Here is a 57,671-nt window from a genome sequence, read left to right on the forward strand (position 1 = left end):
GGTGAAGATCGACCCGAGCGTGCCGTTCGAGGTGGCCTGCCTGGTCGGCTGTGGCGTGCCGACCGGCTTCGGCTCGTCCACCCACGTCGCGCAGGTCGCGCCGGGGGAGACCGTGGTGATCGCGGGCATCGGCGGGGTCGGCATGAGCGCGCTGCAGGGCGCGGTGCTCTCCGGTGCGTCGAAAGTCATTGCCATCGACCCGAATCCGTGGAAGCGGGAGCAGGCGCAGAAGTTCGGCGCCACGCACACCTACGAGAGCATGGCCGCCGCGATCATGCCGATCATGGACGTCACCGAGGGACGGATGGCCGAGAAGGTCATTCTCACCATGGGCGAAATGCACGGCGACTACATCGAAGAGGGCCTGATCCTCACCGCGAAGGCGGGCACGCTCGTCGTCACGTCGATGGGCCGGATGGACGCCGGCGACGTCAAGATGAACAGCTTCCTGCTGTCCATGTTGCAGAAGACGGTGAAGGGCTGCATCTTCGGCGGCGGCAATGCCCGCCAGGACGCGCCGAACCTGCTCCGGCTGTACAAGGCGGGCCAGCTCAACCTGGACGACATGGTCACCCGCACCTACTCCCTGGAGGAGATCAACCAGGGCTACCAGGACATGCTGGACGGCAAGAACATTCGCGGCATCATCAAGTACACCGAAGCCGACTGGTAACCGAGGTGCTCGTGATCGGGCCGAGCCGGGCGCTCGGCCGGGTCACGAGCGCAGTTCGGCCAGAATGTCCATCGGGTCGGTGCGCGGCATCTCGTCGACGCGCACATCGATGAATCGCACGGTCCGGCTTCGATCGATGATGAGTGTGCTCGGAATGGGGAGTTCCCACTCGCCTTCGGCGTTGCGGTTTCCGATGGCGTAACCGCCCAGCTCGATCGCGTCCATGAAGGCTTGGTCCGCGTGGCTGCCGATGCCGAGTGCGCGGGCGACCACGTTGTCGAGGTCGGACAGCAAGGGGAATTCCAGAGAGTTCAGGAACCGGGTGTAGGCCGAGCCCTCTGGAGTTTGGGGACTGATGCCTATCAGGCGCACGCCGCTGGCAGCCAGTTCGGGCAGCAGTTCGTGCTGATACCGGGTCAGGGCCTCGGCACAGGGCAGTGACCAGGCGCCACGGTAGAAGATCAGGACGGCAAAGCTGTTCGCGGTGACCTCGGAGAGTTTGGTCAGCTGGCCGGTCTCGTCGAGCAGCGTGAAATCGGGGAGGATGTGGCCGGCTCGGACCGAGTTCGCCGTCACGATCGCGGCCCGGCGAATGTGGGTCTGGGCGAGCGCGGCTTGCAACTCGTCGAGCTCGACCATCATGCGCCGCATCTTCTCGAATTCACGTGACATCAAAAAAACCTGTTTCCCCGGCTCCGCCGATCGACATCGAGACGTCGGTCATCATGCCGCGTGGCCGAGGCGACCGCGAACAGATTTTCGGGCGTATCGGTCAGCGGCGGGTGGCGAGGGTGGTCGCGATCTCTGCGATGAGGTCGTACGGAATGGGTTTGCTCAGCGGGAATTTCAGCGTTCCCTTGCCCGCTCGATACGGTTCGACGGCGCGGTTGAATGCTTTGTCCCCGTCGGGGATCGGGTAGAGGCTGATGTGTTTCTTCCAACCGGCGAAGTGCACGGTGTTGTGGCCGTTCACCTTGAAGGTGGGGATGTCGTAGCTGATCGCCTCCGTCGCGTCCGGCAGTGCGCGCTGGATGGTGTGCCGGATCTCCTCGAGAATGCCGCGCACGTCTTCGGGAAACGCGGCGATGTATGCGTCGATGGTTGCTGGCTGCTCTGCCACGAGGTCCCTCGATTCCGTGAGCGGGTATCGATCGAATCGCTGAAGATGGGTCGAGCATCGTCAGTGTAGGCAGGCTGCGCGTCCGGTTACAGGTCCTTGCGGTACCAGCACTCCGCATACATCTCGTCGTTGTGCGGAGTCGACTCTTTGTATCCCAGCCGGGCATACATCGCCCTCGCCTCCACCAGATCGCGGCGGGTGTCGAGCACTATTCGCCTGGCACCGAGACTGCGGGCCGCTTGCTCGGCGGCGTCGATGAGAATGGCGCCGCCGCCCTTCCCGCGCATATCCGTGCGCAGGAATACGCGCTTCAACTCGGCGGTCGTGGTGTCGAGGAGGCGGATGCCCGCGGTGCCGACGGGTTCACCGTCATACCGGGCAACCAGCAGTACGCCCCCGGGCGGCGACAATTCGGTCCACGTCGTCGCCGCGATCTCGCGCTCGAGTTCCACGGGGTCGGTGGAGCGGCCTTCGTGCAGTTGATACCAGCGGTCGCTGACCTCGGTGTAGTACGCGCGCCACAGCTCGGCGGCGGTGGGGGAGTCGAAGGGTTCGGCGCCGACTGTCCAGCTGCCTATGTCAGTTGCTGGCCCGGGTTCCCGGCGTTCGACGGTCCGGCTGCCCGCTGGCCCGGGCTCCCGGTGGGTGGCAGTCATCCGGTCAGTGGGTGCAGCGGAGCAGGGCTTGGCGGAGGTTGCGGCTGCGGACGTCGTCCAGGACGGCGAGGCCGAGGCGGTTCATCGAGTAACCGAAGCCGAGACCTGTTGCGGGGTCGGCGAAGCCGAAGGAGCCGCCGAGGCCGGTGGTGCCGTAGGCGCGCTTGTCGGAGCCGAAGCGGAACTCGCCGCCGGACTTGCGGAAGCCGAGGTGGTAGCGAGTCTTGATGTGCAGCACCAGGTCTCCGGCGGGGACGTCGTCGGCGGTGTCGGCCGCGGCCAGCTGGTCGAGCAAGGCGTCGCCGATGGGGAGGGCGCCGGTGCGGCCCGCGGCGGCGCCGTAGACGCGGGCCAGCGCGCGGGCGTTGCCGACGCCGTTGGAGCCGGGTAGCTCGACCTCGAGGAACTCGCGCCGGGTCGCCCGCGCCGGACTGCCGGTGCGCGGATTGCTCAGCGCGGCATAGGCGAACCCGCGCTTGGCGGCGATCTCGGCGCCGATGCGCAGCGGGAAGTCGCGCTCGTAGCGCAGCGCGTCCATGCCGCGGGTGGCGGCCATGGTGGCGATGCGCTCCAGCCCCTGGTCGGCGGGCAGGCCGATGAAGAAGTCCAGTCCGAGCGGTTTCGCGATGTCCTCGGCGAAGATTCGCCCGAGGGTGCGGTGCTGCGGATCGACCCGACGCAGCAGTTCGCCCTGGTAGAGGCCGAGGGTGATCGCGTGATAGCCGTGCCGGGTGCCCGGCCGCCACGCGGGCTTCTGTGCGGCGAGGATCGGCGCGAGCCCGTCCAGGTCCGCGATCTGGCTCAGCCGCACCACCGGATCCAGGCCCGAGAGCCCGGCCTGATGGTCGATGAGCTGCCGTACGGTGATTTCACCCTTGCCGTTTGCGGCGAACTCGGGCCAATACTGCGCCACCGGCTGCTCGTAATCGAGCAGGCCCTTCGACACCGCCGAGGCCAGCGTGAACGCGGCGAGGCCCTTCGTCGAGGAGAACACCGGGACGATCGTGTCGCGTTCCCACGGCAGGGTCCGGTGCCGATCGCGATGGCCCGCCCACAGATCCACTACCGGCCGGTCGCCCGCGTAGACCGCCACCGCGGCGCCGATCTCGCCGTGCTGGGCGAAGTTGCGCCGGAAGGCGTCGGCGACGGGCCCGAAGCCGGACTCGACATCGCCGTGGATCGTCAGCTTTTCACTCATGGTCATTCGATGGTAACGGCGTTCTTCTCGTACGCTCGCTGAGTGCGTTCACTCGAGCAGATCAAGGATTGGCCGGTTCGGCACGCGGCGGCCGCGGTCGTCACCGCCGACGGCGCAGCGGCGAGCGCCGGCGAGGTGGATCGGGTGTTCCCGCTCGCGTCGGTGACCAAGCCGCTGGTGGCCTACGCGGTGCTCGTCGCGGTGGAGGAAGGCGCGGTCGAGCTGGATCAGCCCGCAGGTCCGCCGGGATCCACGGTGCGGCACCTGCTCGCGCACACCTCCGGACTGGCCTTCGACACCACCGACATTCAGGCCGCCCCCGGTACCCGGCGCATCTATTCGAGCATCGGATTCGAGGTGCTCGCGGCATTTGTGGCCGAGCAGACCGAGATCGCGTTCGCGGAATATCTGCACGCCGCGGTGTTCGAGCCGCTGGGCATGACCAGTTCGGTGCTGGCCGGACCCGCCGGGCACGCCGGGCGGTCGACCGCGGCCGATCTGGCTCGTTTCGCGGCGGAATTGCTGAACCCGCGGTTGATCTCCGCGCAGACGCACGCCGAGGCGACCTCGGTCCAATTCCCCGGCCTGAATGGCGTGCTGCCCGGTTATGGTTCGCAGCGCCCCAATGACTGGGGTCTGGGTTTCGAGATTCGGGACGGGAAGACTCCGCACTGGACGGGTAGTTCGAATTCGGGGGGCACTTTTGGTCATTTCGGGCAGTCCGGCACCTTTCTGTGGGTGGACCCCGCGTCGTCGTTGGCGTGTCTCGCATTGACCGACCAGAATTTCGGCGACTGGGCGAGAGCGGCCTGGCCTCCCCTCAGTGATGCTGTTATTGCGGAGGCGACGCTCCCACGCAACACGGCGGTGAAGTAACACACGTAACTTCGGGCACTCCAGTACACTCAGGCAACACCAGCAGACGGGCCGTTGGGGAAGACGTCCCCCGTCGACGCTGGAGGTGTTAGTAGTGCGCGCATCGAGTCAGTTCGCGGACGTGACGGCGGGTGTGGTGTATATCCACTCGTCGCCTGCCGCGCTGTGCCCGCACGTCGAATGGGCGCTCACCTCGGCCCTCGCCGCCCCCGCCAAACTGCGCTGGACCGCCCAACCCGCCGACGGCCAACTCCGCGCCACCAGCGAATGGATGGGCCCCGTCGGCACCGCCGCCCGCATCGCCCAATCCCTGCGCTCCTGGCCGGTCCTGCGCTTCGAAGTCACCGAAGACCCCAGCGAAGGAGTAGACGGCGAACGCTACTGCTTCGTCCCCGGACTCGGCCTCTGGCACGGATCCACCAGCGCCAACGGTGACGTCACCCTCGGCGAAATGCGACTACGCGCCATGCTGCAAGCCGCCGGAGAACTCGGAAAATACACAACCTACGACCTCGCCGCCGAAATCGACCGCGCCCTCGGGACGCCGTGGGACGAGGATCTGGAGATCTACCGGTACGGAACAGAGTCCGGCGCCGAAGTGACCTGGTTGCGACGAGACGTGGGTTAAGCCCGCAAAAGGCCAGTTCGTCGGGAGTTGGCGCACTACAATCCCTTTCGGCCCAGCGAATGCCGGGTGGCCAGGGGGGTGCACGTGCCGAACGAGTTGTCGTCTGGGGTCGTTCTCGGGGCGATCGGGGATGTTGTGTACTCCGTCGCGCGGACGAGTCAGCCTTGGGAATTGCCGATCGACACCATCGTGGTTCCCCACGGCAGCAGCGGCCCCGGGCGGTTGGGGCGCGCACTGGAGGGGCGGTTCCAGCGCGCAGCGTGGGACTCTGTTCGAGGCATCAAAATCAATGCCGACAACCCGGCTGTGGTGGAGTTGCTGGACGATTCAGAGAGTGTTGTCACGCTACTGCGCCGCGCGATTATGGTCACTCCGCGCGACGAGACGACCGGTGAGGTTGGCGACATTACCGACAGTTCCCTGCGGATCGTGGCCAAGAGTGCGGTCGAAGTCGCAGCAGCGCATGGGACGAGGGCGCTCGGGTTCCCGTTGCTGGGTACCGGGGCGCTGCGTCAGCCTGCGGATCGTATCGCGGCTGTTCTCGTGCCCGCCGTCATCGAAGCGGTGCAGGCAATTCAGACCGGCCGACCGGCCTCCCTTGTCTTTGTCTGTCAGACAGCCGAAGACGAGGAACTGATACGTCGGGAGTTCGAGCGATACTGGGTGGACAGCGGGACGGAGCTGGCCGGTGGGATGGCTCGCGATCTCGTCGACCCCAACGAAGGCCTCCCGCTGTCCAGTGACCAGCTGGGATTCACCCCGTACGTCAGCATGCTCGCCACCGTAATGACTGATCGCACAACACCTTTGCCGTTGTCCATCGGTATCTTCGGCGAATGGGGCTCGGGTAAAAGTACTTTCATGGCCCTGCTGCGTGAAAGGGTCCGATTGCTCGCCGGATCGGACGACACGCGATATTGCGGGCAGATCGCGCAGATCGGTTTCAACGCATGGCATTACGCGGATACCAATCTGTGGGCCAGCCTCGGTGACGAGATCTTCCGGCAACTTGCCGGCCCGGCGTTCGATCCGAAGGAGCACGCGAAGCAACTTCGCGCCGAACTCGCCGAACGCCTGGATCAACGAGATCACCTGGAATCGGTCACCGAGCAGGCCGGGGTAACCGCGGCGCGATTGCAGGCAACCGTGGACCGGGCCATCGCCGAGCGAAAAGTCACGGCGGCGAATCTGATGACGGCGCTTCGGTCATCGCCTGTATTCGGCAGCCGGGTCGATCATTTATGGAGTCAACTGGGCGTCAGCGATCAGGTCGAACAGGCGCAACTGTTCACCGCGCAACTGCACGGCACCTTGACCGAGGCGGACGGGCTGCGCCGTGGGGCGTCCGAACGGTGGGGGCGTCGCTTGCTGGCGATCGCGGTCGCGCTGCTGCTGCTCGGTGTTGTTGTCGCGATGGTCGCGCCGGTGGTCCGGGAGTGGGTCGCGCCGGTCGTTGCCTCCGTAACGGTGTTCGGCACCGTCGGTATCGGGCTGCTGGCCCGCACCCGCGAGGGACTGCGGAATCTGCGCGAGGTCACCGAGGATGTGCAGTCGCAACTGAGCCGGGCGACCCGCGACTCGACTGTCAAGGAACTGGCCGACAAGCTCGCCGAACTACGCACCGCCGAGGCCGAACAACGTGTCGCCCAGGCACAACTCGACGATGTCGTCGCCCACGTCGGTGAACTCGGCCGGCAGTTGGCGCAACTTGCACCGGGCCGACAGCTCTACTCCTTTCTCGCCGATCGCGCGCAGGGCGACTCTTACTCCGGCAACCTCGGCTTGGTTTCGACAATCCGCAAGGACCTCGCCCAACTCGTCCAGTTGATGGAGGAATGGCGTGAGAATCCGAATGAGTGGGCCGGTTCCCAGCGCCCCGCCGACCGCATCGTGCTGTACATCGACGACCTCGATCGCTGCCGCCCCGACCAGGTCGTCGCCGTGCTGCAAGCCGTTCACCTGTTGCTGGCCTTCCAACTTTTCGTGGTCGTCGTCGGTGTCGACCCGAGGTGGTTGCTCCGCTCGTTGCGCAGCGAGTACGCCGACTTGCTGCACGATGCGGTTGCCGACGATTGGCACGCTCCTGAGGACTACCTCGAAAAGATCCTCAACATCCCGCTCGCGCTACCTGCGATGTCGGAGGGCAGCCTCGGACGACTGCTGCGCTCGATCGATCAGCCCCGAGCGGCGGAACCGCCCGATCACTCAGTGACTCAACCGGATTCGCGTCGCCTACCGCCACCCCGCGATGCCACGGAGCACTTCGATGACGGGTTGATCACCATCGAGCCGGGTTCCGAGGTCGACACCCAGCAACGAATCACCGCCGCCGTACGCCCGCCGAAACCCCTCACCGAACAGGAACTCACCCTCCTCACGGCCCTCGATCTACTGATCGAAACCCCACGTGAAGCCAAACGCCTCTTCAACCTCTATCGCATGGTGCGCGCTACCCGCGACCTCTCCGACGCCTCCGAGTTCCTCGGCTCGACCGAACAACCGGGCGAATATCAGGCCGTAATCATCCTTCTCGGCCTACTCACCGCCCACGCCCAACTGCTCGGTGGGGTCCTCGACACGCCCCCCGACCCACCCAACGGCATCAAAGGCGGTCTGTCCCACCGCCCTTCAACTCTCCCTTGGCCCCACTTCGTCGCCGACCTCGAACCCCACCGCTCCGGCACCACCTGGTCCAACCCCGCCGTCGGCCCCTTCCCCGACACCCACTTACCCCACTGGCTCCGCCTCCACCGCGGCCTCACCAACCTCTCCAACGAAATAACCCTCCCCGACCTAGCGCTCCTCCAAACCTGGCTCCCCCGAATCCGCCGCTTCTCCTACGGACTCATGCCATGACGCACTTCCTCTGCCCTCCAGCACGGTTCGCCGACGTAGAGGTCAAAGCCCACACCCCCATAGGACTGACGAGCGCGTGCGCTGCCGACTTGACGTATGGAGCTGGCTCTTGACGATGGTTGCAGCATGCGTCAAGAGGATGTTTCTTGCGTTGAGTCGTGGTTGCGGGGATTTTTGCTTTGCGATGTGGTCGCCGGGTAAGGACGGTGGAGCCATTTTTGGAGGATGGTGAAGTCTTCGTTGTCGAGGCCGCGGGAGGGTTCGACGTGGTGGAGTAAGGCTGGGCCGGGGTGGTTGGTGGTTACCCATTCGCGGTCGGAGTCGGTGAGTTCGTCGTCGATCCAGATGAAGGGGCGGCTTGCGGCCCAGGCGACCAGGGTTCGGGTTTTCCAGTGGAGGCCGAACCATTGGTCTTCGTGCTGGTGGTCTTCGGATGAGTCCGGCCAGGCGACTACTGGCAGTTGGGGGAGGCCGAGCCGGGGCGCTATTTCGGTGTTGGCGTCTTCGTTCCAGGTGGTGGCCCAGACCAGGTCGCAGGGGAGGGCCGCGAGTTGACGTCCGACTTCTGGTCGCAGTCTTGCCAAGTGTGTGTGGGGGATTGGGTTGACGTGAGCGCTTTTGCCGAATGGGAGTAGCGGTCCGTCGACGTCGAGGAAGAGCAGTGGGCGCTCTTCATTGGTCACCCGTTGAACGATAGTCCTGGGGGGACAGGATCTTCCGGTGCTGGACCGAGCATGCGGTCGAAGAGGCGCTCGAGTAATGCGGGGGCTGAGGTTGCGGTGGTGGGGTCCAGGGCGGATTGGGTGNGGGTGGTGGGGTCTATGTTGCGGATTCGGCGGAGGTAGTGGGCGATGACGTCGACGAGGGGGAGGAAGCCGCCGATGGCGTCGGTCATGGCGAACGAGTCACCGCTGGTGAGGGCTGCGGCGAAGAAGGCGTCGAGCACGATGGTGTCTTGGCGGCGGGGTTCGTCGAGGGGGAGTAGCTCGGTGAGGATGATGCGCAGGGCGTCCCGGGGGGCGACGTCGGTGCCGAGGGCGGCCAAGCGCTGGCCGAATCGGTTCGCGGCATCCTCGAGGACTGCGCGGTGGGTTGCCAGGAGGAACTCGCGTTTGGTGCCGAAGTAGTACTGCACCAAACGAACTGAGATGCCGGCCTCGGCTGCTACCGACTGAAACGTCGCGGCCTCCAGTCCGCCGCGAGCCATCACGTTGCGCACCGCGGTGGTGATCTCCCGCCGCCGCACGTCGTGGTCGACCAATTTCGGCATCCCTCACCACCCGCCTTTCGCCGCCTCCGGAAGGGGTTGATGATACGCCCGTACCAGGTAGAAGCCTGACTTCGGTCGTGCGCTGATCGAGGGGGAACTGGTGCAGTGATTTCTTGGGCGTTGCCACACCAGTTCCCCCGCGTTGTGCGGCTTCGGGGCGCGAGGCGATGTGAAGGGGAGCTGCTCTGAGGTGGTGGGGCGCAGTGCAGGGGATGTCCTGTTGCGCAACACATCCCGGCACGGTCAGGTCCCGTGCCGGGATGCGTTCCCCCCATATTCAGGTATTCAGTTGTGGTGGGTGCCCGACGCGGTCGGTGTCCGGAAACGACCGCGCCGACCTCCCTCGTTACTTGATGAGCCCACCGTGGTGGTCGTGCACCTTCCCGCGCTGCGCCGCAGCAGCCTTCGGCGTCGTACCACCGGGCGGGTTGTCACTGAGTGCGAACGTCGCGACCGAGTAGGCGATCGCACCGGTGTTCACGGCCAGCGCCTTGTCGTTGATGTTGCTGGTCGTGTCACACGCTCCGTGGTAGCAGGCGTCGTAAGGCTTACCCGCCTCACCACCGAACATCTGCTGTTCCTCAGGCGTCTTGATGCCCTCGGCGCCGGTGAACAACCCGCCTGCCGGGATCCCCGCCGCGATGAACGGCCCGTAGTCCGAACGCCCGTCGAGCGGCGTGCTGACGTGCGGCAGCCGGAGGAAATCGAAGTAGCGGGCAAAGGCCTTCTCGATCTCGGCGGAACCGGCCGGACCCGCACTACCGTCGTAGATCTTGTACGCGAAGTTCGGCGAACCGATCATGTCGAAGTTGAGGTAGAGCCGGATCTTGTTGCGCTCCGCCTCGGGCAGGGTCGCCACGTAGTGCTCCGAGCCGAGCAAGCCCAACTCTTCGGCACCCCACCAGGCGAACCGGACCTTGTTCTTCGGCGGAAGCTGGGCCATCCGCAGCGCGACCTCGAGCAGCCCGGCACTGCCGGACCCGTTGTCGTTGATGCCGGGACCCGCGAGCACGGAGTCGAGGTGCGCACCGGCCATCACGACCTTGTCCGCATTGCCCCGCTTGCTCTCCGCCAGCACGTTGTGCGTCTTGCGCATGGTGCTCTCGGTGTCGGTCTTCAACCGGACGACCGTGTTCGCCGGGGAGGCGAGGTCCTGGCCGACGGCGAAGCTGACGCCGACCACCGGCACGGTGACGCCGGGCCCGCCGAGCGTTCCGGTGAAGGTGTCGGTGCGGCCGGGCTGGCCCTCGTTGAAGATGATCACGCCGGAAGCGCCTGCGGTCTGGGCGTTTCGGGCCTTGTCGGCGAAGGGGCAGGTGCCGCGCTGGATCAGCGCGATATTGCCCGCGGTGAAGCCGGCGAAGTCCTGAGCCTCGCAGCCGGAGGTGGAGCTCGGTTCCGGCGTGGGCGGCAGGGTCAGGTCGACGGCTTGCACCGTGGCGTTCGCGGTACCCGAACCGGAATAGGTGAGGGTGGCGAAATCGCCGAGCTCACTGCTGCCGGGCGGGGTCGGCTTGTAGGTTTTAGCTTCGGGGGAGACCTGCTCCATGGCCGCCGTCGACCGTTCCCGGAAGAACGGGAAGTCGAACTGCTGCGTCGTCACCTGGTAGCCGGCGCCGCGCAGCTTCGCGGCGACGTAATCGCGGGACGCGTCGTAGCCGGGCGTGCCCGAGGCGCGGGTGCCGCCGTTGGCGGTGGCGAATTTCTGGAACTCCTGCAGGTGCCGTTTGATGTTCGGTGCCTGCATCGAGCTGGCCAATTGTTGCTCGGGCGGCGCGGCGGGTTCGGCGAATGCGGACCCCGCGAGTGCGAGCGAGAAAACGAGAGGCAGCGCGGCGGCTGCGGGGACAACGCGGCTGGCTCTGACGCGGCTGAAAATATGGGGCATGTCGGCTCCTCCAAAGGGACGGAAAAATCCCGATAGTCGGAAGTTAAACCGCTACGCCGCTTCGGTGGTACCCCAGTTCAAGTGGGGAAAGCCATTGCCCCGGTTGGTTTTCTGCAACCGCTCGGCACAGTTCCGCATGCACGCCGACCGAGCAGTCGGCTACTTCACCTCGGCCGTGTGTGCCGCCGGAATACGACGCAGGGAACTGCTCGGTACGCTTGATGAGATTGATTGCCACGCACGTTATTACGGCCGGAGAATGCCCGATTCGGCGTCGTATAAGAGGACGCGGTCCGGTTGCGGGATTACCCAACCCTCGGTGCCCACGGCCGGTTCTTCGGCTTCCGGCACGGTGACAGCGACGGTGAAATCGTCTGCCTGCACGGTAACCAGAGACGTCGCGCCGAGGTGTTCCACCGTGGATACATTGCCGTGCAATGCCCCCTTTAGGGGGGTGGTGGAGTAGGCCAGATATTCGGGCCGGGCTCCCCAGATGACCGACGAATCCAGCCCGACGAGCTCGCCGGGGATCAGGTTCATCGGAGTGGAGCCGATGAAATTGGCCACGAAGGTATCGGCGGGGCGGCGGAAAACCTCTCGGGCGGTACCGAGCTGGCGGATCCGCCCGTTCGACATCACCGCGATCCGGTCGGCCAGGGCCAGCGCCTCGGCCTGGTCGTGGGTGACGAAGACCGTGGTCACGCCGAGCTCGTGTTGCAGCTTCTTCAGGAAGGTCCTGGCCTCCAGACGCAGCCGAGCGTCCAGGTTCGACAATGGCTCGTCGAACAGGAACACCTTGGGGTGGCAGGCCATCGCCCGCGCCAGCGCCACGCGCTGCTGTTGCCCGCCGGACAGCTCGGCGGGGCGGCGCGCCATCAATCCGCCCAGCGACAGCTGATCCCCGGTCTCCTGCGCCTTCGCCGCCCGGGTACGGCGATCGGTGCCGCGGACCTTGAGCGGATAGGCGATGTTGTCGACCACCGTCATGTGCGGGAACAACGCGTAGTCCTGGAACACCATGGCCACGTCACGTCGGCCCGGTGACAGCCGGGTGACGTCCTTCTCACCGATCCGAACCTGCCCGCTGGTAGGGGTTTCCAGCCCGGCGATGGTGCGCAGCAGCGTCGTCTTGCCGCACCCGGACGGACCGAGCAGCGCGAAGAACTCCCCGTCCTGAATCGTGAACGACAAGGCGTCGAGAGCCGTCACGTCGCCGGGGAAGACCTTTGTCAGGTCCGTCAGATCGATCTGCGCCATCTAGGACTTGATCCCTCCGTGGAGCCGGAAGCCGTAGCGCCGGTTGACGAACAGGTACATCAGCACGACCGGGATCGAGTACAGCAGCGAGAACGCCGAGATCGGCCCCAGCTGCGCCCCGCCGCCCTCGTCGTAGAAGGTGCGCACCACCACCGCGGCCGGTTGCTTTTCCTGGTCACGCAGCAGCAGGAACGGCACCAGGTAGCCGCCCCACACATTCACCACGGTCCACACCGCGATGGTGGCCAGCCCCGGCCGGGCGACCGGCACCACGATGTCGCGCAGGATGCGCAACGGCCCCGCCCCGAACACCCGCGCCGACTCCTCGTAGGACTTGGGCACCGAGTCCATGAAGTCCTTCACGATGAAGATCGCCGCGGGCAACAACCCGCCGGACAGCACCAGCGCCACGCCCAATTGCCGGTCCAGCAGACCCATCTTCCAGATCATCAGGAAGATCGGCACCATCGCCGCGGTGCCGGTGACCACGCTGGACAGCAACAGCAGCAGATACAGCAGCGCATCACGGCCGGGAATCCGGACCCGCGACAGCGCGTACGCCGCCAGCGCCGCGCCGACTACCACCAGCACCATGCTGGAGACGGACAACAGTATCGAGTTCCAGAGCGAGCCCATGGTCAGGTCGTTCTCGAACAGCGCCGAAAAGTGCTGGAGCGTCGGCTTTTCCGGTACCCGTGGCGCATACCCGGGGTTGGCGTCGAACGGCGCCGACGCGAGCCACAGCATCGGCAGGGCGAAGAACCCGGTCAGCACCGCGACGAACGTATAGAACCCGATGCGCGAGACAATCTGACCTGGACTCATGTTTGGCTCTCAGATCCATTGCGCAGCAGCATGATCGGCTCACTCATGACGTTCTCCGTCGCAGCAGCCGCAGATAGAACAGTGCGAGCACTAGATTGATCAGCAGCATCAACACCGACGCGGCAGCACCGTAGCCCAACGCCCCGTCGTCGATTCCCTGCCGGTACAGGAAGATCGGCAAGGTCTCGCTGCGATGGTTCGGCTCACCCCGCGTCAGCAGGTACGGCGTGAAATCGTTGAAGGTCCACAGGCTGATGAGCAGGGTGTTGGTCAGGATGTGCCCGCGCATGCTCGGAAAAACCACGTCCCGCAATGTTTGTGGTCCGGACGACCCGGCCAGGCGCGCGGTCTCCAGATGTGACGGCGGCACGGTGGACAGCGCCGCCGAGTACAGCAACATCGAAAAGGCGGTGCCGCGCCAGATGTTGAACACGATGATGACGGCCAGCGGTTGCTGGATCATCCAGGCGTACCCGGCACTGTTCAGCAGCCGGTTGGCGCTGCCCTCATCACGGTCCAGCATGGCGATCCAGAGCACCGCGACCACACTGGCCGGCAGGATCCAGGCCAGCAGCACCAGGCTTTCCACCATCGCGCGCACCCAGCGGGCGGCCTTGCGCATCGACCAGGCCAGCGTGAAGCCGAGCACGTTCTGCCCGACGATGGCAGAGCCGAAGACGAACAGCAGCGTGATCCAGACGCTGTTGCCGAACAGCGGGTCCCGCAGTGCCTTCGTGTAGTTGTCCAGTCCCACAAAGGAAACGTCCACCGACGTGCGTCCGGACACGGTGAGATCGGTGAGCCCGATCCACAGCAGCCACAGCGCCGGAAATACCAGGAAGGCCGCGATCAGCAAGAGCGCCGGCGTGACGAACGCGCTCGCCTTCCAGCGCCCCAATCCGGCCACGTCGGTGTCGGGCCCGCCCTGCCCGACCTTGGTGATAGCGGCGGGGCCCGGGGTCGTGGGGTCAGTCACCGGCTACCTTGTCCTTGCCGCCGACCGCCTCCTCCACGGCTTTGCCATATGCCGCAGCGGCATCCGCGGTGCCGGTGCCCGTGACCACGTCCAGCGTTGCCTGCTGCAAAGCCTTCGACACCTTGGTGTACTCCGGCAGCGCTGGGCGCAACGACGTGATCGGCAGCACCTGCTCGGATACGAAGGTCAGCATCGGATCACCGCCCAGCGCTTCGGCATTCACATCTTGGCGTGCGGTGATCCGTGGCCCGCCACCGGCGAGCAGCTCTTTGAAAGCTTCGGGCGAATTCATGAATTGCAAGAGTTCCCAAGCCAACCCGACGTTCTTGCTCTTCGGATTGATCACACGCCCGCCACCACCGGACATGCTCACGAAGTCTTGCTGGCGCACCCCGGCACCGGGCGTCGCGGCGGGGATCTTCGCCCATCCCACCTGAGTGTCGCGCTCGGCCATCGGGAAGCTGCCCCCGGTCGGGTTCAGCACTCCGCGCCAGAAATAGTCGCCCTCCAACAGGATGCCCACCTGGCCCTTGGCGAACTTTTCGAAGCTCTTCTCCCGGCCCTTGGCGTCCTGCTGCAACTCCGCATCGCCCAGCCGCTCGCTGTAAACAGTGCGGTAGAAGTCCAGCACCCTACGGAATTTCGCGGTGTTCCCGACCCACTTGCCGCCCTCGAACAACGTACTGCCTGTGCCCGCCAGCAGCGGCAGCACGCCCTGGGTGGTCGTCGCCTCGCCGAAGCTGGTGCCCGCGTTGAGTTGCACCGGCGTGACGCCGGGCACCGACTTCAATTTTCGTCCTGCCTCCAGCACCTGGTCCCAGCTCGTCGGCTGCCAGTTGGCCGGTAAACCCGCCTGCTCGAACAGCTTTCGGTTGAAGAACAGCACCCGCCCGTCGGTCTCCTGCGGTATGCCGTATTGCACGCCGTTGTAGGACGTCAACTGCCGCACGGTGTCCGGCAGGTGCCGCCAGCCGTCCCACGCCTGCACCTTGTCCGCCCCGACCAGCTCGTCCAGCGGCCTGATCTGCTCGCCCTCGGCGAACTCGCCGACCCAGATCCCGTCCAGTGACACCACATCGGCGCCGGTACCGGTCTTCAGGTCTTTGGCGATCCGGCTCTTGTAATCCTCGTCGGCCACGCCGGTCGCCTGGAATTTCACCTTGACGGTGACGCCCTTGGCCTTTTGCTGCTCCACGAATTTCGGGATGACCCAGTCTTCGATCCATTTCGCCTCGGCCGCGTTCTTGCCGCCCGCCGAGTTGATGGCGTTCGCGGTGATCGTCAGCGACTGCCCGTCGCCGTCGTCCCCGCAACTCGCCGTCCCCATCAAGACCGCGCTTGCGCTCACCCCCGCCGCGAACACCCGCCAGTTCGATGCCATGGGGTCCTCCTGAAAGGCAAATCCATCGTCACCCCGACGTTGTCACAAGACGCCGCCCACCGACGCGCATTCATGGAATCGGCCCCAATATTCGGGGCGCGGCGGACCGGCCCGAGCCGCCGATTGCGCCGGAGAATGCACCGCGCTGTGGAGAATGGGAGTTGTGTGTTGATCACGTTCCCCGATCCGATCGGAGCCACCGCTATGCACGATGACCGTCGGTTGATCGAGGACCGCCTCGGGCGGGTGCTGATGGAACGGATCATGCCTGCGGTCTATCCGGAGTCGGTGCCGCTGACCGCGTCCATCTGGGTGGCGCCGGATGAGCCGGTGCCGGTCGCCGAGGGCTTGGCCGCGCCACGGACGCCGATCCGGTCCGGTGCGCCGTGGGGCGCGCCGTGGGGGACCAGCTGGCTCACCGTCGAGGGGACGGTGCCTGCCGAATGGGCGGGCAAGACCGTCGAGGCGATCATCGACCTCGGTTTCGACCGGAACATGACCGGTTTCCAGTGCGAAGGGCTGGTCTATCGGCCGGACGGAACGCCGGTCAAAGGCCTGCACCCGCGTAACCAGTGGGTGCGGGTGGCCGCCCCGGCGGTCGGCGGCGAGCAGGTGGTGCTGCACGTCGAGGCGGCGTCGAACCCGATCATTCCCTTCTTCGCGCCGAACGCCCTCGGCGACAAGCTCACCGCTGGCACGGAACCGCAATATCGGCTGGGCCGAATGGATCTCGCGGTCCTCGACGAAGAGGTCTGGAACCTGGTACTCGATCTGGAGGTGCTCGGTGAGCTGATGCACGAGATGCCGGAGGACCCCGCGCGTCGCTTCACCATCGTCCGCGCGATCGAGCGGGCCCTCGACGCCGTCGACTTGCAGAACGTGAACGCCACCGCGGCCGCGGCACGGGCCTGTCTGTCTGATGTGCTTGCCACACCGGCGATCCCGTCCGCGCACCTGATCTCCGCCGTCGGGCACGCGCACATCGACTCGGCGTGGCTGTGGCCGCTGCGCGAGACGGTGCGCAAGGTCGCGCGCACCACCGCGAACATGACCGCGCTGCTGGCCGACGAGCCCGAGTTCGTCTTCACGATGTCGCAAGCTGCGCAATACGACTTCATCAAGCAGCACCGGCCCGAGGTCTACGCGAAGGTGAAAGAGGCAGTGGCGGCCGGGAGATTCGTGCCGACCGGCGGCATGTGGGTGGAGGCCGACACGAATATGCCCGGCTCCGAGGCGATGGCGCGGCAGTTCGTGCACGGCAAGCGGTTCTTCCTGGAGGAGTTCGGCGTCGACAACCAGGAGGTGTGGTTACCCGACACGTTCGGATTCGCCGCAGGGCTACCGCAGATCATCAAGGCGGCCGGTGCCAAATGGCTACTGACGCAGAAGATCTCCTGGAGTCAGATCAACAAGTTCCCGCACCACACTTTCCTGTGGGAGGGGGTCGACGGCACCCGGATCTTCACGCACTTTCCGCCGGTCGACACCTACAACTGCACCATGCACGGCCGCGAGATCGCGCACGCCGCCCGCAATTTCAAGGACAAGGGGCGCGCGTCGAGGTCGCTCGCGCCGACCGGCTGGGGTGACGGCGGCGGCGGGACGACGCGGGAGATGGTCGCGAAGGCCGCGCGGATGAAAAACCTCGAAGGTTCACCGAAGGTGTTCTGGGACAGGCCCGCCGAGTTCTTCGCCAAGGCCGAGGCCGAGTACCAGAACCCGCCCGTCTGGGTGGGGGAGCTGTATCTGGAGTTGCACCGCGGCACGCTGACCAGTCAGTCGAAGACCAAGCAGGGCAACCGGCGTAGCGAGCACCTGCTGCGGGAAGCGGAGTTGTGGGCCGCGACGGCGACGGTGCGCAAGAACCTCGAGTACCCGTACGCGGCGCTGGACCGGCTCTGGAAGACGGTGCTGCTGCACCAGTTCCACGACATCCTGCCCGGCTCGTCGATCGCGTGGGTGCACCGCGAGGCGGAGCAGACCTACGCGGTGGTGGCGCAGGAGTTGACGGCGCTCATCGAGCGGGCCAAGTGGGTGCTCGGCGGTGAACAGGTGGGGCCGAACGCCTTCAACCCCGCGCCGCACGTGTGGCGCTCGATTCCGGCCGGCGCGGCGGGACCGGTGGCGGCGGCTCGCCCGTGCGCGGTGACCGAACGCACGGGTGGCGGGTACCTGCTCGACAACGGGCTCTTGCAGGTCGAGGTGGATGCGCGCGGCCTCGTCGTATCGGTGTTCGACGTCGAGCATCTGCGCGAGACCCTGCCGCCGGGTTCGGTCGCGAATCTGCTGCAGCTGCACCCGGATCTGCCGAACTCCTGGGACGCCTGGGATGTCGACATCTTCTACCGCAATCGCGTCACCGATCTCACCGACGCGGACTTTGTTGTGGCGGAGCCGGATTCGGGCGTGGTGCGGATCGGCCGGTCGTTCGGCTCCTCCACCGTCGAGCAGACCCTGACGCTGCACGAGTGGGCGCTGGAGATCGAGACGCGCGTCGACTGGCACGAGACCGAGAAGTTCCTCAAACTGGCCTTCCCCCTGGACATCCACGCCGACCGCTACGCCTCGGAGACGCAGTTCGGGCACCTGTTCCGGCCCACGCATACCAACACCAGCTGGGAGTACGCGAAGTTCGAGGCCTGCGCCCACCGGTTCGTGCACTTCGCCGAGCCCGGGTGGGGCGTGGCGCTCGTCAACGACGCCACCTACGGTCACGACGTCACCCGCACGGTGCGGGCCGACGGCGGGACGACGACAACGGTGCGGGCTTCGCTGCTGCGCGCGCCGCGATTCCCGGATCCGCAGACCGACCACGGTGTACATCACTTCCGGCACTCGCTGCTTCCCGGTGCCGGGATCGGGGAGGCGGTGAATGCGGGCTACCGCGTGAATCTCACGCCGCCGACGCCTGGTGTCGCCGATGCCGTCGAGCCGCTGTTCGTCATCGACAACGACGCCGTGGTGACCAGCGCGGTCAAAATGGCCGACGACGGCAGCGGCGATGTCGTGCTGCGCGTCTACGAAGCACAGGGCGGCCGAGCCTCGGCCTTGGTGACTCCCGGGTTCGGCGCCACCGGATTCCAGGTGTGCGACCTGCTGGAACGACCACTGCCTGCGGACACCTCCGCGAGCCCGGAGGATGTGGCAGTCCGCTTGCGGCTGCGGCCTTTCCAAGTCGTCACGCTGCGATTCGCCCGCTCGGTCGCCGCCGAATAGCCTGCGGTAACGGCGTATTCGAGAGAGACTCGGTGGCAGCAGGCGCAGCGTCCGGCCGAGCCGGTCCTGCGCCGGGGCAGCGAAAGGATTTCCACCATGGGACGCCGCAGTACGATTTCTCTTCTGGGCCTGGCCCTGTCTGCCGGTCTGGTCGTCGGTTGCGGCGCCGACTCCGGCAACGGCGTTGCGGTGACGTCCGCGGCGCCGCCCCGCGCGTCGACAACCGTCGTTCCATCCGTACCGGGGGCGCCGCCGCGGGTCACGATCCTGGCCACCGGCGGCACCATCGCCGGAAAGGCCAACGCGGAACCGGGTGTCGGGTACACGGCAGGGCAAGCCAGCGTGCAAGACCTGATCGCCGCGGTGCCAGGCCTCGATAAGATCGCGACGCTGCAAGCGGAGTCCATCGCCAATATCGGCAGCCAGGATATGACCGAGGAAATCTGGCTCACCTTGGCGCGCAGGATCAATCAGCTCTTCGCGGACAACGCCACCGACGGTGTGGTGATCACCCACGGCACCGACACGATCGAGGAGACCTCGTTCTTCCTGGACAACGTGGTGGCTACCGACAAGCCGGTGGTGCTGGTCGGGGCCGTGCGCCCGGCCAACGCGCTGAGCGCGGACGGACCGGCGAATCTGCGCGCTGCCGTCACCATCGCCGCGGCCCCTGCGGCACGAGGGAGGGGCGCGATGGTCGTGCTGAACGACACCATCCACAGCGCTCGGGACGTCACCAAGACGCACACCTCGAGCATGCAGACCTTCGCCTCACCCAACACCGGGCCCGCGGGGTACGTGTCCGGCGATTCGATCCGTTTCGTCACCACACCGCAGTCGCACACACGTCCGCGTTTCCCGGTGCCGGACGGTTCGTCGCTGCCCCGGGTCGACATCGTGTATTCGCACGCCGGTATGCGGCCGGACCAGGTCGACGACGCGGTCCGGCACGGGGCGAAAGGCATTGTGCTGGCCGGGGTCGGCGACGGCAACACCGCCAAGGCGGTGCTCGACGCGCTCGCCAAGGCCAACGACGACCGCGTGGTCGTCCGCTCGTCCAGGGTCGGCTCCGGTGAGGTGGTGCGCAACGCCGAGGTCAACGACGACGAGCTCGGCTTCGCCACCTCCGCCGACCTGAACCCGGCGAAGGCGCGCGTGCTGTTGCAGCTGCTGCTGACCGTCGGCATCACCGACCCGGTGCGCGTCCAGCAGGAGTTCAACGCTCGCTAGCTCTTGCGAGCACCGCGCTGCTGACTGCTCGCCTGGTCGAATCCGCTCGACGGCCCGCCCCGCACTGTCGGCAGCCTGTTTACCAAGGGCTGCACCGGCGCTGCGGACAGTTGAAACATGCTAGCGGGGAGTAGATTTCGGCGCGAGCAGCTGTTCGATCAGGGTGTCGGCCAACCACCGGGTGTACTGCTCGCCCGGCCAGCCCAGCTGGACTACCAGCATGTGGTAGAGCGTGGGGTGGTTCAGGGTGTACAGCAGGTCGGTTGCCGAGTCCTCGGTAAGCCCCTCGCGCAGTTGGCCTTTGCGTTGCAGTGCGCGGATCGTCTCGCGCTGGTTGTCGTGGAACTCGCTTTGCATCGTCGTCCAGAGCGTCTCGATCTCCGCGTCCGAGGCGGCGGCGGCCCGGATGGCTTCGACGAGCGGGGCGATCCTTTCTTTGACCTTGCGCGAGTGCATGGCTTGCCGCCGTAGGTGTTCGTGCGCGTCGGGTGCGGCCAGGATGTCCTGAAACCATTCTTGCTCTGCGACCGGTCGCGGATCGGGGCCGCTCTTGACGGCGCGATCCCATGCGGCCAGCAGTAGGGACCGTTTGTTGCCGAAGACGAGTTTGACCGTGGGGACCGCGACCCCGGCCGCCTCGGCGACGTCGGCCAGGGTCGTTCGCACGTAGCCCTGGGCAACGAACAGGCGATGCGCCGCCGTGACGATCTCCGCGCGGGTGGCCGCGGCCTGATCCGCGCGTTTCGTGGAGCGGTAAGAGCGTGATCCCTTGACATCGTCCGGCACGGTCGTCATCCTACAAAGATATTCACTATCCTAGGGGGATATCGAAATGAGTTCGATGACCGCAGCACAGATCGACCATCCGGTATCGGTCGCGGCCGCCGAGGTCGCCGACCTCGCCGGGGCGCTGGCCGACCAGCCCACCGATCGAGACGAACTGCCGGCGGAGGTGGTGCGCGCCGCACGGACGGCCGGCTTGTACCGGCTGTGCTTGCCGTCGGAGTTGGGCGGGCTCTCGGTGCCGCTGCCGGTGACCGTGGCCATCATCGAGCGACTCTCGAAGGCGGATGGGTCGACCGGGTGGTGTACCGCGGTAGCGAATGCGGGTGCGTCGTTGCTGGCCGGAGTCGACGAAGCAGAGGCTCGCGTGATCGCCGCCGAGCCGGAAAACCTATTGTTGGCAGGCGGTTTCCCGCCCGTCGGCCGGGGTCGGCAGCTCGGCGACACCTATGAGCTGTCCGGGCGGTGGACGTTTGCGAGCGGCTGCACGGCGGCTACCTGGTTTCTCGGCGGCGTCCTGGTAGAAATCGACGGCGGCGTGCCGTTCGCGCGGGTCGTCTTCTTCCCCGCGTCGCAGGCCCGCATCATTCGTAACTGGGATGTCATCGGGCTGCGGGCGACCGGAAGTCATGACGTCTCGGCCGACAACATCACGGTGCCGGTGGGTCGGTCGACAACGCTGTTCGGTGCGCCGCGCTGGTCCAACGATCCGGTCGCGGCGATCCCGTTCTTCTCCCTCGGCGCGATCCTCGCCGCAGTGCCGCTCGGGATCGCCGCGCGGGCACTCGAGGAGCTCGGCCAGCTGGCGGCGACCAGAGTGCCCTTCGGACAACAAAATCCGCTCGTACACGACCCGATATTTCAGGACCGCATGGGCGCGATGCTGGCCCGCCTCGGCGCGGTGCGGGCTTATCTGTACGACCGCGCCGACGATCTGTGGCAGAGCGCCGTCGCCGGCGACGTGGGTCCCGAGGTGCGGACCGCGATGTCGATGGCGGTCGGTGAAGTGATCGACGCTGCGCTCGAGATCGTCAACTTCGCGCACCGCTCGGGTGGCGTCGCGTCCGTGCGGAACCCGCACGTACTGACCCGCTGTCTCAACGATGTGCTCGCCGCGAGCCGGCATGCTGTCTTCCGTCCGACGGCTCGCCGCAATGCGGCTCGCACATTTCTGGGGCTTCCGCTCGAATAGTTGTTATGGCAACACGAGCCGTCGGTGCCGCGCGGAGGAAGCCCGATCGCTGGTGCGTCCGTGGTCGACCACCAGCGCTGGCGCCTCAAAGGTACGGATGTGCTTCAGAGCGGTGAGTGTTCGATATCGGGCAGGTAGGCGTCTTTTGCGGCTCGTCGAAATACTGTGCGCAGAGGCGTAGACGGCGTGCGTCCAGGACCATCCAGGTGCCGAGGATGAGTTGGGTGAGGCCGCGCCAGACGTCCTCGAAGCGGTCGCGTAGGCGCAGTCCGGTCAATGCCGGGCGAACTAGGTGCGGCGAGGGCGGATCATCGGTGGACAGGAGGAGGCAGGGGGCGCGGTGGGGGATCGAGCGGGTGTGCGAGACGGAGGAACGTAATCGGTAGCGGTCCAGCACTGTTCGGGTGACTGTGCGCATCGCGATGGGGGAGAGGCGCCAGGCCGGGCACGGACGATTGGCTGCTACACCGAAGGGGATGTGGTGGGTGTCCTTGGCCCGCTGGGTAGTCCACCGGTCGGGGTCGAATCTGTCGGGGTCGGTGTGGCCGGTTCGCTCGAACTCCTGATAGTTGAAGCACAGCACTGTCCCGGCGGGGATCGCGCTGCCGTCGCCGACGTCGATGTCGGCGGTGGTGATCCGGTGGGCGATGCCGAAAAGTGGGAATTGGCGCAGGGTTTCGTCCAGGACGTGATCCAGGTATGGCGTGTCCGGTTCGGCGAGGATGCGGCGCTGTACATCTCGATGCTGGGCGATCGCGAGCAGTAGGTGCGCCATGCCCTCGGACATCTGCACGACGGCGGTGTTGAAGAACGTGCCCTGTAGGTAGTGGGCCTGCTCGCGTCGGCTGAGCAGGGCCGGCAGTTGGTGCGGTACCTCGCCAGCATCGATCCTGTCGAGCAGGTACCGGGTCATGCGGTCGCGTCGGCGCATGTGGCGCAGCCCAGTACATTTCAGCGACGTCACCACGTCGTCGGCATTGCCGACTATCAGATCCCTGGCGGTGGGCGGGCATGGTTCGCGAAAGACCAACTCGTAGAAGAACTCTGCCCAGATCGGCATCATCAGGTCGCGTAGCCGCACCAGAGTCAGTGGTCGGGGCGGTAGTTCGTCGAGTACCCGGCGAGCGCAGCGGTCGGCGAGCCGCTCGATCTCGGCGGTAGGCAGGGAAAGTACGGTTCGGGTGGTTCGTGCCGCCTCGTCGTAGCGCGGGCCGTCCTCGAGGTGCTCCTGGTGTACTTCTGGGCCGGGCGCCAGCCAGTACCAGAACAGATCCGACAGCGCCGCGCCTCGGCTGCGTCCGTTGGCGGCCGGGTGCGAGTAGAGCCGCAGGAAGAGCTCTGGGCCGCCGCGCTCGCCGGGGAGGGTTATCTCGTTGCTGCCGTTGACCTTCGCGAAGATCCATACCCGCAGGGCCACCACCGCATGTGGCAGCCAGCGGGAGACTGCCCAGAGTGCGCCCGCGGTTGCCAGGATCGGCGTCGGCCTGGTCATCGTGCCGCCCCTCGGGTGGTGACCAGACTCGCGTTGAGTTCGGATAATGTGGCCACCCCGCACAGCGTCAGCGTGTGTTCGATCTCCGCGCGGAGGTTGTCCAGCACTCCGGTGACTCCTTTGTCACCGCCGACGGTCAGGCCCCACAGCACCGGCCGTCCCACGCCTACCGCCGTGGCGCCCAGTGCCAACGCCAGCACGACATCCGAGCCGCGGCGTACTCCGCCGTCGAGGTAGATCGGGATCCGACCGGCCACTGCGGCGGTGATGGCGGGCAGCGCGTCCAGGGTTGCGGGCGCGAGGTCCAGCTGACGTCCGCCGTGATTGGACACCAGGATCGCGTCGGCCCCGTGCTCCACCGCCAGTCGCGCGTCCGCTGGGTGCATGATCCCCTTGAGTACCAAGGGAAGTCGCGTCACCTCGCGGAGCTGGCCGAGATGTTCCCAGGTCAAATCGGTCGACATGGCGATCGGCCGGACACCGCTTCCGGTCGCGCCCGGTAGGCCCCGCATGTTTTCCGCGTACAGGCCGGCCGGTAGCTCGTGAAAGTTGTGGTGGTCGTCCCGGGTTCGATGACCCAACGCCGGAGAGTCGACGGTCACCACCAGCGCCGTGCAGCCCGCTCGCTCGGCTCGCCGGATCAGTTCGTCGGTCACCTCCCGCTCGGGCTGCACGTACAGCTGGAACCACACGCGCGCGTATCGGTCGACCTCCCTTGCAGCGGCAGTGACTTCATCGATGGCCACCGTTCCGGCCATGCTGGCGATGAGGACGACCCCGGCCGCGGCCACCCCGCGCGCGGTGGCCCGCTCACCCTCCTGATGGGCCAGGCGGTGGAACGCGGTGGGGGACACGAACACCGGCATGGTGCTCGGATCGCCGAGCAGGTCCGTCGCGATGGACCGGCCGGTGGTGTCCCGTAAAACCCTGGGCAGCAAGGCAAACCGACGGAAAGCCTGCTCGTTGTCGGCCATGGCGAGCTCGTCCCCGGCCCCACCGGCGAAGTAGTCGTAGTGCACGGGGTCGAGCAGTTCCTTGGCCCGTTGCTCCAGCGCGACCAGCGGGCTGGTCACCGCATCGGCTCCGGCGCGCGCAGTGCGGTGTCGAGGAAGTCGACGAGCGGCTTGCGGTGCACTGTTTCGTGCGTCCACTCGTTCTCGAGGTTCTCGGTGATGTGGTGCTCCGCGATCTGCCCGTCGATGCGGTACTGCCGCACCACCGGGTGCAGGTAGCGCCCGTCCAGGGCGTGCTCGGCGTCGGACTGCGCGATGCGGCGGGCATTGATGTCGAACGGGTCGAGGCGGTCGTGGTCCTTGCCGTATTCCAGGGTGATCACCAGGTAGGTGTCCACCTCGCCGAGATAGCCGGCCGCGACGGCGTCGGCCACGAAATCGACCGGTAGTTCCTCCCAGTACCGCGCCGAACCGTCCGCGCTGAGGGTGACTACGTCGCCGATGAAGCCGAACAGTTGCCACAAGGCGGAGGTCCGGTTCACGCGCGCCAGGATTGCCGCACCGACCTCGCCGGCATTGCCCGCCAGCTCGCGGTGCGGCCAACTCTGGTCGTGGTGGCGTTGCTCCAGAATGCGGTGCAATGCCCTTGTCGCGTAACGGAAACCGTGGATGAAGGCGCTGGTGGACTTCTTGAAGTCGCGTTCTTGGGTAATCGTGCCCGCGAAGTACAGGCCGGGCACGTTGATCGATTCCCAGGCCGAGGTCTGGGCCGGGAAACGATCGTTGATCGCCAGGCTGGGCCTGCATTCGGGGGCGAAAATCGAGGCGTCGAAACGGAATCCGGTCGCCACGAGCACCCGGTCGTAGCGGATGTCCTTGGTGACTTCGTCGGCACGGGAGAAGCTCACCGTCACCAGATACGACGAATCCGACTGCCGGGCGATGTCGACGACGTTCCCGTCCAGGATCGCGTTCTGCGATTTGAGCTGGTAGGTGTCCAAAAAGTTGTTGTTGACCGCCCGTAGATGGCCGAGATAGTGCGTCTGCCAGGCGAGCCGGATGGAGTGCGGGCCTGCGACGTGGATGACGGCGGCATGCTCGATGAGGTTGTCGGCGGTCTCGAAGGCCGAGTTGCCTTTTCCGATGATCAGCACCCGTTGATTGGTGAAATCCGCTGGTTCTGTCGACATTTCGCTGTAGAGCTCTGCGGTCTCGATGCCGGGGATTTCTGGGACATAGGGTTTCGAGACGCCGGTGGCCACGATCAACCGTCGCGCGCGCAGCACATTGCCGTGCTGATCGACGGCTTCGAAGCCGTCGGGCCGGCTGATCCGCTCGATCCGAGTGTCGTACTGGACCGACAAGCCTTGTGTCGCAGCGAAATCGCCGAGGTACCGGACCATGTCGTCGGCGGGGGGGAAGAAGCGCTGCGTGTACTCCTTGAACAGGGGACCCGCCAGCAGCGAGTTCCAGTCCATACGCAGGTTCAGTTCGGGATCGTCCGAGCCGGTGTACACCTTGTTGATGGAGATCAACTGGCGATGCCGGGGGAACTTGCTGAAGAACGTGCCGGGGGCCGCGCCGGCCTCCACGATCAGATAGTCGCGGCCGGCCTGCTGCAAATGGTGGCCCATCTGGAGGCCGGCCGGCCCAGCGCCGATTACCAGGTAGTCGAGTTCGGGCACGTTCTCCTCCAAATATTGTGCGGTTACCGGGGATACAGCTCCAGCAAGGCCTTCTTGTCCGGCTTGCCGCTCGCCGCGATCGGGGCCTCCGGCACCACCGTGTAGGTCTGCGGCACGCTCGACGCACCGAGTTCGGTACGCACCAGCGCGGACAATGCGGTCGGATCCGGTGCGTGGTCCGCGCGGGGAACTAGGAAGGCGTGCACCGCTTCTCCGCAGCGGTCATCCGGCGCGCCGACAACGTAGGCCTGATCGACATCCGGGTGGCCGGCCAGCACTCGTTCGATCGGCCCGGCGTACACCGGGAGCGCGTCCACGATGATCACGTCCCGCGCACGGCCGGTCAGGTAGAGGTATCCGTCGTCGAGGTAGCCGAGGTCGCGGGTGCGGAGCCAGCCGTCGACGAGCACATCGGCGGTTTCCGCGGGGGCGCCGAAGTACTCGGACATCATGTAGTCGGTGCGCACGTAGATCTCGCCGTCGCGGACGTCCACCTGCACGCCGGGCAGCGGACGGCCTACCGAGGCGAGCATGCCGCTGTCGATCTCGCGGGGTGTCAGCGTGGTCAGGCCGCCGGTCTCGGTCTGCCCGTAGGCCTGGTGCAGCACCGGGCCCAACAGCTGCACCGCCTCCGCCAGTCGGTGCGGGGCGAGTGGTGAACCGGCGACCACCATGGCGCGCAGGGTGCTGGTGTCGGTTGGCGCGACGCGCAAGGTGTCCAGCATTTGGTAGAGGCGGGGCACGTTCATGATCGTGGCGGTGATGCGCAGTCGCTCGATGACCTCGGGAAAGAGTTGGGGGCCAACGGGTTCCGGGATCACTGCGGTGCCGCCGCCGAGTAGGCACAGTCCGAGGTAGTCCTGCACCACCGCGCTGGCCAGCGTGCCGAACAGGAGGTAGCGGTCGGTGCAGGCGGCCAGTTCCGCGGTGTCCTGGCTCCAGGTTTGCTTGCCCCAGGTCCAGTGGGTGGACATCGCCCGATAGGTCTGCGCGCAACCTTTGGGCAGGCCGGTGGTGCCGCTGGTGTAGCAGATCCGGGCGAAGTCGTCCGGTCGCGCTTCGATTGTCAACGGCTCGGCCGGACTTCGCAGCAGGGTCGCCACCTGTTCGTCGTCCAGGACTGCGTCGACTCCGTTGGTCAGTACGTGCCGCTGCTGTCGTTCGCTCAGGCCCGGACGAACGCCGATTACGCGGCAGCCCAGGGTAAATGCCGCGAGATACGCGGCCAGCGACTCGGCACTGACGTCCAAAACCATGGCCACGCCGCTGCCCGGGCCGAGCCCTGACTTCCGCAGACCTGCGGCGATCGTGCCCATCATCGTGAGCAGCTGACCTCGGGTGACGGCGCGAGATCCGTGTTCGACCACCACTTTTCCCGGTTCGGCATGCAATGCCTGCACGATCGACTCAGGGAAGCTCACGATTCGGATGATAGTGATTTCAGGGGTGGGATACTTTGAGATTCAACAAGTTTGGCCGACTCGCCAGTATGGTCGCGTTCCGGCCTTGGCGCACAGCCGGTCTCGGCCTACGGCGACGTGCTGCCCTACGCGCGTTCGTCACTCACTGAGCGCCGCCCGGACCTGCGAGCGAGGTGACATCGTTCGCGTGCATCGGCTGATTGCAATGCGCGCAACGCAGTTCGGCATTGCTGATTTCACCGCATGCGTGGTGGCGATAGAGCACGGGCGGGCCTGCGGTGCCCGACTGCCACTTGTCGCCCCAGCCCGTCATGACGATGAGCAGATCGATCAGTTCGGTGCCCTTCTCGGTGAGCACATATTCGTACCGTGGCCGCTGGTCATAGGCTTGCCGTTCGAGGACGCCGTGCTCGACCAGGTGGTTCAGCCGCTCGGTCAGCACCTTGCGCGAGATGCCGAGCTCGGACTGGAGTTGCTCGAACCGGGTGAGCCCGACCCAGACATCCCGCAGGATCAACGGCGACCACGGCTCACCGATGACATCCAGGGTGCGCGCGATCGAGCACGCCATCTCGCCGAAGTTCGTCCGTTGCATGAAAACAGTCTAGCAATTGGGGTTCCCTTAGGGAACTATGCCTGCTACGGTTCTGGAGTCTCTTGAAGGAACTTAGAAAGGATCACGGCGATGAGCAAGGTCATCACCGCCCACTCGGTCTCGGTCGACGGCTACGTCACCGGTCGCGACCCCAGGGCCGGCCACGGACTCGGCGACGGCGGAATGCTGTTTGACTGGTACTTCGACGGCGACACCCCCAGCCAGGTGTTCGACGGATTCAAGCTGGCCGAACAGAGCGTCCGAATCTTCGACGCCTTGGCCGGGCGGGTAGGCGCGGTCGTCGCCGGACGCAATACCTACGAGGACTCCGAACATTTCAACGGCGGAAGCCCCCATCCCACAGCGCCATTGGTCATCCTCAGTCACAGCCCCGTCCCGGTTTCCGAACGGCAGACCCTCGTGACCACGGGCGTCGAGGATGCCATCGCCGCCGCCCGCGAGCTCGCCGGCGGCAAAGACGTCAGCCTCATGGGCGGCGGCGTCCTGACCGCCGCTCTGCAAGCCGGCCTGGTCGACGAAGTGGTCCTCCACCAGATCCCGATCCTGCTCGGCCACGGCCGCCCCTTCTTCCAATCCCTCCCCGAACACGTCCAACTGCGCCTCATCGAAGCCATCCCGGCCCCCGGCGTCACCCATCTGCACTACGAGGTCCAGTGATGACCCTGCACCCCGAAGTGCGCCGCATCCTCGACGGCGCCCCCAACGCCCACCTGGCCACCCTGCTCCCCGACGGTTCCCCGCACGCCGTCCCCGTCTACGTCGGCACCGAAGGCGACCACATCGCCCTCTTCACCGGGCCGGCCACCCGCAAAGCCCGCAACCTGCACCGCGACCCCCGCCTGGCTCTCTCGATGACCCCCGCCGACAACTTATTTCAGTCGGTTGCCATCCGGGGACGGGTCGTCCAGTGGATCGAAGGCGACGCCGCCTGGGAGATCATCGACCGCCTCGCAATCAAATACACCGGAACTCCGTATGGACGCGACGAGGAGCGGGTCGTCGCTCTGATCGAGCCCAGCAAGCAGATCTTCAGCTGAGAACCACCTCCTGAATCTCTCGACAGTTCAGGGGGTGTTCTCACGTCGGTCCTCATCACCGGTATTGCGCTCGAGCCCATACCGAGTAGTCTGTGATGCGCGTCACATTCAGAACGTGTACGCAGGTTACGACAGCACCGCGGGTGGGGTGGGTGTCGCGCCAAGAGTCGGCGGCGGAGACCGTCGTCGGGTCGACCCTCGAAGAGCGGTGACTAGTAATAGCCCCGTAGTGGCTAGGAGAACAATCATGTCTGGTTTGGTACGCAAGAGTTTTGATTCGCCCGAGGAGACTCGCCCCTTCGAGGACGGCAAGGGCAAGCTCGATCTGATCAACCTCGAAGCCGGCGCGGTGGGCCGGGCGATTTTCGAACCCGGCTGGCGCTGGTCGGAACATGTCAAGCCGATCGCGCAGACCGACAGCTGCCAAGCGCCACACATGGGCTACTGCGTGTCAGGACACATGGTGGTGGTCATGGACGACGGCGAGAAGCAGGAATACGGCCCGGGCGATTTCATGATGGCCGCACCCGGACACGACGCCTGGACGGTCGGCGACGAACCGTGCGTCATGATCGATTGGCAGGGTTTCGACGACTACGCCAAACGGTGAGATCCGGCTTCGGCCAGCCGAAAAGGCTACCAGCACGGACCCCGAGCGCGATGATTTCTGCAGCTGTGTCTCGTCTACACATCAGAGCCGATTCATCCGAACCTCGGGAGAAACCGTGACTGAGCAGACCATCAAAGCCCTCCCTCCAGTCGTCGACCAGCAGACTTGGGGAGCCGCGCTCGACGAACTGCGTATCCGGGAGAAGGCCGCCACCCGTGAACTCGACGCCATCGCCGCGCAACGCCGCAGGCTGCCGATGGTCGAGCTGCCGGATTACACGTTGATCGGTCCGGGCGGCCCCGTCCGGCTGGTCGACCTATTCGACGGGCGTTCCCAACTCATCGTCTACCACCACATGTGGTCCGACGGCGCGGAGTGGCAGTGCGGCGGCTGTACCGGGCTCACATCGCAGTGGGCACGGCTCGGCTTCCTCGAGCCCTACGATGCCCGCTTCGTCATCGTCACCAACGGACCGATCGAAGAAGCGCTGGCGTACAAGGCAAAAGTCGGCAACAAAATGGACTGGTACTCCTCGTCGGAAAGCTCGTTCGGTGCGGACGTCGACGCGCCGCCCGGCGGAGAGTTCGGAGTGAACGTCTTCCTCCGCGACGGCGACAAGGTCTACCGCACTTGGCACACCACTGGCCGCGGCACCGAACAGCTCAGCTACACCTTCGCGTTGATCGACACCCTGCCGTGGGGCCGCCAGGAGGAATGGCAGGATTCACCCGACGGTTGGCCGAAGTCGCCGACCTACTCCAAATGGCTCGATTCTCCTGATATCGCCCGGCTTTACGGCCCGAACGGCGACGCTGTAGCGGGACCAGGTGGGCAGAACAGCTGAATTCGGCTCGGCCACAAGGTGATTCACGCGGATGAAATGGGGGTGGTCGGCGGCTGGGGGCTGGGTCAGGGTTGTGGCAAGATCGCGCTTCGATCGGGGAGGGCGTAGCAGGCCCGGCGCGAGCGAGTGGCTCTCCCCGATGGCATCGGTAACATCTGCCCGTTGTTGCAGGTTGGCGTGCCCGCACCTGGCACGCTGCAGCGCGCACAGCCGAGGTGTCGGAACCGCACCTGCTGGCCAAGGCTCTCGGCGACGCGCTGGTCGGCAGCGGTCCGCGGCTGGTCGTGGTCCGGCTGGCCGACCGGCCACCGTTCCCGCCGGACGTGATCGGCTGATCTCGTACCGGAAGTCGTCATAAAGGATGACGACGGCTCGGGCAGGCGGCGAGACCATGATCACTCTGCTTTCGTGAGCACACTCCGACAGGTGCGGTGACAGCGATGATGGTGACCATAATTCTGACCTGCGAGGTCGCGTTCTGGGTGCTCGCGGCGACCGGGCTGCTGTTGCGCTATGTGGTGCGCTGGCGACAGGCGAGTTCGATTGTGCTGGCGATGGTTCCGTTGATCGACGTGGCATTGGTCGCCGCGGTGGCGATCGATGTGTACCAGGGTGCACAGGTCACCGGTGTGCACCGGCTCGCGGGGATCTATCTCGGCTGGACCGTGGTCTTCGGCAAATCGACCATCGCCTGGCTCGACGGTTGGTTCGCCTACCGGTTCGCGGGTGCGCCGCGGCCGGCGAAACGTGCCAAGCGCGGGCCGGAAGCTGTGCAGCACGAGACGAAATCGTTCGTCAAATGGTTGGTCGCGGCCGCGATCGCGCTGGCCGTGTGCTTCGGCCTGTCGGTGACGGTGGCCGACGCGGAGCAGGCCGCCGCGCTTCGTGAGGTGATTCAACCGTTGGGGCTCATCACCGTCATCTGGTTCCTGACCGGCCCGGCGTGGGTGAAGGGGTCGACGGAGGCGCGGCGGTGACCCGGGGCGCGACCGCTGGCGATCACCCGCGGCATCGGGCAGCGCTGGAAGGTCACTGTGCATGGATCCCGAGCGCGATGATTTCGGTAGCCGTCTGTCGTCTACAGATAAGAGCCGATTCATCCGAGCCTTGGGAGAGAACGTGATTGAGCCTTCGAACTATGGTCACCTGCCGATCAACGGTCTGAGCCTCTACTACGAAGTGTATGGCGAGCTCGGCTCGTCGGAAACGCCTCCGTTGCTGCTTATCCCGGGCGCGTTCATGGCCACCGACTCGATGAAGTCGTGGGTCGCCGCCTTCGCGGATCAACGTGCTGTGATCGTCTTCGACCAGCAAGGTCACGGCCGCACCCCGGACACTTCCCGCGAGATGTCTTACGAGCAATTCGCCGACGACGCCGCGGAGTTGTTGCGCGCGTTGAACGTTGAGCGCGCGGACGTGATGGGTTACTCGCAGGGCGGCGGAGTCGCGCTGCAACTCGCGCTCCGTCACCCGACGCTCGTCGACAAGCTGGTCTCGATGTCCGCCACCTACCGCAAGGACGGCTGGTACCCGGCGGTGCTGGCGGGCATCGAGAGTATCAGCGCCACAGCGTTTGCCGGTACGCCCGTCGAGCAGGCCTTCATGGCGCACACGCCGGACGCCGCGGCGTTCGGCACTTACCTCGAAAAAATGAAGGTCTTGAATATCAATGACCAGAACATCAGCGACGCGCAGATGCGTTCGATTCCCGCGAAGACGATGGTCATCGTCGGTGATGCGGATGCGGTGAAGCCGGAGCATGCGCTGGCGATGTTCAAACTGCGCGGCGGCGGTGACGAGGAAGCGGCAGCGTCGGGCATGCTGCAGAAGGTTCCGGCCGCACGCTTGGTGATGCTGCCGGCGACGTCACATATCGGAATCTCAGGGGAGACAACGGTACTCGCGCCGATGGTGAGTGCGTTTCTCGACGATGTGCCGCCGGCGACGCCGGATCTTTTCTGAGCGTCGCCGGCGACTACACGAGCGCACCGGGAACGGCATCTGAGCTCAGGATTCGTTGTGCCGGAACCCGGTAGGCCGGTTGAAACGGCCTTACGGCACAAGCACGGACTGCGAGGTACCGGATCGCGGGACGGAGTCGATATGGATCTGGCGTGCGATGAAGCGCCCGCACTCGACGGTGGCGGGAATTCCGGTCAGGTGCAGTGAGTTTCCGTCCGGCAGTCCGGCGTAATAGAGCCCCGGCAGCGCACCGAGCATGCCTTTCTCCTGGATGGGCACTCCGTGATCATCGAGCGCCTGCTTGGGCAGGAATCGATAGTCGGGCCCGAATCCGGTGCACCAGAGGATCGTGGTGATTTCGTGGTGCGTCAGATCGAGTTTGTTTCCGAAGTTGGTGATGTGTTGCATGTTCACCGCGGGCGGCGAGTGCTGTTCCGGCGCAACGAATCCGCGCCGGTGGATCCCGGTATCAATCTTGTGCAATATCGCGCGCAGCGAGCGTCCGGAGTCCTGCGCGATGGCGACGACATTGTCGTCCACCGAGAGGACGTTGTGTTGCGCCGCGCGCACGGAACCGACCAGTGTTACGCCTTTTTCGGCGAGTGTGCCCAGGTTGAGATCCGCACCGCGGTTCGTCACCGCCGTCACCGGCAGACCCGGCAACTTCGTAGGGTCGCCAGTGCCGACGTCCGCCGCCACGAAATCGTCGTACAGCGAGAATATGTACATCCATTCGTGGATGCTCCGGCCACGATAGTGCCGCGGAAAGACCCGGTGGCGACCGACCGACAGGAATACGCTCCGTCCGACATCGGCGAGTTCGTCCGCGATCTGCTGTCCGCTGATGCCGGCCCCGACCACGAGCACGGCACCATCGGGCAGCGAAGCGGGATTGCGATAGTCGCGCGAATGCACTTGGCGGATAGCCGGATCGACCTCGGGCGCGAAGTCCGGTAGCCGGGGTTTGGCGTAGCCGCCCACCGCCGCAACGAGGTTACGAGATTCGAAGACCGCACCGGTCGACAGGTGCGTCAGGAACCGGACGTCGTCGCGATCCGACACCTCCGACGGGCACTCGACGGCCCGAACTTCGGTGTGCTGCAACACCCGGAGCTTTCGCTCCACCGCGTAGCGGCGCAAATGCCGGGCCAGCTCACGGCCCGACATGGTTCCGTCGGGATCGGCGCCGTCGTACGCCCAGCCGGGAAGCTGGATGGTTCGGTTACCGCTGCCTACCAGCAGGCTGTCCCACCGCTCATGCGCCCAGGCATGACCGACCTCGGCCTTCTCCACGACCACCGCGGCGTGCCCAATCTCCTGCAGCGAGGCGGCCACTCCGCACCCCTGCTGTCCCGCGCCGATGATGACGGTTTCGCAATACTCGATGTGCACCATAATGACCTCTCCCTCGCAGGCGGCAGCCGCCGCTCCGTACTTTCGTTAGGCTTGCCTACCAAAGCATCTGAAGTCGGCTAGAGATCAAGACCTACGACGACAAGAACGGCGGTCGAGATGGACGACACCCAACCGGCAGACCGCCGACCAGACCAGGACTTGGTCGGAATCGGCACCGCCGCAAGACGATTCGGCCTCGCGGAATCAGCCCTGCGCTATTGGGAGCAGCGCGGACTCCTCCGCCCGGCGCAGCGCCGATCCCGCTGGCGCCTCTACGGTCGCAACGAATTACATCGAATCGGCCTCATCCAGCTGTGGCGAGAAACCGGACTGATGAACCTAGACGAGATCCGCGCGGTCCTCTCCGCCCGCAATCACGAATGGCGGCAGGCGGTGCTCGGCCGGCTCGACGAGATCGAACAACAGCAGGCCCGCCTGACCGCCGCGAAGTCACTGCTCGAGCATCTTCTGACTTGCCCGGATGGCAACCCCGCCGAAGAGTGCCCTTACCTGCGGGCCATGACCGATGAACGAGCGGTTGTGCGATAGCGGGCAAGGCGAACGCACGGGTCGAATTCGAGGCCGCCGAGGATGGTGCCCACAGTGTGCAGGCCGTACTGGGGCACCACCCTTATGCCATCGCGATCGTTGATCGCGCGGTCCTGGCAGCGCGTTGCGCTCAGCGATCTCGATCCTGCGGTGTCGGTCGAGGACTACGACAAGCTGTTGCCCGAGATCATGGAGTCCAGCCGGCTTCGAGGCTGAATAGCGATAGGCAACCGCGCAGCCAGGATTGGGGTCCACCCAGCAATCGCCGGCCGATCCATCCGCAGGCATCGCGGCAACGAATACCGCAACGAGTTGGACTTCCAACCGCCTCCACGACGACAGGACTTGGATGCGTATATCGGGCATGTCATTGATGGCCGCTCCTTCCAGGAAAGGAACGAAGATGCGAAAGGCTGCTCGATCACGCTGGGCTTTGCTGGTGGGCGCCTGCACCACGGTGGGCACGATTTTAATCGTCGGCTGTCCAGCCGCGACCGCAGAAACCGATGACGAGCGAGAAGAGCGCATCGCCCTCGCGATACATGAGCATTTTTGCGAAGACGGAGGGCGTGCTCTGCGTACTCACCGTTGGTACAGTGAATATCAACGGATCGAAGAACGTTCTCCGTATAAGCTGAAAGGGGGAAACACGAGCATTCCGCAGGTGGCTCGCCATTATCTCTTCGATGAGTATCGACTCACTCCGGAGACTCGCGTCGAGATATGCAGCAACATCGAAGATTACGCACGAGTAGTGAAAGATGTGGCTGTAGAATTGAAGGGAGATATAAAGTCGTGTTGCGCTACCGAAGAGGGGTTGAGGCGTTTTTTCAAGGACAAAACTGACCAGTTCCTCAAACTGATAGAGGAAGAGGGGGAAGCGCAAGAAGACGATGACGTCGTTTATTGGTGTCCGCGATATCATGAGCCCAGAGGTGATACGCGCTGCCGATGGGACAGTGATGGCCACGCCGTGTAATTAGTAGCGACAGGCTGGCATCCTCGCAGGAGGAAAATCTCGAATCGGGCCCGACTCCGCAGTGCGGGTCGGGCTTTATTCTTCTCCGAAGATCGACAAGGCATCGCATCAGGCCGTCACCGATCTGACCACTTGGGAGCGGTCTCGGACTGTGCGGCGGCGCTTGAACACCAACACCAGCTATTGATGATTGGCGCCCAATTCCGGATCGTAGGGTAACCGCAGAGGACGTCGATGCGTTGCGGTCAGCGGCGGCCGTCGATTTCGTCGGCGGCGTTGAGTTGTTTGCTGAGGGATGTCATCCAGTTTCTCGGTTCGGTGGTGAGGTGCGGTGGGCGCTGGGGAGTTTCGAGAGGGGGAGGGCGCTGGGGGTTGGGGCTCGCCGCGAGGATGTGCCGGGGGTGCGTGGATCGTTGAGCAGTTCGATCATGCGCTCGGTGAAGCGGGGCGCGTCCTGGCCGGACTTGGCTAGGACCGGCAGGATTTCGGCGGAGTATTCGGCGGCGATGCGGCGCATGATCGTGTCGGCGTCGAGGGGGTTGTCCTTGACCAGCTTCTCGAAGATCCGCAGGCGCTGCGGTTCTTTGTCGGAGTCGAGGGCGAGACGGGCGAGAGTGTCGGTGGTGACGTGATTGGTGGTGAGATCGGCGAGGAGCACCGGGAACCGGAGATCGTCCACGTTTTGCATCGCGTCGAACAGCAGCGCTGCGCTGGCGGGGTGGCGGGTGAGCATCGCTGCAGTCAGTCGTGGTGCGGTGGCCAGACCCAGGACCGCTCGGGCGAGCGCGGTGACGGGAGGATATGAGTGAAGATATCCATCGAACTGTTGCACGCGGGAGTTCCAGTCCGTGAGGGAGCGGGCCAGCAGCTGCACGGTTCGCTCGAACTGGTAGGTGACCATCCCGCCGAGGACCGGTTCGAAATTGGGAATGGACTCCACGAGATGCCCGGCGGCCAGATCCGGGAAGGTGATGATCGGCTCGTCGGTGATCACGGCGATCAGGCGGTGGAAGTTTTCGCGGAGTGTCTTCATGAACGTGGCGAAGTCGCGCAATTCCGGGCTGTCGAGGTCCCGGTTGTTGGGCAGGCGTTCGTTGTTGCCGAGTAGGCGCACGATGGTGCCACGCATCTCCGGGCTCAGCGCTTCGTCGAGGCTGCACAGCAGATCGAACCGCTCGGCAGCCCGGACATGACGTAGCAGCTGCACGAGGTAGAGCAGCATTTCCGCGCAGTTGTCCTCGGCCATGACCGTCAGCAGCGTGTCGGCCAGGGACGGGCCGGCAACGTTGCCCTCGATGATCCCGGCCAGGACGCTGTCGTTGTGCGTGCCGCGTGCCAGTTCCTCGGCGCGGGCGACGGTTTCGCGCCGTGCTTGGTCGATGTGGCCGTTCCGGATCAGTGCGGCCATGCGCAGCCCGAATACCCGCGCCGGATCGCTCTCGAGGATGGTGGGTTGGCGTCCGAGTTCCTCGCCTAGCGGGACCGCGGCAATCCGGGTGCCGATCCGCTCGTCTTGCTTTCTGATTTCGTCGAGTAGACCGGTGCTGCGCGGTGCTCCGTCGCGCCGACGGATTTCTTCGAGCAAGGCTGCGACCATGCCCGGGTCGAGGGCGCCGAGCTTGACCAATGTCTCGACCAGCTGCGCCTTGTCCTGGCCGAAGACGGCACCGAGCTGCGCGGCCGCACGCCGTTCCTCATTGGCGACCAGCAGATTGGCCAGCCACGCTGTTTTCTCTACGAGCGTGTCCGCCGGAGCGGGAGTATGAGGTGCGGCGAGGTCCGGGACAATTGCCGGAGTATCGGGGACTACCCGGTTGGCCGGCGGAGTGGACCCGGCTGCTGCGGCCTGGGCGGCGGCCAGCATCGGTCTGTAGGTCCGGCCGAGTTCCTCGAGCGGGCGCCGGAGTTCGTGGGCCGCGGCGGTGAGGACCGCCTCGAACAGCTCGGGAGTCGGGCCCGCGCGGCGTTCACCCATTTGGCGTGAGCACTGTTTGTCGGTGAGGTCGAGCCCGCCCATCATGACGGCTTGCTTGCGGGTCAGTCCCGCGGCGCTGATCAGCTTGTTCAGCTCGGCATTCAGGATCCGCGTCGGCTCGGGCAGGCTCTTCGAGAATTGATCGGGGTCGATGCGAAGAGGATGTCCGGCGCTTTGGTGGTCCCTCGACACGGCTCCTCCAGGCATTGAATTTTCTTCATCAGGATTGCTGCGCGGCTCATAGTAGAGCTCCGCTCGGACAATCTCCGGGAGGCGGCGAAGAAATTCTCCGCACCGCCAGGTCAGAACCTGAGCTGGGACTGGCCGGGGATAGACGGAGAAATACTCTCGGTCCTTGGATTAGCGGTGCGGTCGCCGAGATGGCGGGCGTCCAGGCGGGCCCGCATCGCAACTTCGAAGGCGACGGTGCGGGTCCACCACGGTTCCGGCCGACTCAGAAAGGGCCCGACCTCCCTATGGTCTCGCACCACCCTCGAGAAGCGAAAGATCCAGATTTCCGCAACTGGCATGTCTCCGCGGGGAACTCCCGGCGCGTCACCGCCGTACTTGCCCTGGCGTTGATCGTGTCCGGCCCGTCAGCCTGGGCGCTGATCGGCGACGACTCGGCCGCGGTCGCCGCCGCCGGCGGATCAGCCGTAGGTCGCCGCGCAACCTCGAATCGGAGGCATCCGGTGGAGAACGATCAGCCGGACAGCGGCGTCACACCCGCGCCCTTCCGACAGTTCGGTGAAACCATGACCGGGATGGGATTCGTACCATCGGATCGGGCATCGCTCGCGACCGTGCAGACCGCTGACGAACTCGCCCGCGCCCTGTGCCACGTCCAGATCGAGGTCAACCTCAGCATGGCCGAGATCGCAAGGCGCGCAAGCATCTCCCAGACCACGGTGATGAGCGTCCTTGTCGGCAAACAGATCCCGCGCAGCCGGCGTTCGTTTCTGGCGATGGTGCGCGCACTAGGGATCGCGGACGTCAAACCATGGGACGCCGCGTTCAAACGTGTGCGGACCAACGCGACCAGCTTCCAGCGGGTCCTGATCACCGGCGACCACGCGCAAGTCAACATTGCGGCCACGCCGGCGCCTGAACAACCTGCGGATCCCGGAACGCAGCATCAGGGCTTCTGGTCGGACTTCCTTCAGCAAGCTCTCTCGCAAGCCCATGCCACGTTCCGCTGCGCGATCTTCTTCACCTCCGTCGGCGCCCTGATCCTGCTGACCGGCGCGTGCCTCGCCATCGTGAACGCCAGAACCGCCGACGGAGGCGTCTACATGCCCATCCTCGCCGGCCTCGGCGGACTACTGATCACCACCATCAGCGGCGCGTTCACCGTCCATGCGAACAAGGCTCGCCGACACCTAACTGACCAAGCCGCGCTGATCCACCAAGCCATCCAATCCGACCGAGTCCTCAGCCAAGCACTCCAGCTTATCGACTGCGTAGAAGATTCACACCTCCGCGACCGACTCCGCAGCGTCACCACCGCCTGGGTCCTCGGACTCGGGCCTGCACCCCTGGATATGACGAACCATGAACCGCCACAACAGATCGAAGCAGCGCGGGACGCAGAGCTGAACTGAACGACACGATCCGGCGGCTCCACGTTCAACGCCCGGAGCGGGCCGCCGGGTTTGGGAAGCAGGTGGCTCTCTCCGGAGTTATGAGCAGGCTCTACCCTCGGGCTGTGGCACGCCACTGGACCTCAACAGAGGTCTGGTGGCGATCAAGCACAAGCACGACAGCATCGTCAGTGCTTCGCCATGGCGTCTTCGGCCGGGCGATTGTGACAACAAGTCCCGCGTCGGGGTTCTTCCAGTCAAAGGGGTCATCTACGAACTGCGGGTTTGAGTGCGGAGTCATGTCCCGGGCTGTACAAGAAAGGTCCGACAGGACTTGTTGAACACCAACCGTTTTCGACACGTTTGTTGAACACCGCCCCGGGACGGTCGTCCCTGGCGATTCGGACCGGACGGGTCCGGTGTTCAACAAACGAACAATTTATCGACACCAGGACACATCGAATCGCCCCCCGCCCGCGGCTGCTACCGCCGAGGCTTGGCTTTAGCAGCTATGGGCTTGCACTTACCCTCGTCTACGCGACCCTTCTTTTCGCCGTCGGCGAGCAAACAGGAGCTTCCGTCCTTGCGCGCGAGCACCTCCTCGGTGCCGTCGGTAAAGAAGCACGTCACTTGCGGTCCGGAACGCTGCTCCAACCGAGCCTTTCCAAGCTTCTTGGCCTGGGCAGCTGCCTCTTCTTCGCACAGCTGTTCGTCTGCCGGAGTAGCCGGAAACAACTCTTGCGCCGCCGCAAGGCCGGCCGGAACTACGGACACACACACCGCGATGGCCGCGGCTGCGAACACGCGGACTGGAACACGAAAGTTCGAATGCATGACTATCCCGTTCGCTCGAAGGAAGGTCGGGCCGACCTCACCGTACGGCGAGGTATTCGTTCCACCCGGTAGCTGCGGATGGGCGGTTCGTTCGCTTCGTACAGCTGTCGGTTTCTGGACAGCAGAAGACACCGATCGGCTAGGTCTTCAACCTGGATTGCGTGAGGCAAATACTGCGCGCGGCCGGCCACGCGCAGTGTGCCCTAATCACATGTCTATGCCGTCGTCGTCGCGTGGATGGCCCTCCCGGCCGGGCGGGGCTGATTCTGGCCGAGGAGGCTCCACGCCTCCTGGGCGTTCTCCTCGACCTGATGGCGGTTCGGGATCGTCGTCATCATCAGGATGGCTGGGATGCCTCGGTTTGCCTGTATCGGTGTTGTCCGACTTCAAGCACTTCTCGAACGCTTTGGCGGTCGTTGTCTTTGCGTGGCACTTGTCAGCTTCGGTCGGGGCTGCATCGGCGGTGCCAGCTCCGACTAGCGCTGCCGCCATGACGGTAAGGGACATGCATGCGGCGGACGCGAGGATTTTCACGATGACCTCCTAAATATCGGCATAGCGGATGAAGGAGAGCTACCTGCGAATCGTGCGGGGAGGGGGAGCGCCTGGCTCGGCCAGGCGGTGTGCGCCGAGACGGTGCTATCCCACTGACCGTACGGCTCGGTATTCGTTTCAATTGGTAGGGACGGATGGGCACGGCGAGTCCCAGCATTGGAGGACGCGAACCTCACCCTGAACCAATCAATGCGTTCTGGGCTCCAACTTCATTTCCTTATCGGCGGTCAGGATCGAGGGTCCGGACCGGCCTGATCCGGTTGGTGATCCGGGTGATCGCGCCAGATTCCGGCGATGGAACGCAACGTCAGGATGTACTCCAGCCGCGACCGCTCGATCCTCGGCGGCTCGCCGACGGTCCCACATCTTCCAGATGGCCTCGGTGATGAACCGGCCCACTGCGGACCCGGCCACGCTGAGCGTGAAGGTCTTTCGCGGATCGATGGGCTGCACCGGCGGGAGTTGACGTGGCGCTGATGGATCGTGCTGGTTGTCCCTGGTCGTGCCAGCTCGGAGGGCATGGCCTTCGGGATGTTCCCGAGCTTGGAATCGTTGAGGGCGCGGGAGAGCAGCGTCGCGGTCTGGGCGGGCCTGGCGGTGGCCATGGCTGCGAGAACAACTCCGAAATTTCGCGAGCAGGATTCGCCAACGAGCGAAGTGGGCGCAGAGGGGTTCGAACCCCCGACCGCTGGTGTGTAAAACCAGAGCTCTACCGCTGAGCTATACGCCCTTGTCGTTACCGACCGGGTTATGAATCTAGCGCGGTGAGCGCTTTCTCCCAAGCCGCCTGGTCACGGGGCTCTCCGGGGCCGTTCATCTCGGAAAAACGGATGAATCCGGTGCGGTCGACGACGAAAGTGCCGCGGTTGGGGTAGCCGGATTTTTCGTTGAAGACGCCGTAGGCCTGGGCTACGGCACCGTGTGGCCAGAAGTCGGACAGCAGGGGGAAGGTGTATCCCTGTTCGGCGGCCCAGATCTTGTGGGTGGGCGGCGGGCCGACGGAGATGGCGAGGATCTCCGCGTTGTCGTTCTGGAACTTGGGGAGTTCGTCGCGCACCTTGCACAGTTCACCTTGGCAGATGCCGGTGAAGGCGAGCGGGTAGAAGACGATCAGGACGTTCTTCTTGCCGTGGTAGTCCGACAGGCTGACGTCCTGGTTGTTCTGATCCTTGAGCGTGAAATCCGGCGCGACCGTGCCAACTTCGAGCGGCATCGCAAATCCTCCATCGTGTCGGGTTTCCGCCGGGCGGCACGATCACCGCCCGGCGACACCATAGCGAAAGGTGGGTCAGCGCTGCTTCGAGGGCGCCTTCGGTTGGACCAGGCGGCTGCCCGCCCAGGTACCCAGGCTGATCGCCGAGGTCTGAGTCAGACCGGCGGTGGGTGCGGATTCAGCGATTTCGCTTGGTTCGACATGGCCTGGATGTCCGGTCTTGGGCGTGAGTACCCAGACGAAGCCTTCGTCGGCAAGCGGACCGATCGCATCCATGAGTGCGTCGACCAGATCACCGTCCCCGTCACGCCACCAGAGCAGCACGACGTCGACTACTTCATCGGAATCCTCATCGACAAGGTCGCTGCCGATGGATTCCTCGACGTCGGCTCGCAAGTCGTCGTCGACGTCCTCGTCCCAGCCCAATTCCTGGACAACCAAGCCGTGTGTAATGCCAAGCTTCTGAGCGTAGTTCTGCGCGTCCGCCGCGGCGACCACGGTGGTGTCCTCCTCAACTCCCGACAATAGGTAGTTGCAAGCGAACATGGTTATGGCCGCCAGCGCAAGCCGATCGGAAGAAAATGGCCCGGAATGTCGCGTGACAATGTTGTGTCACGGACCGTTTCAGCGCTTCGGGCAGGCGTCGCGGACGGCGTTGCGCGCGTCGTTGACCCGCCTACTTGCCTCGTTGAGCGGCCCGACGGGTGCGGTGTAGGTCATCCGGCGGGTCTCCCCGGAGAGCGCCCGGGCCGCTGTGACGTAATCGGTAAATTTTGTGGCCAACTCGCCGGGCAGCGAGTCCTTGGCGGTGTTGACTCCGGTCTCCACCTTGTTCGCGGCGTCATCCAGGGTTGACGCGGCGAGCTCTCGCTTGGCGGCATAGTCGGGCGCGTTGGCGTCGTGCGCGTCGACGAATTCGTTGTACTTGGAGACCCCGACACCGGTGGTGGTCGGGAACTGGCTGCAGTTGTCGGTGATCGCCTTCGTCTGCGCCGCAGCGCGCTTGGACGAGGTTGCCGCGGCCGACGAGGCCGCTGCCTCGGTCTTGTAGGCCGCTAGATCTGCGGTGTTGGGATTGGCTGTGCCCTCGACCCGGTTCGCGCAGCCGGCCACGACCAAGCCGACGACGACCGCTCCGGTCGCGCACACCAATCCGAACCCGCGCGGGTCCAGCGTCTTCATCGTCCTCCCGTATGACGTGCGCCTCGCCGGCGCTCGAAAACTACAGCGGCCTGGGCTCATGTTGCCCAGCGCACGGTACTGGATTTCCTGCTGACATGATGACCTGGGGCACACCATCGGCAAGGATGGAGGGTGCGCCCCGACCTTACGTAAACGAGTGGTACGCAAACCCACGCGAATCCACTCGGGGATACCGACGCTATCCGCATGTCCACCCCTGTACGAGGAGCAGATTTGACCGACCTGATCCACTCTTCCGCTCCAGCGCAACCCGCTGGATCCGACTCCGCCGCTCCGGCCGGGCGCGATCCGAACGGATCGATCGCCCAGCCGACCGAGCGTGTTCGGGTTATCCGCGAAGGGGTGGCGTCCTACCTACCGGACATCGACCCGGAGGAAACCAGCGAATGGCTCGAGTCGTTCGATGAAATGCTCGATCGTGAGGGCCCCGGCCGAGCGCGTTACCTCATGCTCCGTTTGCTGGAGCGGGCCGGTGAACGCCGTGTCGCCATCCCCGCGTTGACGTCTACCGACTACGTCAACACCATCCCCACCGAGAACGAGCCGTGGTTCCCCGGCGACGAGGAGGTGGAGCGGCGCTTCCGCGCCTGGATCCGCTGGAACGCCGCGATCATGGTGCATCGCGCCCAGCGTCCCGGCATCGGTGTGGGCGGCCACATTTCGACCTACGCGTCCTCGGCGGCGCTGTACGAGGTCGGCTTCAACCACTTCTTCCGCGGCAAGGATCACTCCGGCGGCGGCGATTCGATCTTCATCCAGGGTCACGCCTCGCCGGGTATCTACGCGCGCGCCTTCCTCGAGGGCAGGCTCGGTACCGACCGGCTCGACGGCTTCCGGCAGGAGTACAGCCACGGCGGCCCCGGCCACGGGGTGCCGTCGTACCCGCACCCGCGGTTGATGTCGGACTTCTGGGAGTTCCCGACGGTGTCCATGGGTCTCGGCCCGATGAACGCCATCTACCAGGCGCGGTTCAACCACTACCTGCACGACCGCGGCATCAAGGACACCTCCGATCAGCACGTGTGGGCGTTCCTCGGCGACGGTGAGATGGACGAGCCGGAGTCGCGCGGTCTCGCACACGTCGCGGCGCTGGAGGGCCTGGACAACCTGACCTTCGTGGTCAACTGCAACCTGCAGCGGCTGGACGGCCCGGTGCGCGGCAACGGCAAGATCATCCAGGAACTGGAGTCGTTCTTCCGCGGCGCGGGCTGGAACGTCATCAAGGTGATCTGGGGTCGTGAGTGGGACGCGCTGCTCGGCGCGGATCGCGATGGCGCGCTGGTGAATCTGATGAACACCACCGCCGACGGCGACTACCAGACCTACAAGGCCAACGACGGCGCCTACGTCCGCGACCACTTCTTCGGCCGTGACCCGCGCACCAAGGCGCTCGTGCAGGACCTGTCCGATCAGGACATCTGGAACCTCAAGCGCGGCGGCCACGACTACCGCAAGGTGTATGCCGCCTACGCGGCCGCGATGGCGCACAAGGGTCAGCCGACGGTGATCCTGGCCAAGACGATCAAGGGCTACACCCTCGGCAAGCACTTCGAGGGCCGCAACGCCACGCACCAGATGAAGAAGCTGACCCTGCAGGATCTCAAGGACTTCCGTGACCTGCAGCGGATTCCGATCAGCGACGCCGAGCTGGAGAAGGATCCGTACCTGCCCCCGTACTACCACCCGGGCATGGAGTCACGCGAGATCCAGTACATGCTCGATCGCCGCAAGGCGCTGGGCGGGTTCCTGCCCGAACGCCGCACCACGGCAAAGCCGCTGCAACTGCCCGGCGACGAGGCGTACAAGTCGGTGCGCAAGGGGTCGGGCAAGCAGAGTGTGGCCACCACCATGGCGCTGGTGCGGCTGATGAAGGAGCTGCTGCGGGACAAGGAGATCGGCAAGCGGATCGTCCCGATCATCCCCGACGAGGCCCGCACGTTCGGTATGGACTCGTGGTTCCCCTCGTTGAAGATCTACAACCGCAACGGCCAGTTGTACACATCGGTCGACGCCGAGTTGATGCTTGCCTACAAAGAGAGCGCCGTCGGGCAGATCCTGCACGAGGGCATCAACGAGGCAGGCTCGACCGCGTCGTTCACCGCGGTGGGTACCTCGTACTCGACGCACGGCGAGCCGATGATCCCGCTGTACATCTTCTACTCGATGTTCGGTTTCCAGCGCACCGGTGACGGTCTGTGGGCCGCCGCGGACCAGCTGGCGCGCGGCTTCGTGCTCGGCGCAACCGCAGGGCGAACCACGCTCACCGGTGAGGGGCTCCAGCACAACGACGGCCATTCGCTGCTGCTCGCCTCCACCAATCCGGCTGTGGTGACCTACGATCCGGCGTTCTCCTTCGAGATCGCGCACATCATCCGGGACGGCCTGCGTCGCATGTACGGCGGCGGCACCCCGGAACCGAGTCCCTACGCGCTGCCGGGCACCGACACCCGCAAGGCGGACGGCGGCTTCGGCGGCGAGGACATTTTCTACTACATCACCCTCTACAACGAGCCGTACCAGCAGCCCGCCGAGCCGGAAGGCGTCGACATCGCCGGCCTGCTCAAGGGTCTCTACCTGTACAAGCGCGGGGGAGAGGGTGACGTGCGCGCCCAGATCATGGTCTCCGGCGTCACCGTGCCGGACGGCCTGCGCGCGCAGGCGCTGCTTGCCGAGGACTGGGGTGTGCAGGCCGATGTCTGGTCGGTGACCTCGTGGGGCGAGCTCCGCAAGGAGGCGCTGAGCCGCGAGATCGCCGCACTGCGTTACCCCGACGAGGATCACGGCGTCCCGTACGTCACCGAGGCGCTGTCCGGCGTCGAGGGCCCGTACGTCGCGGCGACGGACTGGATGCGTGCGGTGCCGGACCAGGTGCGCAAGTGGGTGCCGGGCGACTTCATCACACTCGGCACCGACGGCTTCGGGTTCTCCGACACCAGGGCCGCCGCTCGTCGCGTGTTCAATGTCGACGCGCAATCGATCGTGGTGGCAGCCCTTTCGGGCCTCGCCAAGGCTGGAAAGATCGACGGTGCCAAGGTGATCGAGGCGGCGTCCAAGTACCGCATCGACGACGTCGACGCCGCGCCGAAGAACGCGCCGAGTTCCGATGGGGACGGCGAGTAGCGGACGATTGAATGGTGGACCGTAAACCGCCGCGGCCGCGACGGATCTCCGAGGGCTCTTCCGAGCACGAGGTGTATCTGCCGACGGGCGCGCTCTCCCCGAACCGGCAAACCCGCGATCCCCTCCCGGACACGCTGCTCAAACGCGTGAAGCAGTTCTCCGGGCGCCTCTCGACGGAGGCGGTCGGGTCGATGCAGGATCGGTTGCCGTTCTTCGCCGATCTGGATGCCGCGCAACGCGCCGGTGTCCAGATGCTGGTGCAGACCGCGGTGGTGAACTTCCTGGAGTGGCTGCAGGACCCGGACAGCGATATCCGGTTCAGTCTCGATGCGTTCCAGGTGATTCCGCAGGATCTGGCGCGGCGGTTGACGCTGCGCCAGACCGTGGACATGGTCCGGGTGGCCATGGAGTTCTTCGAACAGTGGCTGCCCGCGCTGGCGCGCAACGACCGGCAGCTGGTCGCGCTCACCGAGGCGGTGTTGCGGTACGGGCGTGAGCTCGGCTTCGCCGCCGCCTCGGTGTACGCGAGCGCCGCCGAATCGCGCGGCGCGTGGGACACCCGGCTGGAGGCGCTCGTCGTCGACGCCGTGGTGCGTGGTGATACCGGCCCGGACATGCTGTCGCGGGCTGCCACGTTGAACTGGGATGCCACCGCGCCGGCCACCGTGCTGGTCGGCACGCCGCCCGGCGAGCAGGGTGTGTCGTCGGTGGGTTCGGTGCATGCCATCGCGGCACGGCACGGCCGGGCCGCACTCGCGGTAGTACAGGGCACCCGGCTGGTGATGGTGGTGAGCGGCCACCTCGGGGAGTCCTCTTATATATCGCCGTTTCTCGCGGACCTGCTGGCCGAGGTCTTCTCCGATGGCCCGGTGGTGATCGGCCCGACTACTCGCACGCTGGGCGCCGCGCACGCCAGTGCGGTCGAGGCGTTGGCCGGGATGGAGGCCGTGGTGGGCTGGCGGGGCGCGCCACGCCCGGTGCATGCGACCGAATTGCTGCCCGAACGCGCGTTGCTCGGCGATCGAGCTGCGATCGACGCGTTGAACGAGTATCTTGTCCTTCCGTTGGCCTCGGCGGGATCGTCACTGGCGGACACTCTCGAGGCCTATCTGGATTGCGGTGGAGCGGTCGAGACGTGTGCGCGTCAGTTGTACGTCCATCCAAATACCGTTCGCTACCGCCTCAAACGGATTGCCGAAATCACGGGTCGTGATCCGATGAACCCGCGGGACGCGTATGTGCTCCGGATCGCCGCAACAGTGGGTCGTTTGACACGAACCCGTAACGAAACGTCAACACCAACCCCAGAGGCCACTCATTTCGCATCGGGTGGCGAGGGCCTGTAACGGAATCCGTGGCTTGTTCGATCCGGACGACTCACGTGGCCTTTTGTGGGACTCCCACAAAACGCGAGGGCAAGCTTCATTCGCGTCGACATCTCCTGCGAGGCGCCTCACAGTGTTCTCTTAGGGGTGTGATCGCGTTGTTCGCCCCTGGACAGGGGTCCCAGACTCCCGGCATGCTCGCGCCTTGGCTCGATCTCCCTGGCGCGACTGACCGGCTTATCCTTTGGTCCATGGCCTCCGGCCTGGATCTCGTTCGCCTCGGCACCACCGCGACGGCGGAAGAGATTACCGATACCGCCGTGACCCAGCCGCTCGTCGTGGCCGCCGCGTTGCTCGCCTACGCGGAAATCCCCACGGATTCACTTCCGGCCGCTACCATCGTCGCCGGGCACTCGGTCGGTGAACTCGCCGCCGCCGCGGTCGCCGGGGTCATCTCCCCGGATGACGCGGTGAAGTTGGCCGCCATCCGCGGAGCGGAGATGGCCAAGGCGTGCGCGTTGGAACCGACCGGCATGTCCGCGGTGCTCGGTGGCGATGAGGCCACCGTGCTCGCTCGGCTCGCGGAACTCGATCTCATTCCGGCCAACCGCAACGCGGCGGGCCAGATCGTGGCCGCAGGCCGGTTGGACGCGCTGGCGGAACTCGCCGCGAACCCGCCGGAGAAGGCACGGGTTCGCGCGTTGCCCGTCGCGGGTGCTTTCCACACCGCGTACATGGCACCGGCCCAGGAGGCTGTGACCGATGCCATAGCGCAGATCGTGCCGAACGACCCGACCAGGACTTTGCTGTCGAACTTCGACGGCAAGCCGGTTACCTCGGGACGCGACGCGGTCGCCAAGCTTGCTGCTCAGGTCACCCGGCCCGTTCGCTGGGACCTGTGCACCCAAACCGTAAGGCAGGCAGAGGTTTCCATGGTGGCAGAGTTGCCGCCGGCGGGCACCCTGGTCGGCATTGCGAAACGGGAACTGAAGGGCACGCGCACCTTGGCCCTGAAGACCCCGGAAGACCTCCCCGCGTTGGCCGGAGTCAGCATCTCCGGCTAGCTTTCCTGCGCGGCCATGCATCGATATGCACGGCTGTGACCGAGCGGACGTAACCATCGTCCGTCTCGTTCCGAAAACAGTACGAGCCCTACAAAGAACCAAGAAGGGAGCCACGAAGTGGCCGCTCTGACCCAGGAACAAATCGTCGAGGAACTCGGCAAGATCATCGAAGAGGTGACGGGTATCGAACCCTCCGAGGTGACGATCGAGAAGTCCTTCGTCGATGACCTGGACATCGACTCGCTGTCCATGGTCGAGATCGCGGTGCAGACCGAGGACAAGTACGGCGTGAAGATCCCGGACGAGGATCTGGCCAGCCTGAAGACGGTCGGCGACGCTGTCGGCTACATCCAGAAGCTCGAGGCCGAGAACGCTGACGCGGCCGCGGAGCTCAAGGCCAAGTTCGACGCCGAGTAGGGCCGACACTGTGACCACTCCTTCCACTTTGAACGGGAATTTCCCCAACGTCGTCGTCACTAGCCTGGCGGCGACCACGTCGATCGCTGGTGATGTCGATGCGACGTGGAAGGGACTCCTCAACGGCGAGAGCGGTATCGACGTTCTCGAGGATTCCTTCGTCGAGGAATACGACCTTCCGGTCCGCATCGGCGGCCACCTGAAGGTTCGGCCCGAGACCCTGCTGACCCGAGTCGAGTGCCGGCGCATGGCGTACGTCGAGCAGCTCGCGACCGTTCTCGGTCGCGAAGTCTGGCGTAACGCAGGCAGCCCGGAGGTCGACCCGGAACGGCTGGGTGTGGCCATCGGCACCGGGTTGGGTGGCGGCGACGCCCTCATCGACTCGGTGGACAAGCTGAAGAGCGGTGGCTATCGCAAGATTTCGCCGTTGGCTGTGCAGATGGTCATGCCGAACGGTCCTTCGGCCGTTGTCGGCCTCGAATTGAAGGCCAGGGCAGGAGTGGTCACTCCGGTCTCGGCATGCTCATCCGGCTCCGAGGCCATCGCCAACGCATGGCGGATGATCGTCATGGGCGATGCGGACATGGTCGTCACCGGTGGCGTCGAGGGTTACATCGACGCGGTGCCGATCGCGGCGTTCAGCATGATGCGTGCCATGAGCACCCGCAACGACGATCCGAAGGGTGCCTCGCGTCCGTTCGACAAGGATCGCGACGGTTTCGTCTTCGGTGAGGCGGGTGCCCTGATGGTCATCGAGACCGAAGAGCACGCCAAGGCCCGTGGCGCCACCATCCACGCTCGCCTGCTGGGTGCCGGCATCACCTCCGATGGCTTCCACCTCGTCGCGCCCGCTCCTGATGGCGTCGGTGCGGCACGGGCGATGACCCGCGCGATCCAGACCGCTGGTCTGACCGCGAAGGACATCACCCACGTCAACGCCCATGCGACCGCGACCCCGATCGGCGATACCGCCGAAGCAAACGCGATCAGCCTGGCGATTGGCAAGCACGCTTCGGTGTACGCCCCGAAATCCGCGCTGGGACACTCGATCGGCGCCGTCGGCGCGCTCGAGTCCGTGCTCACTGTGCTCAGCATCCGGGACGGCATCGTCCCGCCGACGCTGAACCTGGAGAACCAGGATCCGGCCATCGATCTGGATGTGGTGCACGGCGAGGCACGCCGCCAGGAGATCCAGTACGCGATCAACAACTCCTTCGGTTTCGGTGGGCACAATGTCGCGCTCGCCTTCGGTCGGGCATAGCCGCCTGAATCGAAATCGGTCTGCGCTGGGCGCTACCCGGTGACGCACGCTGTCATCGCTGGCGCCTGACCGCACAGCCCGGTCGACTGCACAGCGACCCCGGCGGGATCGGGCCATCAGGCCTGGCCCCGCCGGGTTCGACATTCTGCAGCCGCGGTTGCGGCGCACTCGTTCAGGTGAGGAGAAAACGCGATGACCATCATTGCTCCCGCGTTTCAACAAGACACAGCGTCTGATCCGCGTGATCCGCTCGGTCGACTGCAGCGCTTCTTCGATCCCGGAACTCTTCTTCCGCTCCACCCGCGCGACAAGTCGGGTGTGCTCGCCGCTATCGGCGAGGTAGACGGTGTCCGCACCGTGGCCTACTGCTCCGACGCCACCGTGATGGGTGGCGCGATGGGCGTCGACGGGTGCAAGCACATCGTCGACGCGATCGACACCGCCATCGATTCCAGCCTGCCGATCGTCGGCATCTGGCACTCCGGCGGCGCCCGCCTGGCCGAGGGTGTCGAGGCCCTGCACGCCGTCGGGCTGGTCTTCGAGGCCATGGTCCGCGCGTCCGGCCTGGTACCGCAGATCTCGGTGGTCGTCGGCTTCGCCGCCGGTGGCGCCGCCTACGGTCCCGCGCTCACCGACATCGTGATCATGGCCCCCGAGGGCCGCATCTTCGTGACCGGGCCCGACGTCGTGCGCAGCGTGACCGGCGAGCAGGTCGACATGGCCACCCTCGGCGGCCCGGCGACGCACGGCAAGAAGTCCGGCGTCACCCACATCGTCGCCGACGACGAGGCCGACGCGGTGCACCGCGCACGTCGTCTGGTGTCGATGTTCGCCGAACAGGGCGAGTTCGATCTGGTCGCGGCCGAGCACGGCGACGTCGACCTCAAGGCGATGCTGCCGGAATCGGCCAAGCGCGCCTACGACGTGAAGCCGATTATCCACGAGCTGCTCGACAACGTCGACGGTGAAAGCTCGTTCGAGGAACTGCAGGGCGGTTACGCGCGCAGCATCGTCACCGGTCTCGGCCGGCTGGCTGGGCGCACCGTCGGCGTGCTCGCCAACAATCCGATCCGGCTCGGTGGTTGCCTCAACTCCGAAAGTGCCGAGAAGGCAGCGCGTTTCGTGCGGCTGTGCAACTCCTTCGGTATTCCGCTCGTCGTGCTCACCGATGTTCCCGGGTACCTGCCCGGCGTCAGCATGGAGTGGGAAGGGGTGGTGCGCCGTGGTGCGAAGTTGCTGCATGCGTTCGCTGAAGCGCGCGTGCCCCGGGTCACCCTGGTCACCCGGAAAATCTACGGCGGGGCCTACATCGCGATGAACGCCCGTGCTTTGGGCGCGACGGCGGTGTACGCGTGGCCCGGGTCCGAGGTCGCGGTGATGGGGGCCAAGGCTGCGGTCGGCATTCTGCACAAGAAGGCGCTGGCTGCGGCGCCCGATGACGAGCGCGAGGCGTTGCATGAGCGCCTTACTGCTGAGCACGAGCGCATTGCGGGTGGTGTCGAGCGGGCGGTTGCGATCGGTGTGGTCGATGAGGTAATCGATCCGGCCAAGACGCGCAGTATTATCGCCGCTGCGTTGGCTGCCGCTCCCTCGCGAGCCAGTCACTTGAAGAACATTCCGCTCTGATGTGAAGCGCGAACGGTGGGCCCCGGATATTCCTGGGGCCCACTGTCGTTGTCCGGTGGGGCGAGGTCGGGCGGTCGGTAGCATCGGGAGGTGCGCTATGAAGAGCTTGCCGACGTGCCGTGTTCCATCACGCGGCCGCTCGTGATCTTCGGCGATCGGTGGACGTTGCTGATCCTGAAGTTCGCGTTCTCGGGGATTCGGCGGTTCAACGGGTTTCAGAGTGCGCTCGGGATCTCGCGTAGTCGGTTGCAGGACCGGCTGGATCGGCTGATCGAGCACGAGATTCTGGTGAAGCAGAAGGCCGCGGTGGGGGCGTACGAGGAGTACCGGCTCACGCAGAAGGGGCATGACATCTACCCGATCCTGATGGCCATCCGGGATTGGGGCGACACGTACATGGCGCCCGATGGTGCGCCGGTGCGCTACACCCATCAGGGGTGCACGGGTGAGGCGCACGCGGGGCTCGAATGCGATGTGTGCGGTAAGGATCTGACCGCGCGGGATGTGGTTCCGGAGCCGGGCCCGGGACTGCTCGAATCGGGTCAGTCGGTGAACCAGGTGGCTACCTGATCCAGATCCTCGCGAGAGGTACGGAAGCTGTTGATCGGATGCTCGGTGTCCGGGTAGCCGAACGAGATGCCGGCGACCACCCGGCGGTTGTCCGGTATGCCGAAATAGGTGCGGAGGAACGGGGCGTACGACGCGAGCGCCGCCTGCGGTGCCGCGCCGAGGCCGAGGCTCTGCGCGGCGAGCAGGAAGTTGCCGATGTAGAGGCCGCAGTCGACGGCGCCGTACACGCCGAGATCGGCCTCGGTGGTCACGATCGCCACATGCGGTGCGTCGAACAGTTCGAAGTTGCGTAGCGCCTGACGCATTGTCTGCTCGCGGTCGCCCTTGCCGATGCCGACACTGTCGTACAGCTTTAGACCGCATTCGCGCCTACGATCTCGGAACACACCCGTGTATTGTGCGGGGAACGCGAAATCCGGCTCAGGCGTTGCGGTTTGGATATGTGCGAGCAGTTCCTCGCGGAAGCGGTCGGTGCCTGCGCCCTCGGTAACCACGACCTGCCACGGCTGAGTGTTGCACCACGAGGCGGTGCGCTGTGCCACCCGCAGCAGCTTCTCGATGACCTCGCGCGGCACCGGATCGGCGCGGAACTGCCGACAGGTCCAGCGTTCGTCGAGCAGCCTGGTCAATGCCGCGTACTGCTCGGTGTCCACATCCGCTGTCGTCATCTCGCTCCTCGATTTTGGTTCTATTTTGAGACTGAACGCTAGCATCGAAAAGCTTGGGGCGGAATGGTGTCGACGCCTGGGCTCCGGGCGTTGGGGTCGGGTCGAGAGGGCGCAGCGGCCGAAAGGGTGCCGGCTGTGGGGGTATCGCGGCCGGGAGACCGGGGCGTTGAGGTCCGGAGATGGTGGCCGTAAGGGTCGCCGTCGGCGATCGGAAGCGTTGGCTGCGAGGTTCTACGGCCGCGGATGTTGGCGAAGCGGGGGCATTACGGTGGACAGCCGCACAGTTTGTAGGTTCCCGCACGCCGACTTGCCGTACTGACACGCGTGAGGATGTCGAAGAGGGTGCGGGTGCGGTGGTGCAGCCTGGGGACGCCGTCGAACTGGGCGGTCGGATGGAGTGCTGGCATTGCCGGGTCATGAGCTCTCTGACAAGGCAGAATCCAGCGCATGGCTTTCGGAGCCCCCGCCGCGCGGGATCGCAAGCGGCACGGTCGGCACTACACGCCGCCGGTGCTCGCGCGGTTTCTGGCGCAGCGGCTGCTCACGCACGTGCCGCGGCCGGAATTCGGGGTCTTGCGGGTGCTCGATCCGGCCTGTGGTGACGGGGAGCTGTTATTCGCTCTGCGGGACGAGGCGGCGATTCGGCTGCCCGGGGTTCGGGTGGAGTCGACCGGGTACGACCTGGACGCGGCGGCGCTAGCGGTGGCGCGGGCACGGGACGCGGGCTCCGGCGTGGACTGGCATGTCGGGGACTTCCTCACGGCCTCCCACGAGCTCGCGGCCGAATCGTTCGATGCCGTGATCACGAACCCGCCGTATGTGCGAACCCAGCAGTTGGGTGGGGCCACCGCGCAGCTGCTCAGCAAGCAGTTCGGGTTGCGCGGGCGGATCGATCTGACGCATCCGTTCGTCGCGACACTGCCGCGGCTGCTGTGCCCCGGTGGTGCGCTGGGGTTGTTGTGCGCCAACAGATTCCTGACCACCAAGGCGGGCGCCAACATTCGCCGGTTGCTGCTTGCCGAATTGGCGCCGGTCGAGTTGTACGACCTGGGGGACACCAAGCTCTTCGAGGCGGCGGTACTTCCTGCGATAACCATCGCCACGCGTGCTGCGTACGGCGGAGAATGTCGCTACGTCTCGGCGTATGAAACCGAAGGCGGCGGAAACATCTCGGATACAGGCCTTTTCGACGCACTGACCGGGGAGTGCTGTTGCCTCGTCGCGCACAAAGGGCGGACTTTCGCGGTAGAGGTTGGTGCGTTGGTGACGGGCCATGCGACGCCGCCGGAACAGGCAGGGGCACAGAGGCTTTCTGCCGCCCGCGTCGGGACGAGTCTTGCTGGGCAGAGCGAGCCCCTTCGCCCCGAGCGTGTGCTGCAACCCGGAACGCCTCACACACAGGCCGAGCAAAGGCACGCAAATCCGTCAGCCGCAACGCCGTCGGCCGAAGGGCCATACGCCGCAGCACCGCCTTCAGCCGCAACATCGTTCGTCGCGCCGCTGCCGGCTCCGGGGCGGTCCGCCGAAGTTCCCTCGGCCGCAAAGCAGTTCGCTCCAGCTCCGCCACCCGCATCGCGGTCAACCCCGCTCCGCGCAAACATCCGGCGCACAGCGGAACTCGAGACCGCGTGGCGCATGTCCAATACCGAGATCGATTCCTGGCTCGACGCCATCGCTGCGGCAACGTGGAAGACGTTCGGGGAGGTGGGCCGGATTCGGGTGGGTATCAAGACAACTGCGGATCGGGTGTTCATCTCGGATCGGTGGGCCGAGGTCGAGCCGCCTCCCGAGCCTGAGCTATTGCTCGAGTTGATCACGCATCATGATCTCGAACCGTGGCGGATCGTGCGAGCGAACGACACTCGCGTGCTGTATCCCTACGACTGCGGTCAGTCGCGTCGCACTCCGATCGATCTGAACGAATTCCCCTGTGCTGCTGAATATCTGCGCACCCATAAGGACACGTTGTCCGCCCGCCACTACCTGGGCGCGAGTGGGCGCGAATGGTTCGAGATCTGGGTGCCGCAGCGTCCGCAGTTGTGGTGTGAGCCGAAGCTGGTGTTTCCGGATATCAGTGATCGACCGCGGTTCGCGCTCGACCGGTCGGGTGCGGTGGTGAACGGTGACTGCTATTGGATCTCGCTACCCGATCTCGCCGGGTCGCCGTCCGACGCGAATGCGCTCGCGTATTTGCTGATGGGCGTGGCGAATTCGGCGCTCGGTTTGCGCTTCTACGACGCGGTGTGCGGGAACCGGCTGTATTCGGGTAGGCGCCGGTGGATCACGCAGTATGTGGCGCGACTACCGCTGCCGAATCCGGGATCGGCGTCGGCCGTCATCGAGCTGGCGCGCGAGTTCGTCGAAGGTCGGGTACCGGACGCGGCGGCCCGGGCCGAGCTGGACGAGCGGGTGGCAGCGGCGTTCGGGGTATCGCTGCCCGCGATCTGAACGCTATGCGGTGACGTGCACGCCGACCATGGGCAGCAGGGTGCGCCGGGCGAACTCGCGGGCGGCGTCACGGTCGGCGACCGGAATGAGCCCATCGGGGGTGAGAGCCAAAGAGAGTGCGAGCCGCGCCATGATCTCGGCAACCAGGTCGGCGTCGAAATCATGGGTGTTCTCGGTGTCGCGCAGTTCGCGCAGCTTCTCGGCCAGGTAGCCGCGTCCGACGGCGAGGATCGGGCCTGCGTCGGTGGTGAGCCGGGGCAGGATCAGGTCCGGTTCGGTGCGCAGCAAACGGCGCAGCAGCTCGTTGTTGGCGATCGCGGTGATGAAGGCGACGAAGATCTCCACCAGCTGGTCCTCGGAGCCGGTGACGGCCCGTACCTGCTTGTCGATCATCGTGACGAAGCGCTGCGCTTCGCGCACGCTCACCGCTTCGACCAGCTCGTTCTTCGATTCGAAGCGGCGATACAGGGTGGCGGGGCTGATGCCGGCGCGGCGGGCGATCTCACCCATGCTGGTCCGCTTGATGCCGAAGTCCAGGAACGCCGACAGCGCGCTTTCGAGAAGCTTTTCGCCGTCGGCGACGGGCTTGTCCAGGATGCGCTGCAGCATGGGCGGGACACTTGGCATCTGGTCTCCAGTCGATTCGTGCGAGGGCCGGGCGTGCGGGATGGCGTCGCGACGGTGCGGGTGATGGACCTTCATTATTTCACCGGCGTCCGGCGGCTCGTCCGAGGATCGCCGGATTGGCGTCCAGGTCGCGCGTCCAGCTTTGTCTGGTTAGCCTCTGTGGATATCCGATGTGGATATCGGATGGGCTGGAAAGGGTTGAGCCGTGGCATATTTCGCGAACCAGGTGGTGGCGACCCCGGGGGCGGGCTCCGGCATCGGCCGCGAACTGGCATTGGCCTTGGCCGCCGACGGCGCCTTGTTGGCCCTGTCGGACAAGTCGGCCGACGCCGTCGCCGAGACCGGCACACGCTGCGCCGAGGTGGGACATGAGCCGGCGGTGAGCACGCTCGACGTCACCGACCGGGCTGCGGTGCTCGACCACGCCGCGGCGACCGCCGCGCGGTACGGACGGGTCGAGGCGCTCTTCAACAACGCCGGAATCCTGCATGTCGGCAGTGTGGCGGACTCGCCGTTCAGCGATTTCGAGCAGGTGATGGACGTGGACTTCTGGGGAGTCGTCAACGGCACCAAGGCTTTTCTGCCGTATCTGCTGGCCGCCGAGCGGGCGCACGTGGTGAACATGTCCTCGGCGTTCGGCTTGGTGGGAGTGGCGCAGCACGCGCCGTACAACTCGGCGAAGTTCGCGGTGCGCGGGTTCACCGACTCACTGCGCCAGGACATGCGGGCGGCGGGCGGCAAGGTCCGGGTGACCGGGGTCTATCCCGGCGGCGTGCTCACCTCCATCGCACGGTCGGCGAGCGTCGCGCCCGGCATCGACGCGGCGGCGGTCGCGCGCCGGTTCGAGGGGCATGTCGCGCGCACCAGCCCGGCCGCGGCGGCCAGGACGATTTTGCGCGGCGCCGCGCGGGGCGAGGCGAAGGTGCTCGTCGGACTGGACGCCCTTCTTGTGGACCTGGTCACAAGGTTCGCCGGCTCGTATCACGAACGGGTGCTGGACATGGTATTTCGTTCCTGACCGTGCGCACCCGCGCGGTCGGGAACGGATGATGGTGAAATGGCAACTGGTCGAACGCTTCTCGTGGTCCTGTTCAATCGGGCGCGATCGATCGGACGCGGCTGATGGTGAAATGGATCCTGGTCGAGTGCTTTTCGGGTGTGCCGGGCAAGGTGATCGCGTTCGGTGTCACGCCGAAGTCCTTCGTGCCGCTGCGCAATATCGTGCGCAACCCGCTGTCGCTCGCGGATGCGGAAGCCGCTCTCGCGCAGGCCTGCCGGACCCGCGAACCGGTCGCGTGCGTATCGGCGGACGGCAGGCGCACGGTGCGGGCCGAGCCGCTGCTCATCACGCCGGAGCGGGCGCATGCCGTGCGGCTGTGGGTGGGGCCGGTGCGCGAGCCGCTGCCACCGCGAGAACCGGTGGGGGCCTGGTACTTCAACCTCACCACCAATCGGTCGGTGCGCAGCGTGGATCTACTCGATCTGTACGGAGTCGCGCCCGAGGACCGGGCGGCGGAGGTGGCCATCGCGGGGGCGTTCACTCGGTTGGTCACCAACCGGGACGAGAGCGAGGCGCTGGCGAAGATCGTGAACTCCGCGCCGGGTACCGAGCATCAG

Annotated in this window: 52 protein-coding genes and 1 tRNA gene (2 of these 53 running past the window's edge); 27 read left to right on the forward strand and 26 right to left on the reverse strand. The window is 65.7% G+C overall.

Annotated elements, in window-relative coordinates; genetic code table 11:
• A protein-coding gene (locus tag DBO33_RS11305) for an NDMA-dependent alcohol dehydrogenase (RefSeq protein ID WP_107654983.1) crosses the window boundary here: on the forward strand, nt 1–673 show its 3' portion. It extends 458 nt beyond the left edge of the window; 673 of the gene's 1,131 nt are visible here — the last part of the coding sequence; its start codon lies off the left edge, out of view; the stop codon is at nt 671–673.
• 42 nt (nt 674–715) lie between these two features.
• Here the strand turns inward: DBO33_RS11305 and DBO33_RS11310 are convergent, their stop codons facing one another.
• From DBO33_RS11310 to DBO33_RS11325, 4 genes are all read right to left on the reverse strand, one after another.
• Nucleotides 716–1,345: a peroxiredoxin-like family protein gene (locus tag DBO33_RS11310; protein WP_107654984.1), complete on the reverse strand. Its 630-nt coding sequence runs from the start codon at nt 1,343–1,345 to the stop codon at nt 716–718.
• A gap of 100 nt (nt 1,346–1,445) precedes the next feature.
• The gene (locus tag DBO33_RS11315) at nt 1,446–1,793 is read right to left on the reverse strand and encodes an iron chaperone (protein ID WP_107654985.1); all 348 of its coding nucleotides are present in this window, start codon (nt 1,791–1,793) and stop codon (nt 1,446–1,448) included.
• Nucleotides 1,794–1,879: 86 nt separating this feature from the next.
• Complete coding sequence (locus DBO33_RS11320; protein ID WP_107654986.1) at nt 1,880–2,449, reverse strand: GNAT family N-acetyltransferase; 570 nt, start codon at nt 2,447–2,449, stop codon at nt 1,880–1,882.
• Nucleotides 2,450–2,453: 4 nt separating this feature from the next.
• Entirely contained in the window at nt 2,454–3,647 is a 1,194-nt protein-coding gene (locus DBO33_RS11325; RefSeq protein ID WP_107654987.1) for a serine hydrolase domain-containing protein, read from the reverse strand.
• A gap of 42 nt (nt 3,648–3,689) precedes the next feature.
• Between DBO33_RS11325 and DBO33_RS11330 the strand changes: the two genes are divergently transcribed.
• From DBO33_RS11330 to DBO33_RS11340, 3 genes are all read left to right on the forward strand, one after another.
• The gene (locus DBO33_RS11330; RefSeq protein WP_107654988.1) at nt 3,690–4,523 is read left to right on the forward strand and encodes a serine hydrolase domain-containing protein; all 834 of its coding nucleotides are present in this window, start codon (nt 3,690–3,692) and stop codon (nt 4,521–4,523) included.
• Nucleotides 4,524–4,617: 94 nt separating this feature from the next.
• Nucleotides 4,618–5,151: a DUF3145 domain-containing protein gene (locus DBO33_RS11335; protein ID WP_107654989.1), complete on the forward strand. Its 534-nt coding sequence runs from the start codon at nt 4,618–4,620 to the stop codon at nt 5,149–5,151.
• A 171-nt stretch (nt 5,152–5,322) separates the two neighbouring features.
• Complete coding sequence (locus tag DBO33_RS11340) at nt 5,323–8,007, forward strand: P-loop NTPase fold protein (RefSeq protein ID WP_159080216.1); 2,685 nt, start codon at nt 5,323–5,325, stop codon at nt 8,005–8,007.
• 131 nt (nt 8,008–8,138) lie between these two features.
• Here the strand turns inward: DBO33_RS11340 and DBO33_RS11345 are convergent, their stop codons facing one another.
• The 7 genes from DBO33_RS11345 to DBO33_RS11375 all read right to left on the reverse strand — a co-directional run bounded on the left by DBO33_RS11345 (nt 8,139) and on the right by DBO33_RS11375 (nt 15,604).
• A complete protein-coding gene (locus DBO33_RS11345) occupies nt 8,139–8,690 on the reverse strand; it encodes an HAD domain-containing protein (protein WP_107654991.1) in 552 nt (183 codons plus the stop codon).
• Nucleotides 8,687–9,277, reverse strand: a complete 591-nt coding sequence (locus DBO33_RS11350; RefSeq protein ID WP_107654992.1) for a TetR/AcrR family transcriptional regulator — start codon at nt 9,275–9,277, stop codon at nt 8,687–8,689. Before DBO33_RS11350 ends, DBO33_RS11345 begins: the two co-directional genes overlap by 4 nt.
• Before the next feature lie 346 nt (nt 9,278–9,623).
• Nucleotides 9,624–11,165, reverse strand: a complete 1,542-nt coding sequence (locus DBO33_RS44570) for a M28 family metallopeptidase (RefSeq protein WP_107654993.1) — start codon at nt 11,163–11,165, stop codon at nt 9,624–9,626.
• Between the two features lie 246 nt (nt 11,166–11,411).
• Nucleotides 11,412–12,422 (reverse strand): ABC transporter ATP-binding protein, encoded by a 1,011-nt coding sequence (locus tag DBO33_RS11360; protein WP_107654994.1) that lies wholly within the window; start codon nt 12,420–12,422, stop codon nt 11,412–11,414.
• The gene (locus tag DBO33_RS11365) at nt 12,423–13,247 is read right to left on the reverse strand and encodes a carbohydrate ABC transporter permease (RefSeq protein WP_107654995.1); all 825 of its coding nucleotides are present in this window, start codon (nt 13,245–13,247) and stop codon (nt 12,423–12,425) included. It lies immediately after the preceding gene.
• A 43-nt stretch (nt 13,248–13,290) separates the two neighbouring features.
• Nucleotides 13,291–14,223 (reverse strand): carbohydrate ABC transporter permease, encoded by a 933-nt coding sequence (locus DBO33_RS11370; protein WP_234390784.1) that lies wholly within the window; start codon nt 14,221–14,223, stop codon nt 13,291–13,293.
• On the reverse strand, nt 14,216–15,604 hold the full coding sequence (locus DBO33_RS11375; protein WP_234390785.1) for an extracellular solute-binding protein: 1,389 nt from the start codon (nt 15,602–15,604) through the stop codon (nt 14,216–14,218). Before DBO33_RS11375 ends, DBO33_RS11370 begins: the two co-directional genes overlap by 8 nt.
• Before the next feature lie 204 nt (nt 15,605–15,808).
• On the opposite strand from DBO33_RS11375, the gene DBO33_RS11380 reads away from it, so the two are divergent.
• Nucleotides 15,809–18,820, forward strand: coding sequence for an alpha-mannosidase (locus DBO33_RS11380; protein ID WP_107660175.1), 3,012 nt, complete (start codon nt 15,809–15,811; stop codon nt 18,818–18,820).
• 96 nt (nt 18,821–18,916) lie between these two features.
• On the forward strand, nt 18,917–20,050 hold the full coding sequence (locus DBO33_RS11385) for an asparaginase (protein WP_107654996.1): 1,134 nt from the start codon (nt 18,917–18,919) through the stop codon (nt 20,048–20,050).
• A 120-nt stretch (nt 20,051–20,170) separates the two neighbouring features.
• Here the strand turns inward: DBO33_RS11385 and DBO33_RS11390 are convergent, their stop codons facing one another.
• Nucleotides 20,171–20,845 (reverse strand): TetR/AcrR family transcriptional regulator, encoded by a 675-nt coding sequence (locus DBO33_RS11390; RefSeq protein WP_107654997.1) that lies wholly within the window; start codon nt 20,843–20,845, stop codon nt 20,171–20,173.
• Nucleotides 20,846–20,882: 37 nt separating this feature from the next.
• Between DBO33_RS11390 and DBO33_RS11395 the strand changes: the two genes are divergently transcribed.
• Entirely contained in the window at nt 20,883–22,025 is a 1,143-nt protein-coding gene (locus DBO33_RS11395; protein WP_107654998.1) for an acyl-CoA dehydrogenase family protein, read from the forward strand.
• An 85-nt stretch (nt 22,026–22,110) separates the two neighbouring features.
• Here DBO33_RS11395 and DBO33_RS11400 read toward each other — a convergent pair whose 3' ends face one another.
• The 5 genes from DBO33_RS11400 to DBO33_RS11420 form a co-directional block, all read right to left on the reverse strand.
• Nucleotides 22,111–23,517 carry a cytochrome P450 gene (locus DBO33_RS11400; protein ID WP_107654999.1) on the reverse strand — a complete coding sequence of 469 codons (1,407 nt, stop codon included), beginning with the start codon at nt 23,515–23,517 and terminating at the stop codon, nt 22,111–22,113.
• Nucleotides 23,514–24,590, reverse strand: a complete 1,077-nt coding sequence (locus tag DBO33_RS11405) for an alpha-hydroxy acid oxidase (RefSeq protein ID WP_199856584.1) — start codon at nt 24,588–24,590, stop codon at nt 23,514–23,516. The genes DBO33_RS11400 and DBO33_RS11405 overlap by 4 nt, the downstream gene beginning before the upstream one ends.
• Nucleotides 24,587–26,155 carry an NAD(P)-binding domain-containing protein gene (locus DBO33_RS11410; protein WP_107660177.1) on the reverse strand — a complete coding sequence of 523 codons (1,569 nt, stop codon included), beginning with the start codon at nt 26,153–26,155 and terminating at the stop codon, nt 24,587–24,589. Before DBO33_RS11410 ends, DBO33_RS11405 begins: the two co-directional genes overlap by 4 nt.
• Nucleotides 26,156–26,178: 23 nt before the next feature.
• On the reverse strand, nt 26,179–27,576 hold the full coding sequence (locus DBO33_RS11415) for a class I adenylate-forming enzyme family protein (protein WP_107655000.1): 1,398 nt from the start codon (nt 27,574–27,576) through the stop codon (nt 26,179–26,181).
• Between the two features lie 142 nt (nt 27,577–27,718).
• Nucleotides 27,719–28,171 carry a winged helix-turn-helix transcriptional regulator gene (locus DBO33_RS11420; RefSeq protein ID WP_107655001.1) on the reverse strand — a complete coding sequence of 151 codons (453 nt, stop codon included), beginning with the start codon at nt 28,169–28,171 and terminating at the stop codon, nt 27,719–27,721.
• A 90-nt stretch (nt 28,172–28,261) separates the two neighbouring features.
• Between DBO33_RS11420 and DBO33_RS11425 the strand changes: the two genes are divergently transcribed.
• The 6 genes from DBO33_RS11425 to DBO33_RS11450 all read left to right on the forward strand — a co-directional run bounded on the left by DBO33_RS11425 (nt 28,262) and on the right by DBO33_RS11450 (nt 32,645).
• Nucleotides 28,262–28,849 carry a dihydrofolate reductase family protein gene (locus tag DBO33_RS11425; RefSeq protein WP_107655002.1) on the forward strand — a complete coding sequence of 196 codons (588 nt, stop codon included), beginning with the start codon at nt 28,262–28,264 and terminating at the stop codon, nt 28,847–28,849.
• Nucleotides 28,849–29,229 carry a TIGR03618 family F420-dependent PPOX class oxidoreductase gene (locus DBO33_RS11430; protein ID WP_107655003.1) on the forward strand — a complete coding sequence of 127 codons (381 nt, stop codon included), beginning with the start codon at nt 28,849–28,851 and terminating at the stop codon, nt 29,227–29,229. Before DBO33_RS11425 ends, DBO33_RS11430 begins: the two co-directional genes overlap by 1 nt.
• Nucleotides 29,230–29,476: 247 nt before the next feature.
• Nucleotides 29,477–29,839, forward strand: coding sequence for a cupin domain-containing protein (locus DBO33_RS11435; protein WP_107655004.1), 363 nt, complete (start codon nt 29,477–29,479; stop codon nt 29,837–29,839).
• A gap of 115 nt (nt 29,840–29,954) precedes the next feature.
• Nucleotides 29,955–30,683: a DUF899 domain-containing protein gene (locus DBO33_RS11440; protein ID WP_107655005.1), complete on the forward strand. Its 729-nt coding sequence runs from the start codon at nt 29,955–29,957 to the stop codon at nt 30,681–30,683.
• Nucleotides 30,684–31,123: 440 nt separating this feature from the next.
• Nucleotides 31,124–31,660, forward strand: a complete 537-nt coding sequence (locus tag DBO33_RS11445; RefSeq protein ID WP_107655006.1) for a hypothetical protein — start codon at nt 31,124–31,126, stop codon at nt 31,658–31,660.
• 61 nt (nt 31,661–31,721) lie between these two features.
• Nucleotides 31,722–32,645: an alpha/beta fold hydrolase gene (locus tag DBO33_RS11450; protein ID WP_107655007.1), complete on the forward strand. Its 924-nt coding sequence runs from the start codon at nt 31,722–31,724 to the stop codon at nt 32,643–32,645.
• 90 nt (nt 32,646–32,735) lie between these two features.
• Here the strand turns inward: DBO33_RS11450 and DBO33_RS11455 are convergent, their stop codons facing one another.
• Nucleotides 32,736–34,040, reverse strand: coding sequence for a flavin-containing monooxygenase (locus tag DBO33_RS11455; RefSeq protein WP_234390786.1), 1,305 nt, complete (start codon nt 34,038–34,040; stop codon nt 32,736–32,738).
• Nucleotides 34,041–34,157: 117 nt separating this feature from the next.
• Between DBO33_RS11455 and DBO33_RS11460 the strand changes: the two genes are divergently transcribed.
• From DBO33_RS11460 to DBO33_RS42700, 3 genes are all read left to right on the forward strand, one after another.
• The gene (locus tag DBO33_RS11460; RefSeq protein ID WP_107655008.1) at nt 34,158–34,589 is read left to right on the forward strand and encodes a MerR family transcriptional regulator; all 432 of its coding nucleotides are present in this window, start codon (nt 34,158–34,160) and stop codon (nt 34,587–34,589) included.
• Between the two features lie 84 nt (nt 34,590–34,673).
• Nucleotides 34,674–34,805: a hypothetical protein gene (locus DBO33_RS44425; protein WP_267897881.1), complete on the forward strand. Its 132-nt coding sequence runs from the start codon at nt 34,674–34,676 to the stop codon at nt 34,803–34,805.
• Nucleotides 34,806–34,992: 187 nt separating this feature from the next.
• The gene (locus DBO33_RS42700; RefSeq protein ID WP_159080217.1) at nt 34,993–35,568 is read left to right on the forward strand and encodes a hypothetical protein; all 576 of its coding nucleotides are present in this window, start codon (nt 34,993–34,995) and stop codon (nt 35,566–35,568) included.
• A gap of 298 nt (nt 35,569–35,866) precedes the next feature.
• Here the strand turns inward: DBO33_RS42700 and DBO33_RS11470 are convergent, their stop codons facing one another.
• The gene (locus DBO33_RS11470) at nt 35,867–37,735 is read right to left on the reverse strand and encodes a hypothetical protein (RefSeq protein WP_107655010.1); all 1,869 of its coding nucleotides are present in this window, start codon (nt 37,733–37,735) and stop codon (nt 35,867–35,869) included.
• Nucleotides 37,736–38,235: 500 nt separating this feature from the next.
• Between DBO33_RS11470 and DBO33_RS11475 the strand changes: the two genes are divergently transcribed.
• Nucleotides 38,236–39,144: a helix-turn-helix domain-containing protein gene (locus tag DBO33_RS11475; RefSeq protein ID WP_159080218.1), complete on the forward strand. Its 909-nt coding sequence runs from the start codon at nt 38,236–38,238 to the stop codon at nt 39,142–39,144.
• 462 nt (nt 39,145–39,606) lie between these two features.
• Here the strand turns inward: DBO33_RS11475 and DBO33_RS11480 are convergent, their stop codons facing one another.
• From DBO33_RS11480 to DBO33_RS11500, 5 genes are all read right to left on the reverse strand, one after another.
• Complete coding sequence (locus DBO33_RS11480; protein WP_159080219.1) at nt 39,607–39,957, reverse strand: hypothetical protein; 351 nt, start codon at nt 39,955–39,957, stop codon at nt 39,607–39,609.
• Between the two features lie 1,213 nt (nt 39,958–41,170).
• Nucleotides 41,171–41,242: transfer RNA gene (locus DBO33_RS11485), tRNA-Val, on the reverse strand.
• 18 nt (nt 41,243–41,260) lie between these two features.
• Entirely contained in the window at nt 41,261–41,725 is a 465-nt protein-coding gene (locus DBO33_RS11490) for a peroxiredoxin (RefSeq protein WP_107655013.1), read from the reverse strand.
• A gap of 75 nt (nt 41,726–41,800) precedes the next feature.
• Entirely contained in the window at nt 41,801–42,223 is a 423-nt protein-coding gene (locus DBO33_RS11495) for a DUF3052 domain-containing protein (RefSeq protein WP_107660179.1), read from the reverse strand.
• A 126-nt stretch (nt 42,224–42,349) separates the two neighbouring features.
• Nucleotides 42,350–42,907 carry a hypothetical protein gene (locus DBO33_RS11500; RefSeq protein ID WP_107655014.1) on the reverse strand — a complete coding sequence of 186 codons (558 nt, stop codon included), beginning with the start codon at nt 42,905–42,907 and terminating at the stop codon, nt 42,350–42,352.
• Nucleotides 42,908–43,141: 234 nt separating this feature from the next.
• Here DBO33_RS11500 and aceE point away from each other — a divergent pair, with 234 nt between their 5' ends.
• The 7 genes from aceE (at nt 43,142) to DBO33_RS11535 (ending at nt 52,311) form a co-directional block, all read left to right on the forward strand.
• Nucleotides 43,142–46,048, forward strand: coding sequence for a pyruvate dehydrogenase (acetyl-transferring), homodimeric type (gene aceE, locus DBO33_RS11505; RefSeq protein ID WP_407670507.1), 2,907 nt, complete (start codon nt 43,142–43,144; stop codon nt 46,046–46,048).
• Between the two features lie 11 nt (nt 46,049–46,059).
• A complete protein-coding gene (locus DBO33_RS11510; protein ID WP_199856586.1) occupies nt 46,060–47,394 on the forward strand; it encodes a PucR family transcriptional regulator in 1,335 nt (444 codons plus the stop codon).
• Between the two features lie 128 nt (nt 47,395–47,522).
• Nucleotides 47,523–48,437 (forward strand): ACP S-malonyltransferase, encoded by a 915-nt coding sequence (locus DBO33_RS11515; protein WP_107655015.1) that lies wholly within the window; start codon nt 47,523–47,525, stop codon nt 48,435–48,437.
• Between the two features lie 117 nt (nt 48,438–48,554).
• Complete coding sequence (gene acpM / locus DBO33_RS11520; RefSeq protein WP_107655016.1) at nt 48,555–48,854, forward strand: meromycolate extension acyl carrier protein AcpM; 300 nt, start codon at nt 48,555–48,557, stop codon at nt 48,852–48,854.
• Between the two features lie 10 nt (nt 48,855–48,864).
• Nucleotides 48,865–50,115, forward strand: a complete 1,251-nt coding sequence (locus tag DBO33_RS11525) for a KasA/KasB family beta-ketoacyl-ACP synthase (protein ID WP_107655017.1) — start codon at nt 48,865–48,867, stop codon at nt 50,113–50,115.
• A gap of 192 nt (nt 50,116–50,307) precedes the next feature.
• Nucleotides 50,308–51,741 (forward strand): acyl-CoA carboxylase subunit beta, encoded by a 1,434-nt coding sequence (locus tag DBO33_RS11530; RefSeq protein WP_107655018.1) that lies wholly within the window; start codon nt 50,308–50,310, stop codon nt 51,739–51,741.
• A 90-nt stretch (nt 51,742–51,831) separates the two neighbouring features.
• Complete coding sequence (locus tag DBO33_RS11535) at nt 51,832–52,311, forward strand: winged helix-turn-helix transcriptional regulator (RefSeq protein WP_107655019.1); 480 nt, start codon at nt 51,832–51,834, stop codon at nt 52,309–52,311.
• On the opposite strand, the gene DBO33_RS11540 is transcribed toward DBO33_RS11535, so the two are convergent.
• Nucleotides 52,284–52,979: a nitroreductase gene (locus tag DBO33_RS11540; protein WP_107655020.1), complete on the reverse strand. Its 696-nt coding sequence runs from the start codon at nt 52,977–52,979 to the stop codon at nt 52,284–52,286. The genes DBO33_RS11535 and DBO33_RS11540 overlap by 28 nt on opposite strands.
• Before the next feature lie 447 nt (nt 52,980–53,426).
• On the opposite strand from DBO33_RS11540, the gene DBO33_RS11545 reads away from it, so the two are divergent.
• The gene (locus DBO33_RS11545; RefSeq protein WP_107655021.1) at nt 53,427–55,427 is read left to right on the forward strand and encodes an Eco57I restriction-modification methylase domain-containing protein; all 2,001 of its coding nucleotides are present in this window, start codon (nt 53,427–53,429) and stop codon (nt 55,425–55,427) included.
• Nucleotides 55,428–55,430: 3 nt separating this feature from the next.
• Here DBO33_RS11545 and DBO33_RS11550 read toward each other — a convergent pair whose 3' ends face one another.
• The gene (locus tag DBO33_RS11550) at nt 55,431–56,054 is read right to left on the reverse strand and encodes a TetR/AcrR family transcriptional regulator (protein WP_107655022.1); all 624 of its coding nucleotides are present in this window, start codon (nt 56,052–56,054) and stop codon (nt 55,431–55,433) included.
• A 205-nt stretch (nt 56,055–56,259) separates the two neighbouring features.
• On the opposite strand from DBO33_RS11550, the gene DBO33_RS11555 reads away from it, so the two are divergent.
• Together DBO33_RS11555 and DBO33_RS11560 are read left to right on the forward strand one after the other, a co-directional pair.
• Nucleotides 56,260–57,072 carry an SDR family NAD(P)-dependent oxidoreductase gene (locus DBO33_RS11555; RefSeq protein ID WP_107655023.1) on the forward strand — a complete coding sequence of 271 codons (813 nt, stop codon included), beginning with the start codon at nt 56,260–56,262 and terminating at the stop codon, nt 57,070–57,072.
• A gap of 104 nt (nt 57,073–57,176) precedes the next feature.
• Nucleotides 57,177–57,671, forward strand: the start of a protein-coding gene (locus DBO33_RS11560) for a GAF domain-containing protein (protein WP_107655024.1). The gene runs 498 nt beyond the window's last position; only the first 495 of its 993 coding nucleotides appear in the window; the start codon lies at nt 57,177–57,179; its stop codon lies off the right edge, out of view.

Source organism: Nocardia suismassiliense (assembly GCF_900269665.1).
GTDB lineage: Bacteria > Actinomycetota > Actinomycetes > Mycobacteriales > Mycobacteriaceae > Nocardia > Nocardia suismassiliense.

What these genes read in the sequence shown, in the direction of transcription:
- DBO33_RS11310 (WP_107654984.1), bottom strand. Translation starts at nt 1,345, where the DNA reads ATGTCACGTGAATTCGAGAAGATGCGGCGCATGATGGTCGAGCTCGAC.
- DBO33_RS11320 (WP_107654986.1), bottom strand. Translation starts at nt 2,449, where the DNA reads ATGACTGCCACCCACCGGGAGCCCGGGCCAGCGGGCAGCCGGACCGTC.
- DBO33_RS11325 (WP_107654987.1), bottom strand. Translation starts at nt 3,647, where the DNA reads ATGAGTGAAAAGCTGACGATCCACGGCGATGTCGAGTCCGGCTTCGGG.
- DBO33_RS44570 (WP_107654993.1), bottom strand. Translation starts at nt 11,165, where the DNA reads ATGCCCCATATTTTCAGCCGCGTCAGAGCCAGCCGCGTTGTCCCCGCA.
- DBO33_RS11360 (WP_107654994.1), bottom strand. Translation starts at nt 12,422, where the DNA reads ATGGCGCAGATCGATCTGACGGACCTGACAAAGGTCTTCCCCGGCGAC.
- DBO33_RS11365 (WP_107654995.1), bottom strand. Translation starts at nt 13,247, where the DNA reads ATGAGTCCAGGTCAGATTGTCTCGCGCATCGGGTTCTATACGTTCGTC.
- DBO33_RS11375 (WP_234390785.1), bottom strand. Translation starts at nt 15,604, where the DNA reads ATGGCATCGAACTGGCGGGTGTTCGCGGCGGGGGTGAGCGCAAGCGCG.
- DBO33_RS11380 (WP_107660175.1), top strand. Translation starts at nt 15,809, where the DNA reads ATGCACGATGACCGTCGGTTGATCGAGGACCGCCTCGGGCGGGTGCTG.
- DBO33_RS11385 (WP_107654996.1), top strand. Translation starts at nt 18,917, where the DNA reads ATGGGACGCCGCAGTACGATTTCTCTTCTGGGCCTGGCCCTGTCTGCC.
- DBO33_RS11390 (WP_107654997.1), bottom strand. Translation starts at nt 20,845, where the DNA reads ATGACGACCGTGCCGGACGATGTCAAGGGATCACGCTCTTACCGCTCC.
- DBO33_RS11395 (WP_107654998.1), top strand. Translation starts at nt 20,883, where the DNA reads ATGAGTTCGATGACCGCAGCACAGATCGACCATCCGGTATCGGTCGCG.
- DBO33_RS11400 (WP_107654999.1), bottom strand. Translation starts at nt 23,517, where the DNA reads ATGACCAGGCCGACGCCGATCCTGGCAACCGCGGGCGCACTCTGGGCA.
- DBO33_RS11420 (WP_107655001.1), bottom strand. Translation starts at nt 28,171, where the DNA reads ATGCAACGGACGAACTTCGGCGAGATGGCGTGCTCGATCGCGCGCACC.
- DBO33_RS11425 (WP_107655002.1), top strand. Translation starts at nt 28,262, where the DNA reads ATGAGCAAGGTCATCACCGCCCACTCGGTCTCGGTCGACGGCTACGTC.
- DBO33_RS11430 (WP_107655003.1), top strand. Translation starts at nt 28,849, where the DNA reads ATGACCCTGCACCCCGAAGTGCGCCGCATCCTCGACGGCGCCCCCAAC.
- DBO33_RS11435 (WP_107655004.1), top strand. Translation starts at nt 29,477, where the DNA reads ATGTCTGGTTTGGTACGCAAGAGTTTTGATTCGCCCGAGGAGACTCGC.
- DBO33_RS11445 (WP_107655006.1), top strand. Translation starts at nt 31,124, where the DNA reads ATGATGGTGACCATAATTCTGACCTGCGAGGTCGCGTTCTGGGTGCTC.
- DBO33_RS11450 (WP_107655007.1), top strand. Translation starts at nt 31,722, where the DNA reads ATGGATCCCGAGCGCGATGATTTCGGTAGCCGTCTGTCGTCTACAGAT.
- DBO33_RS11455 (WP_234390786.1), bottom strand. Translation starts at nt 34,040, where the DNA reads ATGGTGCACATCGAGTATTGCGAAACCGTCATCATCGGCGCGGGACAG.
- DBO33_RS11460 (WP_107655008.1), top strand. Translation starts at nt 34,158, where the DNA reads ATGGACGACACCCAACCGGCAGACCGCCGACCAGACCAGGACTTGGTC.
- DBO33_RS44425 (WP_267897881.1), top strand. Translation starts at nt 34,674, where the DNA reads ATGCCATCGCGATCGTTGATCGCGCGGTCCTGGCAGCGCGTTGCGCTC.
- DBO33_RS42700 (WP_159080217.1), top strand. Translation starts at nt 34,993, where the DNA reads ATGCGAAAGGCTGCTCGATCACGCTGGGCTTTGCTGGTGGGCGCCTGC.
- DBO33_RS11480 (WP_159080219.1), bottom strand. Translation starts at nt 39,957, where the DNA reads ATGCATTCGAACTTTCGTGTTCCAGTCCGCGTGTTCGCAGCCGCGGCC.
- DBO33_RS11490 (WP_107655013.1), bottom strand. Translation starts at nt 41,725, where the DNA reads ATGCCGCTCGAAGTTGGCACGGTCGCGCCGGATTTCACGCTCAAGGAT.
- DBO33_RS11500 (WP_107655014.1), bottom strand. Translation starts at nt 42,907, where the DNA reads ATGAAGACGCTGGACCCGCGCGGGTTCGGATTGGTGTGCGCGACCGGA.
- DBO33_RS11510 (WP_199856586.1), top strand. Translation starts at nt 46,060, where the DNA reads ATGGTGGACCGTAAACCGCCGCGGCCGCGACGGATCTCCGAGGGCTCT.
- DBO33_RS11530 (WP_107655018.1), top strand. Translation starts at nt 50,308, where the DNA reads ATGACCATCATTGCTCCCGCGTTTCAACAAGACACAGCGTCTGATCCG.
- DBO33_RS11540 (WP_107655020.1), bottom strand. Translation starts at nt 52,979, where the DNA reads ATGACGACAGCGGATGTGGACACCGAGCAGTACGCGGCATTGACCAGG.
- DBO33_RS11545 (WP_107655021.1), top strand. Translation starts at nt 53,427, where the DNA reads ATGGCTTTCGGAGCCCCCGCCGCGCGGGATCGCAAGCGGCACGGTCGG.
- DBO33_RS11550 (WP_107655022.1), bottom strand. Translation starts at nt 56,054, where the DNA reads ATGCCAAGTGTCCCGCCCATGCTGCAGCGCATCCTGGACAAGCCCGTC.